Here is a 41467-nt window from a genome sequence, read left to right as displayed (position 1 = left end):
AGGCATGGTGCCACCGAATGGTTCGAAATCCACAAACCAAGACTTGAAAATCGCTTGGGCTTGTTGTTCTAAATTATTATTTATCGAATTATTTAATTCAATTTTGTCATCAATCGCACTCAAAACCTTTGCTATTTTTTGTTGGGTTTCAAGTGGAGGTAATGGAATGCTCATTTTTAAAAAATGTGATTTGGGTAATTGCGGTTGAGCTGTTCCCGATTGCATTAATAATATCTTTTTAGCAAAAAAATCACTTGATAAAACAAAATAAAGATATTTATTACTTAGCGTTTCATCACACCTTACAATTAACATTCCAGAATTTATCCGTACATCGGTATATTTAATATCATTAGAGTATAGTGCTACATTCCCAACAGTACCTCTCGTCGTAATAACAATATCGCCGTACGATAATTTTCCATTTCTCAATATACTATCTTTTTCTTTTGTTATCCATTGGGTTTCGCTAAAATTAAAGCCTTTTTTGGTTACATTCTGCGCAGATAAAAACAAACAATCGCCTGAATTTAATAACTCTTGTTTATTAGGATAATTTTTCCCTCTGTCCCCATCGATTACTTGAATATTCAAATCTTCAATTTTATATTCTTTCCAATTAGAGGTCATTTTCTACTACCTTCTGTCCATGTTTAACAAATCTTGTACTCTGCTTGAATTTCTTTTTATTTGACGATTTGTTAGATGATCTGATAAATCATCTGCTATTATATGTTTTACTTCTTTATTCATTGAGGTAAGCATTGTTGTAATAGTTACTCTGTAATGTTGTGCAGTTTCAGTAATACATTCTTGTTGCATAGTTTCTCCTTTTTTATATTCAAACAAAGTAAAAAACAAAATATTTTATTTTATCATTTCAGTAAGTCATATCATAGTTAAAATTATCCCAGAAGTGTTACAAAGCTGCCTTATTTTGGTGTTTGTGATATATTTATCATGGGAAAAGTAAATTGTGATGTGCAAAAAATAAGAGGATATCCAATGGTTGAAAAGAATAATGCAAATATCGGATTTGAAGAGCAATTATGGAAAGCAGCTTGTGTATTGTGGGGGCATATTCCAGCTGCTGAATATAGAAAAGTCATAGTGGGTTTAATTTTCTTGCGTTATATCTCAAGTGTGTTTGATAAAAAATACCAACAACTTTTAAAAGAAGGTGATGGCTTTGAAAACGACAAAGACGAATATTTAGCAGAAAACATTTTCTTTGTGCCGCAAGAAGCCCGCTGGTCAAAAATTTCACAAAACGCACATACTCCTGAAATCGGAAAAGTTATTGATGATGCCATGCTTGCAATCGAAAAAGAAAATAAATCTCTCAAAGGTGTTCTTCCTAAAAATTATGGTTCTCCTGATTTAGATAAAAGAGTATTAGGTGATGTTGTAGATTTATTCACTAATAATATCAAAATGGATGATACCGAAGAAAGCAAGGATTTATTAGGCAGAACTTATGAATATTGTATCGCCCAATTTGCTGCTTATGAAGGCACAAAAGGCGGGGAATTTTATACTCCATCAAGTATTGTTAAAACATTAGTTTCAATACTTAAACCGTTTGAAAATTGCAGAGTTTATGATCCTTGCTGTGGTTCAGGTGGAATGTTTGTGCAGTCTGTAAAATTCTTACAAGCGCATAGCGGAAATAGAGATAAAATATCCGTATATGGGCAAGAGTCAAACTCTGATACTTGGAAAATGGCTAAAATGAATATGGCAATTCGTGGTATTGATGCAGATTTTGGGCCATCACATGCTGATACTTTCTTTAATGATATTCATCCGACATTGAAAGCTGATTTTATTATGGCAAACCCTCCGTTTAATCTTTCAAACTGGGGGCAAGATAAACTACAAGAAGATGTACGCTGGAAATATGGTATTCCACCTGCTGGGAACGCTAACTTTGCTTGGATTGAGCACATGATACACCACCTAGCACCAAATGGGAAAATTGGACTTGTTCTTGCTAATGGGGCTTTGTCAAGTCAAACAAGCGGAGAGGGTGAAATCAGAAAGAAAATTATAGAAGATGATTTGATTGAAGGCATTGTCGCATTACCGACACAACTTTTTTATAGCGTAACAATTCCTGTGACTCTTTGGTTTATATCTAAAAATAAAAAACAAAAGGGCAAGACCTTGTTTATTGATGCCCGTAAAATGGGCTATATGGTGAGTAGAAAGCATAGAGATTTTACAGATGAAGATATACAAAAATTAGCAGATACTTTTGCTGCATTCCAAGAAGGAATATTAGAAGATGTCAAAGGTTTTTGTGCAGTAACATCAACAGCAGATATTGCCAAACAAGATTATATTTTAACTCCGGGTAGATATGTTGGAATAGAAGAACAAGAGGATGATGGCGAACCGTTTGAGGATAAAATGCAACGATTAACGGGTGAATTATCTGAAATGTTTGCGAAATCTAACGAACTTCAAGAAGAAATCAAGAAAAATCTAAGCGCGATAGGGTTTGAGGTGAAGTAGGAGAAAAAATATAGTGACAGATTTATCAGATCATCTAACAAATCGTCAAATAAAAAGAAATTCAAGCAGAGTACAAGATTTGTTAAACATGGACAGAAGGTAGTAGAAAATGGCCTCTAATTGGAAAGAAGCAAAATTAAAAGATGTAGCATTAATTAATCCTGCTGAGTCGTTGAAAAAGGGGCAACTATCAAAAAAAATTCCCATGGATGGTTTGCTACCATTTTGTAAAAAAATTCCCGGTTATTTAATAGAAAAATATAATGGTGGAACTAAATTCAGAAATGGTGATACTATTATGGCAAGAATTACACCTTGTCTTGAAAATGGAAAGACTGCAAAAGTAGATATTTTAGATAATGACGAAATTGGTTTCGGCTCAACAGAATATATAGTATTCAGAGCAATTGAAAACGAAACGGACTCAGACTATCTTTATTATTTAATTACAAGTTCTCAAATAAGAGAACCTGCAATAAAATCTATGGTAGGTTCTTCTGGCAGACAGAGAGTTCAAACGGATGTTGTAAAAGACTTGAATATAATGCTACCACCTCTTGAAACCCAACAAAAAATAGCAAAGGTTTTGGGTGCGCTTGATGACAAAATCGAATTAAATAATTCGATAAATAATAATTTAGAACAACAAGCCCAAGCGATTTTCAAGTCTTGGTTTGTGGATTTCGAACCATTCGGTGGCACCATGCCTGATGATTGGGAAATTAAAACTCTTGATGAATTTTGTAATATTTTTACTGGTCGTAAGAATGCAAATGAAAATGATGAAAATGGCAAAAATAAATTTTTTACATGTGGTCCTAAACCATTATTAATAAATAGTTATATCCATGATGGTCCTGCAATAATTATTGCAGGAAACGGAGCATATACAGGAAGAACAAGATTTTATGATGGAAAATTTGATTTATATCAAAGAACGTATGCTTGTATAAGTTTAGAAAATATAAATAAAGACTACATTTATTTACTGTATATCATTATAAAAAATGTTTTACAAAAAAACATTATGGGTGGAACTCATGGTTCAGCAGTTCCATATATAGTAATGAATGATATTGCAAAATTTGAAATAACTTTCAAAAAAGACATATTTGACAATCTTTCTTCAATAATAAAACCATTCATAAATAAAATTTTAGAAAACGAGATTGAAAACGAACATTTAATTCAACTTCGGGACACGTTATTACCGAAGTTAATGAGTGGTGAAATTGATGTTTCAGGGGTAAATATTGAGGAAAAAATCATTTCAACACAATTATAGCCCACTCTTTTATAAGGGTATCCAAACTGTATCTGGCATTTGCAGGGCTGGTTGAAGGCATTTTGTGGCAATTATATTTTTCTAATAAATTCGGAAAATATTTCTTAAACACAGAATAAGATTTGTTGCCGTTTAAGCAAATTGTTTTAATACTGGGATATTTGTTCAACAAACTTTTAATGTCATTTGGGGTTTCATCTTGAATGTCAGAATCCAAGCTTCCCTCACGATCACAGGATTTTATTGTGTCCCAAAGTGCAATATTATTTTTAAGTAAAGTTGTTAATTTTAATCCATAACTATATTCATGCAATTTAGGTTCATTACAAATATTACCCATAACTTTCCAAAATCTGTTTTGCGGATGAGCATAATATTGCTGTTCTGCCAATGATTTTACCCCCGGCATTGATCCTAAAATAAGAATTTTAGAATGATTATCTATTGATGGTTTAAAGCTTTTGCAGTCATTCATAAGAAAATATTAGCATTAAAACACATTCTGGCACATAACTTATTAAAAATGTATCAGTAACTTTGAGAATGCATTATCTGTAAGTTTAAGAATTTGTATCAGGGACACATATTTGGGTGTTTGCATTTTCACATAACCGCTTTTATTGTCTATATGTTCGCCCCCTAAACTTAATGCCCCTCTGTATAGTTGCCAACACCACCTTTTGGTCGTTTAGCACTTTGTATATCTAATGCAATTTTGCTGTCTTGCATAAGCTCACTCATTTTCACAAGCTCATATTTACAATTTTCAAAGGGATTTTGTGCCTTGCCCTCACCTTGTGAATTGCTAGGATTTAAACTTATCGCCTTATTAAACTCCACTTTGTATTCACTTGTTTGCTTAAACGCATTGAGATATTCTTTGAAAGCATCAAGCTTTAGAATCTCATCATTAAGATTTCCCTCCAAAAAGCTTAAAAAATGCTCTTTGTTAAACTCTCTAAAATCACAATATGCACTTAGATAATTTTGATAAAAATCATCATTGTCTTGTAGATTTTCTGATTCTAAGCGTTCTTTTATAAGGCTGTAGTCTTGGGAGACAACGCTTTCTTCTTGTCTAAAAGTTTCTTTTTTGCGTAAAAATAAAATAATAGTGTTTGTGCCTGTTGCACCAAAGGTTTGGCTTCCAAGCTCTGCAATAGCGATAAAATCAAAGTTTTGGAAAAGTATTTCTCGTGTGGATTTGTAGATAGAATCTTTGTTTAAAATGGAGCTTGGCAAAATGATAGCGGCTTTTGCATTGTCTTTTAGAATTTGTTTGGCTCTCTCGATAAAAAAGCATTCAATGGAATTGTTAGATTCTATATTGATGTCGGTATTAAAAAGTTCATAGGTTTTTCTGGATTTTGGGCTTAGCGTTTCTAGGAAGCCTTTGACAGAATAGGGTGGATTGGCGATGAGTAAATCAAAGCTGCGTGATTGAATCTGTGGTTTTGGCTTTTGACCTTCCAAAACTCTTGTGTTGGCTAACTCAAAGCTTGAGAGGGCATCGGCGTATAAGATATTGATTTCATTTTGCCCATACATAGCACTTGAGACTTTGGAAACTTTGCTTAAGCGGTATTCTTTTTCGATTCCATAGATGTTTTTGTAATGCTCTTTTAAATCTTGCGTAATGTAGCGTTTGAGTTCGTTGGCATAAGTGTTTAGAAAATGTCCTGCACCACACGCATAGTCAATGACTTTTAGAGGTTTTGTGCTTAGCATAGAATCTAAGGGGAGAGAATACACGATAAATTCGCAAATTTGCATAGGGGTGAAAAACTGCCCCTCATCTTGCTTCATACCTTTTTGTAAAAACAATTCAAAGAGATTGCCTAAAAATTGATTGGTAGAATTCTGCGTGAGTTTGTAGGGTGCAAAAAGCTCAACGATTTCTTTTAAAACAAGGGCATTTTTTAAAAATAATTCTTTGTAATATTAACATGATCTCTTGACAGCGTTATGACAAAGGATTGAAGTTTTTTAGAATATTTGCGGATTTTGAGCTCACAAAATAAGATTAGAAACTTATTTTGTGTGGGTTATGTTGCTATGCTTGATATTCTTTAAGCTTTTCATTTAAGGCTTTAATCTTGTTAGAATCTAAAAATTCTTGTAGTTTAGATTCTAACTCTGCTATTGATGTATCAAGCTCATACCACCAAAATTTTTGATTGTCGTCAAGCCACCAAATATATTCGACATTTAAATATTCTATGATTTTGCTAGATATATTATCATCCATATTAGAATCTGAATCTTGCTCAAAAATCCGCACACCATAGCAATTATATTTCTCTTTTTGAATGTAATGTTCTACACAAAAGGCAAAATAATATTTACCGCAATTTTTAGGTTTAATCATAAAAGGATAGCTTAAATCAATTCTATTCCACCTACCCATTTTTTCATCCTTGCTCGTCTTAACAATCTCAAAGTCTTTGCTTTCAATTTGTTCTCTACATTTTTCTACAATCGCTTCGCAATAAGATTCTATAATTTTGTCTTTATTTTCTAGAATCTCAAAGACTATTTTCATATTCCCTTCAATACTGCCTTTGTTCTCTGTCAAAAACTTCTCTATACTCATTGTGTTTTCCTTTGTATTTGTAATGATTTGCACGACATCTTTATAAAAGAGCAATGCGGCATTTAGGCTTGTGATGCACCCAACTTTTGCTTGTGAGTTTTCTATCCATTTTAGAATCTCTCCTTTATAAGTGATAGCCTTAAATCTCACTTTATTATCTCCATTTACAAGAGAATCCCCTTGTATTTCCCATTTGCCTAAACTATACCCTGAAGGATTTCGTTTATAAGGGGCTAGGTAAAGCACAGCGATATTGTCATAAGACGCACCTTGCTCTTGTGGTGTTTCACTTTCGCTAGATTCTAGCTCATTAGATTCCATATCATCATTAAAATCTCTGCTTTGCTCTTTTGCTATTATCTCAATATACCGCTCAATCTGCCTATCTTGATCTTTTCCCCAAATCTTATTCTCTACAATGATATGTCTCTTTCCATTAGCGATATACACATCAATGTTTTCATACTCTTTATGCACCCTAGCATTACTGCTATCGCCAAACCACGCTTTAAGCCCAACAGATTCTAAAAATGTTTCTAAAAATACATCGCCTTGATAGTGATTGCCTAGCGGGTTTAAAAATCCACTTATTAACGCACTATGAAGTTTTACTTCATTACTTTCACTCCACATTTCAAGATAGGGATTAAAGTCATTATTCCCACGCCTTTTGTGAATCTCTGCTTGTTCCAAAAAGCCCTTTACGCGTTCAAAAAATTCTCTATATTCCACACTTTTACCCTTTCTTTAAATTTAATGTAGTAAAGATTAATCGCTACAAATATAAATGTATATTACAATCAAAAATACAAGACTAATATCGCCTAGCCCACTAACTTTTCCAACGCCTTTATAATCTCCACCATAGCAAGTGTATCAAGTTTGCAATATGCTAAAAGGGCTTGGCGATATTCTTCTTGCTCTTTTTTGGGTTTGGATTCTAGCGTGGCAAAGCATTCCATTGCTTCCCCGCCATTATGCACGAGACTTAGCTCTTGATAAGCGGATTCCATTTGTGGCACAAGGGCTGGTAGCACAACTTTGATAGAGTGGCTGCCATTTTGCTTATAATGATAATAATGCCTAGCGGCAAAGGGATACATTAAGTCTTCAATCTGTGAAGCAATATGCAAAAGCTCTTTTTCATATTGTGGAAAACTTGCAGCAAGTCTTGTAATGACGCCTTTTTCAAAACTCGCATTATAAGCTAGGATAAAGGCATTTGGCGGGATAGAATCTAGTAGGGTTTGAATAAGTTCAACTCTAGGGTCAATGCCACTTTTGGCTAAAAACTCTTTATGCTCTAGCTTGCCATCTTTATGCTGGATATGGAGTGAGAATTGAAAAGGGATTTGCTCATACGCACAAGTGCCTACAAATCTAGGCACAGCAGGTTGAAATGTCTCAAAATCTAAGTGATAAATGGGGTAGGATAAACTCCCTAAAAACTCCTTGATTTTATCCTTTTGTATATGCACGGATTTATTCTTAAAGCATTCTATTTGTAGTTGTTGCTTGTAGTTTAAGCTATCTATATCTTTTATATCACTAAATCGTGCTATCCCTTGTCTATATAGCCCTAGCTTTTTATCGCCATTAAGCCAAGCAAGATTAAATACAGAATCTTCTTCTGTTATATTCCTTTGGGCTTCCCAGCAATATGACTTTGCCTCGCAAGAGTAAGGATTATCACAATGTAATCCTATATCAATATTTGGCTCATTCTTTGTCTCTAAAATCTCGCTAAAATCACTTAAAATTGTTGGAATCTTTGGTGTAAATTCTTGCACAGATTCTAAGCAAGGCACACTTACAAAAAGCCTAGTTAAATCAAGTGATTTACCCCTTTTATAGTCTGTGTTTAAATGGATAAGATTCGCTTCCTTTATACTATATCCACAATGCGTGATGACATAGTGCTGCACGCTTAAATCATAGATATATACTTCCTTTAGGCTTGTGGAGCTTTTCACTTCATTGATGATAAGCCCTTGTGGCGTGTTTTGTAAAATATCTACCATTACAACAATGCCTTCATATATAAAAGTCGCTTCATATATCACGTTAGTGCCAGAATCTAGCAATTCCTTTGTGCGTTTAGCGTTATAACTTATACCATCACAAAAGTGGATTCTAGCTCCCTTAGGGAATAACTCACACGCTAAAATCCCTACATCTTCACCTACGCTAAATCGCTCTGTTTGCTGCATATCTGGCTCACTTAGGGCTTCTTTTTTATGAGTTAAAAGCCATAGTAGCTTTTGACACTGCATACCTTTGATAAAGCGAGATTTTGAGAGATTCATAGCTGTCCTTTTGTAGAGATTTGTTTGCCAGAGAAACTAAGAGAAACTTTAATGTCATTTTGCATATAAACTTTGATATTGTTTTCAAAAATGCCTTGCTTTTCGTGGTGAAATTCATAGCTTTCTTTCCATACAGAAAAAAGTTCAAGATTGTTGGTTGCTTTTGTATAGGATTTTTCTAATTCTTTTTCGTTTAGGTATTCTTGGTTATCAAAGGCTTGTATGATGTAGTTTTGATATTTGAGAGTATCATCTATAAAGTCGCTTGTGTAGAGACATAGATATTTCACGCCTCTTTCTTGTTGAAAATAGGAGAAAAGTTGTCCGCCATTTTCTAGCATTTTTGCCCATTCTTTGGCAAACTCGCTATTTTTAGAATCTGTGGTTTTGCACTCGATGAGCAAATAAGGACTGCCTTGATGATCTCGCACCAAAATATCTGCTTTGCCACCTTTTGCATCACGCCCTAGATTCCACCTTGGCTCTAGCTCTAAGTGTTCTGGCTTATAACCCTTTTGTAATAGCCTATGCACACATTCAAAAACGACGAAATTTTCTGGGTGAGAAAAGTTTGAAGTCGTAGCATCATGAATCTTTATGCCTTGTGGGTAGGCTTTTGATTGTTAAAATCTACTTGCATTGTGTGGGAATCTATGGTTTTTGTGTAGGTAGGCTTAGAATCTAGGCTTTTAGATTCCAATTTTTCAAAGCCTAAAAGCTCTAGCACCTCTTTTAGATTTTGCTGTGTAATCATTGCGCTATCCTTAAATTGACATTTTATACCAGCACAACATCACCTATAGCGGTAAAAAAGGCTTTAAAGGCTTCTGTGATGCTCTGGTTTTATATCTTGTTCCCAAACACTCTTTGAAAAATCGCATCGACATTTTTTGTGTAGTAGCTAAACTCAAAGCACTCTCTAATTGCCTCTTCTCCAATAAGTCCTACAAGCTCAGAATCTGCTAAGAGATATTGCAAATAAAGCGATTCGCCTTTATCGTTTAGCGCACTTTTTCCTTCTTGCAAATCGCCCCAAACCTTCATCGCATTGCGTTGCACGATTTTATAGGCATCTTCGCGTGATATGCCTTGTTTTGGAAGCTCCAAAAGTATGCGCTGGGAAAACACAAGCCCGCCTGTTAAGTTGAGATTTTTTAGCATATTTTTTGGATACACCACGAGCTTTTCAAGCAGTCCTTTTAAGCGATGGAGCATAAAATCTGTCGTAATAAAGCTATCTGGCAGAATAAAGCGCTCCACACTTGAGTGGCTAATATCCCTCTCATGCCAGAGGGCGACATTCTCCATTGCCGGCAGAGCATAGGAGCGAATCATTCTGCAAAGCCCTGTGATGTTTTCACTCAAAACCGGATTGCGCTTATGTGGCATCGCGGAGCTTCCCTTTTGTCCGCTTTCAAAATACTCTTCAGCTTCATAGACTTCTGTGCGTTGCAAATGGCGCACTTCTATGGCAATTTTCTCGCAACTACTGGCCAAAAGTGCTAAATCACTCATAAGCCTTGCATATCTATCGCGTTGGATGACTTGGTTACTCACAGGAGCGGGCTTTAGCCCTAGTTCTTTACACACCAGCTCTTCTAATTCCATAGGTGTATGCGCGAGATTCCCCATTGCGCCACTTAGCTGCCCTACAGAAATCACTTCAAGCGTGGATTCTAGGGCGTTTAGATGCCTCCTTAACTCATCATACCAAATAGCCAAAACAAGCCCAAAGGTGATAGGCTCTCCGTGGATTCCATGAGAGCGTCCAACCATAAGCGTGTATTTATGTTCTATTGCGCGGTTTTTTATGACTTCGCGCAAGTCTTGTAAATCTTGAATGATAATTTTTAGAGAATCGCGCATTTGCAACGCCACAGCCGTATCAATGCAATCACTTGAAGTAATCCCATAATGCACCCAGCGGCTTTCTTCACCCAAAGACTCCGCGACGCTTGTGGTAAAGGCGATTAAATCATGCTTTGTAACCGCCTCGATTTCATCAATGCGCGCAATGTCAAACTTAGCGTTTTTGCAGATTTTCTCACAATCAGAATCAGGGATTAGCCCTAAGCGATTCCACCCGCGCACAAGGGCTTTCTCCACCTCTAGCCACGCGCTGTATTTGGCCTCCATACTCCAAAGATTTTTCATCTCACTTCTTGCATATCGCTCTACCATTTTTCCTTTCCTTGTGCTTTAGATTTATCTGATTTTACTTGCTTTTTAGTTTGGTAGACGTTAAGTAAAGAAATTGGAAAGAAAGTATCTTTAAATATGATGGGTTGAAAAACTGGAATTGCATAGAAAATAAACAATGTGGTGGGATGGTGGGTTAAGAGTTTTGTGATTTTTCCCAATCGTAAGCACTTTCTACTATCAACTCTAAATTGTCAAAGCGGGGAAGCCAAGAGGTGAGAGTCTTAATCTTGTGGCTATCTGCTATAAGAATCGCGGGGTCTCCTGCTCTAGGAGAGCATAGATCTACCTTAAAATCCACTCCGCTTACCTGCTTGACCATTTTTATCACTTCTTTGACGCTGTAGCCGCGTCCGTAACCTACATTAAAAATCTCGCTTGTATGTGTAGAATCTAAAAACTTCCAAGCACTAAGGTGTGCAGCTGCTAAGTCATCAATGTGAATATAATCGCGTACACAAGTTCCATCTGGCGTCTGGTAATTCTCACCAAAGATTCCCATTGACTCTCTTTTACCTACTGCACATTCGCAAGCTACTTTGATGAGATGTGTCGCGTCTTTACTCCTCTGACCTAATCCCTGTTTTTGGATTAGAAGCTCTTTTGTGTTATGGCTGCTAGCACCTGCGACATTGAAATAGCGCAAAATCGCGTAGTTAAAATCAGGGTTTGCAATATGTGTATCTTGACATATACGCTCACTCATCATCTTACTTGCGCCATATGGATTGATAGGATCTAGTGGAGCTATCTCTGTGATAGGAATGAGCTTTGAATCTGGCTGGCCATATACCGCGGCTGTAGAGCTAAAGATGAATTTGTTAATATTGTGCTTGAGGCAAGATTCTATTAAAAGGGTGGTATTGAGTGTGTTGTTTTTGTAGTAGTGCAGAGGGAGTGTGACGGATTCGCTTACGATAAGTGAGGCGGCAAAATGCACGATGCCCGTAAATCTATGCTTCTGCATGAGGGATTCTAGGATTTGTGTTTGGTTGAGATCACCTTTGACAAATTCTACTCTTTTGCCAAATACGGATTGTAAGTAGAGATAGTTTTCTTGGAAACCACTGCTTAGGTTGTCATAAATCACTATCTGAGAATCTTGCATCGAAGTAAGAAACCAAAATGCTGTATGCGAACCAATGTAGCCACTACCACCAGTAAAGAGAAATTTGCTCATTTGCTGCCTTTCAAAATAAATTGAGCGGGGATTGTATAAGAATCTAGCTCATAATCACTTGAAGCTGTTCTCGGGTTTTGTAGAAATCCCATTTTTCCAATAAGTCTTGTTTGAGAAATTCTTCCATGAGGGGTTTTTTTTCTAACGCCTCATCAAGCTCAGGATCGCTACCTTTTTGGTATGCGCCGATGCGTATGAGGACCTCATTTTCTTTCAGTAAGGAGTAGAGTCGTCTGAATTTACGCACTGCTTGAGTATGTGCTGGCGTGATAATATCGTGCATGACCCTTGAGGCGGAGTTGAGGACATTGATAGGTGGGTAGATTCCAAAATCTGTAAGCTCGCGAGAAAGCATGATGTGTCCATCCAGAATCGATCGGCTTTGGTCAGCTATAGGATCGTTGAGATCATCGCCTTCGACTAGGATAGTGAAAAATGCGGTGATTGAGCCTGCATCTTCCTCTTTTCCTGCGCGCTCCATGAGTTGGGGTAAGATAGTAAGTGTCGATGGTGGATAACCTTTGCTTGTGGGTGGTTCGCCTAGTGCTAGCCCTATTTCTCTTTGTGCCATAGCAAAGCGCGTGATGGAATCCATCATAAAAAGTACATCTTTGCCTTGTTGTTTAAAAAACTCTGCGATTGCCATTGCACTGAATGCACCATATTTGCGCATAAGAGGAGAATCATCGCTTGTAGCAACGACTATTATTGTGTTGGTGAGATCGTTATTGAGGTTTTTATACACAAACTCTGGGACTTCACGCCCGCGCTCTCCTATGAGCGCTATGACTTTGATCTGGGCTTTTACCCCATTGACTATCATACCCATAAGGCTGGACTTTCCTACTCCAGAGCCAGCAAAGATACCGATTTTTTGTCCTTTACCACAGGTAAGCAATCCATCAATACTTTTTATACCAAGCTCAAATACTTCATCAATCACTCCGCGCTTCATCGCAGCGATAGGGGATCGTAAAAGAGGGGCTTTTTGTGTGGTATTAAGCGCACCTTTGCCATCTATGGGAGTACCCAAGGGATTTATAATACGCCCTTTGAGCGCTTCTCCTACCGGAATCTGTAGTCCTGCCTTGACAATACGCACAAAATCACCACTTTTACGACCTTCTACAAAAGAAAAGGGATTGACAAGAAAGCAATCTTTTTCTACTGCACTTACCATGCCTAAATCAGCGGACTGCAACTCTCTTTTCACCCCGAGATTCTTACAATCTCTACTTGAGAACTCGACTATATCACCTACGCTTGGACTTATTCCATTGGCCATGATAATGTTTGGTGTAATCTTGATTATATTCCCAAAGCTTGGAGAGAGATTAAGGTTGGAATTAAGTTTTTGTCGTATGTGGGAGAGTGGCATATGTGCTTCCATAGAGATGAGTAGAATTTAAAACTTTAAGGATTTTTAGTTAGAATGCGCAAATTATACTTCAAGAAATATTGAAATCAAACCCCAGGGCTTAAGGAACAATTATGGATTCTCAACCTTCTAACATACAAGCGCATAAAATTAATACTGCAAATGCGAGTATCAATGGCACTATTTTCGCAAAAACCTTAGAACAGAAACAAGAAGGCGTGATTAAGAAAATTTCCAAAAGCTTAAAACTTGACGGCTTTAGAAAAGGTAAAGTGCCAAAACAACTCATTTTGTCACGTTATAAAGATCAGATAGAACAAGATTCCAGACAAGAAGCGGTACAAGATTTACTTCAAGCTGGAGTGAAAGATTTAGAGGTTATTCCAGGGGACATTTTGGGGAATCCGAGCATCATAAAGTTTGAGGAAAAAGATGGTGCCATTGATGTCGAACTAAGGCTTAGCCTTAGGCCAGATATAGATCTACAAAAGGTGGAATCTTGTGTCCCAGACATAAAGATTCCGGCTATAAGCCAAAAGAAAATTGATGATCGTCTGAAAGAAATTGCTAAAAACAGAGCTCCATTAGGCGAAATGGCAGAAACTCACACTATCCAAAAAGATGATGTTGCGACGATTGATTTTGAAGGATTTATAGAAGGAGTGGCGTTTGATGGGGGTAAGGCAGAGAACTATAATCTTACGATTGGTTCAAACCAGTTTATCCCGGGATTTGAAGATTCTTTGCTTGGTATGAAAAAGGGTGAGGAGAAGACTATCAAAGTGACTTTTCCTAAAGACTACCAAACGACAAACTTAGCGGGTAAAGATGCGGAATTTAAGGTCAAAATACATAAGGTTTCTCAAAAACAATTACCAAAAATTGATGATGCATTTGCAAAGTCTGTGTTGGGTGAAAATATTCTTGGAGACAATGCTAATTTAGAAACACTCAAAAATGATGTGAAAACCCAACTAGAGCTTGAAGCAAAGACAGAAGTTTATAACAAAGAGTTAAAAGACAAACTACTTATGGCGCTTATCAAAGAAATAGTGTTTGACCTGCCAGAACAGATTGTTGAACAAGAGATGGATATTTTATTTAGGAATGCATTAAATGCTATGACAAAAGAGGAATTTGAATCTATCAAAAATGATGAGCAGAAGGCACGCAAAAAAAGAGAAAGCTTCAAAGTAGAGGCGCAAAAAAGCGTGCAAGTAACTTTTATCATGGATGCTTTGGCTAAGAAGCACAACATTACAATTTCTGATAACGAAGCACTGCAGACTATTTATTATGAATCTATGCTAACGGGACAGGATCCAAAAAATATGATCGAGTATTACAAGAGTAATAATCTTTTACCGGTTGTAAAGATGGCAATGATTGAAGATAGGGTGTTGAATTTTCTGCTTGATTCTAAACTTGACAATGCAAAAAAAGAATCTCAACAATCACAAGCAGAATCCAAGCAAAATTCTAAATAGTAAAGAATAAAGGACTACTATGAATTATATTCCTTATGTGATTGAACGTACAGGTAGAGGCGAGCGTAGCTATGATATTTACTCAAGGCTTTTGAAGGATCGCATTATTCTTCTAAGCGGGGAAATAAATGATTCTGTAGCTTCATCTATCGTAGCCCAATTGCTTTTCTTGGAAGCAGAGGATCCAGAAAAAGATATAAATTTCTATATCAATTCGCCTGGGGGTGTTATCACAAGTGCCTTTAGTATTTATGACACGATGAATTATATTCGTCCTGATATTTGCACAATTTGCATTGGTCAAGCGGCAAGTGCTGGTGCATTTTTGCTAAGTAGTGGAAGTAAGGGAAAGCGCTATTCTCTTCCGAATTCTCGTATTATGATTCATCAGCCTTTAGGTGGTGCGCAAGGGCAAGCCACCGATATACATATACAAGCTCAAGAGATTTTGCGTTTGAAAAAAACTCTCAATGAGATTATGGGAGAGAATACAGGCCAGAGTGCCAAAAGAATCGCACAGGATACTGAACGTGATTTTTTTATGAGCGCGCTACAAGCCAAGGAGTATGGGTTAATCGATGAGATTTTGAATAAAAGTTTGAAATAAAGGTCTGAGCATGGCAGAGAATAACAATGATTTTTTTGGGAGTTTTGGTTTAGAGGCTGATAAGTTATCCACTGCCAACGATTTAGATGATATATCTATGCTCGCTAAAGAGCGTTTGAAAGATATTTCCACAAAAACAATACAAATGTTAGAGGATGAGAATATCCTTCCCTTTCCAGAGAATTTTGAAACGCTCTTTGATAGGAATCTCAAGCAAGAAGAAAACAATGAGATAAGAAGCAAGATTGTCTATGCTTTGGAATCTCGTAATTACACTCAGAGGGCTATTGCATTGGAAAAGAGTATAGAAAAGAGTTTCTTGGGTGTAAAGACCATGTTAGAAAATATTAGTGTTGTGTGTGGCAATTTTGAAAAAATACAAAAACAAGTAGAAACTAAGCTCAAAGAGATAAATCGTATAGAAAATCCTCTTGGTATCAAGACTGCCACAAAAATCTTTTTTAATGATATTAACACGGCTTATCAAGGTATTTTTCACCAAGCTAAAGAAATTATCAAGCTTTATGATACTGCCTACAAAAATTTGTTTGACATAAAAAAACATTCTATGTATGACACTACGCTTGGTATTCTGAATAAAGATTTTTTTCTCTATCAGCTTGCAAAGGAAAAAGAGATAGATTCAAGTTTTGCCAGCGAGAGTGTGCTTTGTATTCTGCAAATACATGAAGAGGTTTTGAAAAATATCAAAGACAAACAATCTCTTATAAGTACAATCAAACTGACAGCAAAGTCTTTGGTAGAAAATCTCGGTAAAAATGATAGTGTTTGCTATTTTGGTAAGTATGAATTTGGGGTATTTGTGCGTAATGTCACAGAACAGCAAATAGAGGTTTTTTTAAAAGAATTGCTCAATTCAGTAAAAAACAATAAAGTATTTTTGAATGATATGTGTATGAGTTTGTATGTGGTCATTGGTGCGAGTAGGTTTGATATTGCATTAAGCATTGAGGAGAATATCGAAAATGCCAAGATAGCACTACAAGAGGCAAAGAAAGAGAACAAATCTTTTAAGATCTTCCAATCAAACCATGATGAAATAAGTAACGATGACTTTGGAAATTTTAAAATACCCTGATAAGCGTCTGCGCCAAAAGTCAATGCCTGTGGAAGTCTTTGATAAGGAGCTTCATACTCTGCTTGATACCATGTATGAAACAATGATGGCGCATAATGGTGTAGGATTGGCAGCCATACAAGTGGGGCTGCCCAAGCGCATTCTTATCGTAAATGTCCCACGAGAAGAGGATAACGAACAATATAAAGAGGATTTGCTAGAAATTATAAATCCTGTGTTTTTGAAGCAAGAAGGTGAAATGGAGTGGAATGAAGGCTGTCTCTCTGTGCCAGATTTTTATGAATCCACAACTCGCTTTGCATCTATCACCCTTACCTATAAGGACCGTTTTGGGAATGATAAAATCTTGCAAGCAGAGGGTTTACTGAGTGTAGCGCTCCAGCATGAAATTGATCATCTTAATGGTATGTTGTTTGTTGATAAGCTTCCGATTTTAAAACGCAAGAAGTTTGAAAAAGAACTTAGACGCAAATAAGAGTTTGCAAGTGAAATGACAAATAAGATTTTTTGTGCGAGTTTGGTTGGCACACAAACAAGAGTTATAGAAATAGAATCTGCTTTTACGCGCGGTCTTCCTAGCTTTAGTATTACAGGCCTTGCTACAAGCTCTATCCAAGAATCAAAAGGGCGTGTACAATCCGCGCTTGCAAATTCTCGCTTCACACTCCCCCCGCTTAAAATCAATGTCAATCTTTTTCCATCAGATATACAAAAGAGTGGGAGCTATTTTGACTTACCTATTGCATTAGTGCTCTATGTGCATTCCCAGCAACTTAGTGATACCGATAGAATCTGGTTTGCTTTTGGTGAGCTGGGGCTGGATGGAAGTATTAAATACACTCCAAGTATATATCCTTTGCTTTTTGATTTAGCCTTAATCAAACCAAATTCCCATATCATCGTGCCAAAATGTGCCAGAGAGATTTTAAGTGTGATTCCAAATCTGCACCTACATTTTGCTTCCTCTTTACAAGAAGCCCTAGATATTATTACTACACCATCTTTAGGGCAAGAAGCTTTAGAGTCTGAATTGGTCGATAAGAAAGAGTTCTTCCAAAAGTTCGGTTTTTCTTTTCTGCAAATAGGAACGCACTATTATTACTATATGCCACATTTTGCGCTTGATTTCAAAGAAGTATATGGGCAAGAGTTAGCTAAGAGAGCCGCACTTATTGCGTCTGCAGGATTCCATAATATCATTTTTGAAGGAAGTCCTGGTTGTGGTAAAAGCATGATTGCGAAACGTATGCGCTACATACTGCCACCGATGGGGTTAGATGAAATGATGTATTCTCTTAAATTGAATTCGCTGGATTTACTACAAGCATTGGAGTACTCTGCCTTGCGTCCTTTTAGGAATCCTCACCAAAGTGCTTCTAAAGCAAGTATTTTAGGATCTGCGACGCAGTTTGAACCAAAACCAGGAGAGATAGCACTTGCGCATAATGGGATTCTCTTTTTTGATGAGCTTCCGTATTTTAAACGGGATATTTTAGAATCTCTGCGCGAGCCATTGGAAAACAATAAGATGACAATCTCGCGCGTGCATTCCAAACTAGAATATGATACTTCATTTCTTTTTGTCGGTGCGCAAAATCCCTGTCCTTGCGGAAATCTCTTGAGTACAAGCAAAGAGTGTCGCTGTCAAGATAAAGAGATTACAGCATACAAAAACCGATTGAGTGAGCCATTTTTGGATAGGATTGATATGTTTGTACAAATGAATGAGCATAGAGATGTTATACCTAGCGCACAAGAGTTGGATTCTCAAAGTATGTTTGAGCTTGTGTGTAAAGCTTTTGTATTCGCAAAAAATCGTGGGCAAAAAAATTTTAATGGTAAATTGACAGAAAGCCAAATAAAAGATTTTTGTGTGCTTGAGAGCGAGGCAGAGAATATTTTACTTAAAGCTATACAGAACTTTGGGCTTTCTTTACGCGCGCAAAACAAGCTTAAAAAAATCTCTCGCACGATTGCAGATCTAGAACAAAGCGATGTGATAAGAAAAAATCATGTTTTGGAAGCACTAAGTTTTAGAAAAATCTGATCAAATTAGTCAATGTACTTAGCGATCTCTATAAGATCTTGTGTGTCAATAATGATATTTGCAGCGGCTTTGAGTTTTGGCTTTGCACAAAATGCTATGCGTGTGCTAGCATAAGCAAACATACTTAGGTCATTTGCGCCATCGCCTACACACAGAGTATTTTCAATACTTATACCAAGCAGATTCTGTAATCGTAAAAGCATCTCGCCTTTTGAATGCTCAAACATCATTTCCCCACCGACTTCGCCTGTAAGCTCACCATTTCTAATATGCAAGATATTGCTAAAATCCGCATCCAATCCTAAGACTCTACTAAAATGCCTTGTAGCAAGACTGAATCCACCACTAAAGCACACCACCTTATATCCCTTATCTTTCAAGAAACCTATGATTTCTTTTGCACCGTTATTCAGAGGGAGATTCTCACAAATCTCTTTTGCTCTGTGCTCTTGCAAGCCTTTTAAGAATCTTACGCGTAAGATAAGGCTTTGATAAAAGTCAAGCTCACCTTCCATTGCTCTTTGTGTTATGGTAGCAACTTCTGTGGTTTTGCCGCATTCTTGGGCGAGAAAATCGATGGTTTCTCCATCCATCAATGTGGAATCAAAGTCAAATACAGCGAGTTTCATACTAAACCTTTGGTGGTATAACAATGCGTTTGATAAATGGCGAAAGACGTACAAGCACCTCATAGCTAATCGTACCAAAGACTTTTGCTATGGCTTTTGCATCACTCATCAAACACACTTTTGGCTTGTCGCTCATACAGGAAAAGCAGTCCATTGAAGTGCGTGGCAAGATTTTGTAGCCCTCGGCTGTTGTGAGCATATGATTTTCACTTACACGAAAGAATCCATCGCCATAGCCTATATCGTAAGTGCTTACGATACAATCTTTATCTACTATGCTTTTGCCACCATAACCTATGCTTTGGCCTTTTTTTATCGTTTGTGAGCAGATTCTATGAGCCCAAAGCGAAGCGACTTTTTTCAAATCTTTTGCAATATCTAATGGTGCTTCTAAGTACCCATAAGCGGCGATACCTACACGCACCAAATCTCCCTCGATACATTCTTGATTTTGTGCAAGCCGCAATGCACCAGATGAACTCAGACAATGGAATCGCGGTAGCTTTATGCCCAATTTATTGCATATCGTAGTTATATGCTGCTTGGCTTGTTTGAAATTTGCAAGCTGTCTTGTAAAGTCATCGCCACCTTCATCGCCAAAGCCAATATGAGCAAGCACACCAAAAAGCACCAGACCTCTTTTCGCTATTTCCTTGCAGAACTCCTGGCATTCGCTCAAGTCTATACCATTACGATTCATACCTACATTGATTTTAAGTTCTACTTTATCTCCATGTCTTAGAGAATCTAGTATGTCCTTGTTGTTGATTACTAATGCCATATTTGTACCAAGCGTATCAAGAGAATCTAACCCACCATAAAGAATGCTGATAGATTCAAAAAGGCATGCGACTTCCTTTGCTTCAGCATAGTTTTTTACAAATACATCTTTGATTCCATATTCTTGTGCCATATTGGCGATTTCGTGTAAGCCGTGTCCATAAGCATTGTCTTTTAATACGAGCGCGGGCTTTTGTTTGATTGTTTGGGTGATAAGCTTAAGATTGTGTCTGAATGCATTTGAATCTAGCAAGATCTCTGCCATGAGATTGGACCTGATTGTGACTTCAGAAAAAGCATCTAGAGGGTACTAAATGCTTAAAGATGTGAGAGAAGTTATTTTGGTAAGCCTGAAATATAAGTTGCAAGTTCTTCGATTTCCTCGTCAGTAAGTTTTGCTGCATTTGGATTCATAAGATTTGCCTTACCATGACGATTAAGTGTCTTAGCACGATAGCCCTTGAGATCCTCTATAAGCTGCGCTTTATCTACTCCAGCAATAGCCGAATTACCAAAAGTTGTTTTCTTGCCATCTGCGCCATGGCAACTTACGCATTTCTTAAAAGTAGCAGGCGCGTCTGCAAGAGCCATACTCACCATTCCTATAAAAGCCAACCCTAGCACTTTTTTCATCTTTTACTCCTTAAATTAGCTGTCTATCCAGCATTCTGTAAATTCGCTTCCTTAGAGAAACCGCAGCATTCTAGCACATTTTCTACTTAAGCAATAATTTTCGATGTTAGGAATATTCATAAGGATAATGACTTAAAAAACACTACAGTTTTTGTGGTTTCAGTATTTTATGCATTAAGAGTGGTTATTTGTAAAGGGAAACTCTGGTTATAAAAACTTTATTTCTTTCATTATAATTGCGCAAAAATCTTACACGAAGAAGGTTGGGTTTGATGGATGCAAAGTATGCTTTTAGAGCGGAACTTCTCAGCGAATCAGCTACAATCGCAATAACCTCGCTAGCACGCGAGCTTAAAGCACAAGGAAAGGATATTTTGAGTTTTTCGGCAGGTGAACCTGATTTTGACACACCTAAAGCAGTCAGAGATGAAGCGGTGCGTGCTCTCAATAGTGGATTTACACGTTACACAGCAGTAGGTGGGATACCAGAATTACTCCAAGCAATTAGCCTAAAATTAGAGCGTGATAATGCTCTGCATTATGATACAAATGAGATTCTCGTAAGCAATGGCGCAAAACACTCTCTTTTTAATGTATTCCAAAGCTTGCTTGATGATGGTGATGAGGTGATTATTCCTGCACCCTATTGGGTGAGTTATCCCGAGCTTGTGAAATATTGTGGCGGGTGTAATGTAGTTTTACAAACAGATGAAAGCACAAATTTTAAAATTACTGCTAAGCAACTCAAAGAAGCTATAACCCAAAAAACAAAGATTCTTGTCCTAAACTCTCCTGCAAACCCTACTGGAATGGTATATGCCAAGTCTGAGCTTCAAGAAATCGCCGATGTTTTAAAAGATAGCAATGTGTGGGTGGTCAGTGATGAAATTTACGAAAAGCTTATCTATGACACTGAGTTTCATTCGATTGCTTCGGTAAATTCCAATATGTTAGAGCGCACAATTGTAGTCAATGGTCTAAGTAAGGCAGCGGCTATGACTGGTTGGAGGGTTGGTTATATAGCATGCAAAGACAAAAAGCTCCTAAAATACATCAATAATCTACAAAGCCAATGCACTTCAAACATCAATTCCATCACACAAAAAGCTAGTATCGTAGCTTTGAATGGATATTGTGATGCAGATATTGAGGAGATGCGTCTTGCGTTTAAAGAGCGTATGGAATCTGCCTATAAGCAATTTAGCACCTTGCCAGGATTTTCTTTACTAAAGCCTCAAGGCACATTTTATTTATTCGTCAATATTAGTGGTTTAGGGCGTTTTGGCGGTGATTCTATGATGTTTTGTAAAGAATTGATAGAAAAAGAAGGAGTAGCTCTTGTACCTGGTAGTGCTTTTGGTAAAGATGGTTATGTTCGTTTTTCCTTTGCTTGTTCTTTGGAGCAGATAGCACAAGGAATCGAACGTATAGCAAGATTTACTAAGGTTTAGTTTAGAGTGTTTTTGCGATTTTTCTTCATTATTCTATGTGTTTGTTTTATTATTCTAGGTTCATTTTTACATCTCAAGAGAAGTGATTTTGAACAAAACAATGCGGCTTTTGTCTTCAAATCTAGCGGATTCACTCCTGACACTAAGAATCCACAAAACAAAGCTTCTGTCAATAAACAAATCCAAATTACTACCAAAAGCGATCTTTCACAATTTCAATTTTTTGAGTCAGGCAGCCACCTACTTGTCCCAAATTTTGAGAAAAGTGCCCATGCAAGTGCGTTGCTAGATTTAGATTCTAAGTTGATGGTCGTATTTTTTGCAGGCAGTAGAGAAGGTGCGCGTGATGTGAAGATTTATGGAAGCTTTTTGTCTAAGGGTAGTATGTATTGGAATGAGCCAAAACCATTAATTGATGCGCAAATGCTTTCACATTTGAGTGGAAAATTTATAAGAAAAGTTGGCAATCCTATTGTGTTTAAAGATTCTTTTAATCGTGTGCATTTGTTTGTGGTTGGCGTTTCTTTGGGTGGTTGGGCTACGAGTAAAATCTACCAATTCCGTTTTGATGAAGCGTTAGACAATATTGAGTATTTAGGTGAGTTACACTTAGGTGTATTTGCAAATTTTTCTCATCTTGTACGCACTCCTGCTTTAAGCTTAGAAAATGGTGGATTTATGCTTCCATTTTATTATGAGCTTGCAGATAAGTATCCTTTAGTGGGGTTTTTTGACAAAGATTCCAAACTGCTTTTTACCAAAAAGCTTCATAATTTTAAGTCGCAACTCCAGCCAAGTGTCATTCCGCTTAGCAGTAGCGATTGTTTGGCAGTATTTAGAATCCATCGTTCACATGATAATAAGATGTTTTTGCAGCAATGCAAGGATTTTGGTAATACCTGGGAAGCACCATATAAGAGTAATTTGCAGAATTTTGATAGCTCAAGTGTGTTGCTAAATATCAATGGAGAAGTGATACTCGTGCACAATGATGGATTAGATAACCCACTGCTCTTGCTCTATGATTTATTCCATGAAAAGGTGAGAATCCATCCTCGTGCAAGTCTTAGTCTCTTTTGGTTACGCGATAAGAGTAAAGGTGAGTTTGTGCGTCTAATGACACTTGATGCCCTTAAAGATGGTGAGGTAAGTTATCCTGCTGCTGTGAGCGATGATACAAATCTGTATATCAGCTACACCTATGACAGAAAACAGATTAAAAGCATCATAGTTTCACTTGATAGTATTTTTGAATTGATAAAGCAAGACAGAGAATCTCTTGAAGAGATTCATCTTGAGAGCTTAGTTCCAGACACTTCTCAGACAAACAGAGATTCTACGGACTTGGATTCTGAAACTATCACAGAAGAGCAAAAATGGGAATTGCATAAGTTTGATTATTTGCGTGATGTGGGGTAGGCATGTTTGGAATTTTTGTTTTGTTTTTGGGATTCTTATTTTGGCTTGCAAATTTATTTTTTAGCACTCATACAGCGCGTTTAGCCTTTGTATTTGGAGTTTTCACTTTTTGTGTCTTGCCGCTATTTAATGGATATTCTCTGTGTACTTTTGTCTATTCTTTTTTTGATTCTCCAAGCGTTTTTTGTATCTTGCTTGTGGGATTTTTTGTGGCTGGGCAATTCTATTTGGGTTTGGGTTTTAAGTCTTTAGGATCATTAGGTGTTTTCACACATAAAGCACAAGATAGGACTTTTTTTTTATTTTTTATTTTTGGCAGTTTGTTGTACATAAGCTCGCTCAATCTCTTGTGGTTTGATTTGTATCACACAAGCCCTATTGCACAAGCTGTATCTGTAGTAATTTTTGTTATTTTGATTGGAATTTTTGATAGATTTTCCCTTGTATTACTTAGCGTATCGCTTGCAATCTTTATACTCTGTGGATTAGATTTTTCATTTTTAGATAGATATTACAACTTAAGTATTTTTGAGTTTATTATTTGTCCTTATTTGTGGTTTTATAGCTTATTTTATAGCATGCTATTTTTAGTGCGAGGCATTCAAAAAACGTGGAGGAAACTGTAGGTTATGAAACAAAGTCTTCGCTTTGAAAAGGTCGTTTGGAAAAGCATAATTTTTATGCTTTTTTTGTATGTCTTGTGTTTATGTTTTAGAATATCTTTCATTCTTTATATTGGTGTAGGCAATGGCGTAATCGGTGATGTCATCAGCAAATGGGAATATATACATGCCCTTACTAATGGTATGCGTTATGATGGACAAACCATAGGCGCTTTAGCGGTGATATTCTTTTTCTTTTCATTAGTTCTTGGGCGAAGTCGTTTCGGGAATCTTATTGTAAATATCTTTGTAGGTTTAGTAATAGCTATATTCTGCTTTGTCAATATCGCTAATATAGGGTTTTATCAAATCTATGGCGATGTGTTTAATACCAATCTCTTAGGACTTGTCTTTGATGATAGAGAAGCAATCTTTAAGACAGCACTGAGTGGGCAATACCATCTGAGTTTGAAAATTTTCATTTGGATTGCATGCAATATAGTATTTTTATGGATTTTGCGTATTCTTTTTAGTTTCGTGGATTATTTTTATCGTGAGACCAATCGATTCCATAAAAACAAAAATCAGCAATCTTTCTTGAAACTGGTTTTTATCTTTTCTCTTTTTGGTTTTAGCGCTTTGTTTGCTATCAATGGGCATTTAGGACTAAAAGGTGTGAGTTTAGGCAAAGAAATAAAGCCTGTGGAAAACACTTTTTTACGCAAGATTACTGCTGGTGCATTCCGTGATCTGATTTATGTCTATAAAGCTTATGAAAAAATCTACCATTCATCTTTTGGAGACTATATAAATGAGATTCCACAAGTAGCTGTGAACAGGTATTTTGCCAAGAATTTTTCCCAAGATTCTCAAATCAATCTTTTGGATTTACTTAAGCACACTTCTCATAATACTTCTGAAGTCAAAATCGAGCATATTTTTTACATTATTGCTGAGAGTTTGAGTGAATGGCATTTTGACAAACGTTTTGATTCTTTAGGGTTAACTAGTGAACTCCAAAAAATAATCGATGAATCTCATGCATACAAGGCAGATGTATTTTTACAAAATGCAAGCAATACTATTGGAAGCTTAGATTCTCAAATTAGTGGGCTGTTTCATACAGGTATCCCGCTTAGTCTTATGGTTGGTCGTATGGGTACTTTTCAAACCGCGCCCGCTGTTATTTTTAAAGATTTAGGCTTCAAAACACATTTTTATTATGGTGGTTCATGTACTTGGCAAAAGCTTGATAGTTATATAGATTCTCAAGGCTTTGATGATATTTTGTGTAGTACCCATATTGTGCAAAATTCCAAGATAATGGATTATCCATCGCCCTATGAAAATTCTTGGGGTGCATACGACCATCATTTATTTTCTTTTATTCGAGATAAGATATTACTTTCGCGCGGACAAAGAACTTTTAATATGATAATGACGACATCAAACCACCCGCCATATGATGCGCCAGTAGAATCTTTTGGCGCACCAATCAAAGAGATTGAGGAATTTTTAAAAAATGACAAAGAATTTATCTATAAGGACACCAGCAGACAGATTCTGGCTCATATTTGGTACCAAGATAAAGTGATTGCAAAATTTATCAATGATATGAAAGAGAGATTCCCAAATAGTCTTTTTGTAGTTACAGGGGACCATTACGATAGAGAATATCCATATCCAAATATCACTGAACGCATAAGTAATAGTGTGCCTTTGATTGTCTATGCACCAAAGTTGCAACCCATGATAATCTCAAATGTTGGCTCGCATATTGATATAACACCCACTATTGTGGAGCTTGTTGCGCCTGATGGGTATGAATATATGAGCTTTGGCAAGCCCCTTTTGGGGAATAAGGCTATAGCATATGATGATAGGGATTATGCACTAGGGTTTTTTGGTGTTGCAAATGATAGATTTGTATTTGATGGCCATAAAATTGAATATTTCAATAATGGCTTAGAGCGGAGTAATGACAAAGAGTTATCGCATGATTTGTTTATGAATCTTAATAGAGCTAAGGCATTTAGCTGGTGGATTCTCTCAAATGGCTACAGCATACCAACACAGCATAAAAAGTAACCTAAGCTAATTCAAAGCTCCCAGCAGGATTTTTGGCTGTAATCTTTGAGCTCTTTTATTCCATTATCCCCACATACACGACAACTTGGATTTTTACTGATTGTAATCTTACGAAAGTTCATGCTTGAAGCATCAAAACTTAGGATTTGATCATATAGCGGAGCACCAGTACCTATGATGATTTTTAATACTTCTGTGGCTTGGATACTTCCTAAGATTCCAGCTACAGAGCCTAGTACCCCAGCATTTGCACAGCTTGGGACAGAATCTGGTGGTGGAGGCTCATCAAACACACATGCATAGCAAGCGCTCATATGCGGGTTGATACTCATGCATTGCCCGCTAAAGCGCAAGATACCACCAAATACTAGAGGTTTATTAAAAAGCACACACGCATCATTTATAAGGAATTTCGTGCCAAAATTATCGCTTCCCTCACATACAAGGTCATAATTTTTGAGAATCTCAGTGATATTCTCTGCACAGATTCTCACATTGTAAGTATTGATACGCACTTCTGGATTGAGTGCATTGAGCTGCATCTTTGCACTTATGACCTTTTGCTTGCCTAAAGATTGTGTGGTATGGATAATCTGTCTTTGTAAGTTGCTCAAATCTACTACATCATCATCAACTATGCCTATCTCTCCAACTCCTGCTGCGGCCAAATAAAGTGCTACAGGTGATCCAAGCCCGCCAGCACCTATAATTAGCACCTTTGCCTCAGCTAGCTTTTTTTGCCCTGTAACACCCACACCTTGCAAAACCAAATGCCGTGAATAGCGCTTCATTTGGGAATCATTAAACTCTAGCATACAATTCTCCTGATACAAAATATAGGGATTTAGCATATTTATACACCATCATTTCTGTGATCTTACCTTTATCCATGATTCAGGAATGATATTATCACTCCCTTGTATGCTGTGTATCCAAGGGCTTGGGGCGATGATAAGTTTATGTGGATTAGAATTGAGATAAGCAGCCCACCAGCTATAAGTGCTGTTGGCGATTATAGCATTCTTACAATGCATCATAAGTATCATATCTTCATAATGCAAAGAATAATCGCTTTGCACAATCTTAACAGGATAGCCTATGTCAAAGCTTCGTGCAAAATCTTTATCCACACAAAATACAAAAATACTTGGATTTTCCACTCGTTTTAATAATTCTTTGAGTGCTCGCCTATAATAAGTTATCCCAAGTTCCCAATTACCTTCTAAATAATCACCCCTACGGATATGTAAAAAAGTGCTTTCTTTGGAATTTAGAATTTCTGCGAGTATAACTTTATTTATTTTACTGGTAATGGGGGGGGGGTAAATGCATTCTTAAGGGCTAAAGAGAGGTGGGAAAAATAGAGAGGATTCTGAAAACATCCCCTATAGTAAGAGTATGATCTTTGTAATAGAAGTTTTGGATTGTAGTCAAAAACGCAAAATGGCGATAAAGTCGGCAGACCACAAATTTTTAAGATTTTACGCACAAGCCGAGATTTCTTTGCCTTAGAGATTTGTTCTTGCGTAGCATAGGGTAGGGTAATGGGAAATACATCAAGGCTTAAGCGCTCATGTTCTTTATGCCCAGGTGCATCATAAAAAGTTTTGTCAAGTAATACGGGCATATTAAAATGGTATTTTAAGCTCAGAGCAAAAGCATACTGAAACATTTGATTGCCTAAGCCGGAGTTTAACTGGACAATTTTCATTATTTCTCCCTAAATTAAAAATTAGTCGATTTTTAACACCGCAAGGAACGCTTCTTGTGGTAATTCTACTTTGCCTATAGCTTTCATACGCTTTTTGCCCTCTTTTTGTTTTTCTAGTAATTTGCGTTTGCGCGTGATGTCTCCACCATAGCATTTTGCCGTTACATTTTTTCCCATAGATTTCACGGTTTCGCGCGCAATGACTTTATTCCCCACGCTTGCTTGAATCGCCACTTCAAAAAGCTGGCGCGGGATAAGCTCTTTCATAGCCTCGACAAGTGCGCGTCCTTTTTCATAGGCTTTGGAAGATTCTACTATCGTGGAGAGCGCATCGACTATCTCACCTGCTACGCGAATATCTAGTTTGATTAAGTCTCCCTCTCTGTATTCTATTGGCTCGTAATCAAAACTCGCATAACCTTTGGTGCAAGATTTTAGTTTGTCATAAAAATCCATAACAATCTCATTGCTAGGGATTGCGTATTGCAAGCTTACGCGCTGTGGATTAAGATATTCCATTTTTTCTTGCATACCTCGTTTGTTGTTTAAAAGCGTGATGATATTGCCTAAAAACTCGCTAGGTGTGATAATGCTGGCACGCACATAGGGTTCTTTGATTTTTTCTATTTTTTGCACTTCTGGGAGCTGGCTTGGGTTTTGTACAAGCTGTAAGCTACCATCTGTAGTATATACTTCATAAATGACCGTTGGGGCAGTGGCTATGAGATTTAGTCCAAACTCTCGCTCTAAGCGCTCTTTTACCACTTCCATATGTAAGAGTCCTAAAAATCCTACGCGAAACCCAAAGCCAAGTGCTACGGAAGTTTCAGGCTCAAAACTCAGTGCAGAATCATTTAATTTTAGCTTTTTTAGTGCTTCGCGGAGTTCTTCAAATTTATCTGTCTCAATCGGATAAAGCCCTGCAAAGACAAAAGGTTTAGCCGGTTTAAAACCCTCAATTGCTTCAAGTGTTGGATTCTCGGCATTTGTAAGCGTATCGCCTACAGCTAGTTCATCAAGGTTTTTTAGCCCAAGGCACACGATGCCTATTTCGCCACATTCGATACTTTTTGTAGGGATTTTCTGCACAGGGTGAGGATAGTAAAGCCCTAGTATCTCATATTTTTTACCACTACTCATAATAAGCGCGTTTTTTCCGACTTTTAACACACCATCCTTTAAACGCACAAGCGCTAGCGCACCTAGATAGTTATCAAACCACGAATCATAGATGAGTGCTTTTGCTGGCGCATTTGGATTGCCATTTGGTGCGGGGATTTTTTCCACGATAGATTCCAAAAGTGCGTTAATGCCAATCCCACTTTTTGCGCTTACCTCTAGCGCGTTTGAGCAATCAAGCCCGATGCTAGATTCTATCTCATTTTTGACGCGCTCACTCTCTGCGGCTGGCAAGTCGATTTTGTTTATCACAGGGAGAATCTCAAGATTATTTTCAAGTGCGATATATACATTTGCAATCGTCTGTGCTTCTACACCTTGTGAGGCATCCACGACAAGTAGCGCACCCTCACATGAGCTAAGAGAGCGCGAGACTTCGTAGCTAAAATCCACGTGTCCGGGTGTATCGATAAGATTAAGAATATAGGTTTTGCCCTCATATGAATATTCTAAGCGCACAGATTGGGCTTTTATGGTGATACCACGCTCTTTTTCTATATCCATGGTATCCATTATTTGACTTGTCATCTCGCGCTGACTGACTGCGCCACACTCTTGGATAAGTCTATCTGCAAGGGTGGATTTTCCGTGGTCGATATGTGCGATTATAGAGAAGTTTCTGATAAGCTCTTGCATGGCTTGCCTTGTGTGTTCTATCAGGGAGTTTGGTTTTGAGTGATTTTTTGTTTAAAGGGGAGCATTTTAGCAAAGCATTCATAAAAAGCAGGCTGGGTAATTTTTTGGCTTAAAGAGTTTTTATGCATTCACTGGTTATAATTCATGCAACCGACGAGCAAGACGTTGGTTTTAACCTAAAATTTGTAGGAGTGTATGGTATGCAAAAAGAAGAGAAGCAAAAAGCAGTAGAACAGTTTTTTGAATTTTGTAAAACAAATCAAGTGGAGTTTATCGACTTTCGCTTTACTGACATTAAGGGTGTATGGCATCACTTAGCATTTTCTGCAAGTTCGATTAATGAAAGCAGCTTTGATGGGATTCCTTTTGATGGTAGCTCTATCCCTGCGTGGCAGCCTGTGAATAAATCTGATATGGTGTTAATCCCTGACCCTGTGCGCTATTTTATCGATCCATTTACGGCAGATACTACGGCTGTGGTATTTTGTGATGTGTGGGATATTTATAAAAATGAGCCTTATGAGAAGTGCCCTCGAAGTATCATAAAAAGAGCGATGAAGTATTTGCAAGAGAGTGGCATTGGCGATGTCGCGTATTTCGGTCCGGAGAATGAATTTTTCGTATTTGATTCCATTAAAGTCAAGGATTCTGTAAATTGCCAATATTATGAGATTGATACTGAAGAAGGCGAGTGGAATCGCGATAGAGAATTTGAAGGTGTGAATATCGGGCATCGTCCCGGCACAAAAGGTGGTTATTTCCCTGTTCCACCGGTGGATTCTATGATGGATTTGCGTGCTGAAATGGTAAAGGTACTAAACCAAGTGGGGCTGGAAACCTTTGTCGTGCATCACGAGGTGGCACAAGGGCAGGGTGAGATTGGTGTGAAGTTTGGGGATATGTTAGAAGCTGCTGATAATGTCCAGAAGCTAAAGTATGTCGTCAAAATGGTAGCCCACCTCAATGGCAAGAGTGCGACATTTATGCCAAAGCCTCTATATAGTGATAATGGCAGTGGAATGCATGTGCATACAAGTATTTGGAAAGATGGCAAGAATCTGTTTGCTGGAGATGCGTATGAGGGGTTGAGCCAAATGGCGTTGCATTATCTTGGCGGAGTTTTAAAGCACGCAAGAGCTCTAGCAGCTTTTACAAATCCTAGTACAAATTCTTACAAGCGACTAATCCCGGGCTTCGAAGCGCCTAGCATTCTTACATATTCCGCGCAAAACCGCTCTGCTAGCATTAGGATTCCATACAATAGTGGAGAGAAAGCTAAGAGAATGGAATTTAGATTCCCAGATAGCTCAAGCAACCCTTACCTAGCTTTTGCTTCAATGCTTATGGCAGGACTTGATGGGATCCGCAATAAAATAGACCCGGGCAAGCCAATGGAAGTCAATCTTTTCGAGCTTACATTAGATGAAATCCGCGAAAAAGGTATCAAGCAGCTTCCACATACACTTCGCCACGCCGTGGAGGAAATGCTTGTGGATAAGGCGTATTTAAAAGAAGGCGGGGTATTTAGCGAGGAATTTATCCAAACCTATAAGCAATACAAGTTCGAAACTGAAATCTGGCCTTGGGAGGGCAGACCACATCCATTTGAATTTATCACAACTTATAGCTGCTAGGATTTACAAAGCAGCATTTGTATTTATTCGTAATAAAAAGAGGAGTATGTTTGAGATAGACTTTGATACAAGCAAAACCAATATGCGCAGATTGTCTTTACATCAATTTTTGAGAATCTTTGCTTTGAGCAAGTTGGCGCAAACACATCCAAGCAAACCTTACCGACCAAAAGACTAAAACCTAAAACGATTAGTATCAATATAAACTCCTCGCATAGGGCAATCGATGCAGGTTAGCATGCTTTAAATCAAAAAGCTTCAAAATGTGCTTTTGCTGCAAATCATCCAAGTACTTTGTTTGTTGTAATCAACAGAAATAGAACCTAAATTAGAGAAAGGAAATCCATGCAAACACACAACCACATACAAAATATAGAATCTAACCCACTAGATTCTCAGCATATTGGGCTCTATGAGAGTAGGTTTGAGCATGATGCTTGTGGGATTGGCGCAGTGGTAAATATCAAGGGCGAACGTTCTTATAAGGTGATTGCAGATGCGCTTAGTATACTTATGCAGCTTGAGCATAGAGGTGGTACGGGGGCAGAGGATAATACAGGCGATGGTGCGGGGATACTTATCCAGATACCTCATGAATTTTTTAAGACCCAAGATTTAGGCTTTGATATAGGCAATGAGGGTGATTATGCGATAGCGCAAGTGTTTCTCTCTCCTAATACTCAAGCAAAAAACCAAGGCAAAGCCATTATCTTAGAAGTGTTGCAAGAGCAGAATCTAGAGTTTTTAGGATTCCGTGCAGTGCCAATAAATCCTAGTGATATAGGATCTACCGCTCGTAATGCGATGCCTTATTTTCTGCAAGCTTTTGTCAAGCGGCCTGCAAATATAGAGCGTGGCATAGATTTTGAACGCAAGCTTTATCTTGCACGTAGGATTATGGAAAAGCGCGCAATTGATGTTCCGAAGTTTTATATCTGCTCATTTTCTTCGCGCACGATAGTCTATAAAGGCATGCTTCTCTCCACGCAGTTAAGCGACTTCTATTTAGACTTCAAAGATGTGAATCTCAAAAGTGCCATTGCATTAGTGCATTCTCGCTTTTCTACAAATACCTTTCCTTCTTGGGAGCGCGCCCATCCAAATCGCTATATGGTGCATAATGGTGAGATAAACACGATTAAGGGCAATGTAGATGGTATAACTGCGCGTGAGGGATTATGCGAGAGTGAGTATTTTGAGGACTTAAGTCAGGTGTTTCCTATCATCGCTAAGCCAAGTAGCGATTCTGCAATGTTTGATAATACATTGGAGTTTTTGAGTTTGAATGGTCGTAGCCTTGAAGAGGCCTTTATGATGATGATCCCAGAACCCTGGAGTAAAAATCACAATATGGATTCCAAAAAGCGTGCATTCTATGAATACCACTCTATGCTTATGGAGCCTTGGGATGGGCCAGCGTCGATTATCTTTACAGATGGCGTGATAATGGGTGCAAGCCTTGATAGGAATGGTTTTAGACCTAGTCGTTATTATCTGACAAAAGACAATTTTCTTATCCTTGCAAGCGAAACAGGCGCGCTTAAAATTGATGAGCATAACATTGTGGCCAAAAAGCGTCTAGAGCCAGGCAAAATCTTGCTTGTAGATACTGCGCGTGGGCGATTGGTAAGTGATAGCGAATTAAAAGAGCAGTATGCTAATGCGAAGCCTTATAAAAAATGGCTTGAAAGTCTTATTAAAATAGAAAAGCTTGATTCGCACGGCTTTCAAGAGAAATTTATGGAATCTAGCGAAGTGCTATTGCTACAAAAGGCTTTTGGCTGGAGCTATGATGAGCTACGAGGCAGTATCTTGCCAATGGCGCAAAATGGCAAGGAATCTTTAGCTGCTATGGGAATAGACACACCTTTAGCTGTGCTGGATAACTCGCCGCAAAATCTCTTCAGCTACTTCAAGCAGCTCTTTGCGCAAGTGACTAATCCTCCGCTTGATGCTATACGCGAAGAGATTGTAACGAGCCAAAGAATCTACTTAGGGCGCGAGGGCAATCTCCTTAAGCCAAGCGAGCAGAATGCAAGACGAATGAAGCTTGTTTCGCCAATCATTAGCAATGAGGATCTCTACAAGATAGAAAATCTCTCAAATCTTCAAGTAGCCCGTTTAAGTCTTACTTTTAAGCACGATAAGCAAGATTTAGAATCAGCCTTAGAATCGCTTTTCCACATTGCATTAGAATCAATACAAAAAGGCGCATCTATATTGATTCTCAGCGATAGGGGTGTGAATAAGCATACAAGTGCGATACCATCGCTCCTTGCCGTCTCTGGCTTGCATAATTTTCTTGTGCGTAAAAATCGCCGCACACACGCAAGCCTTGTTATAGAATCCGCAGAGCCACGTGAGATTCATCATTTAGCTTGCTTGCTAGGCTATGGTGCTACAGCGATAAATCCTTATCTTGTGTATGAAAGCTTGCAAGTGCTCATTAGCAAAAACAATCTCCAACTCCCTTATGAAAAAGCCGTGACAAACTATATCCATGCCGCTACAAGCGGGATAGTCAAAATTGCTTCAAAAATGGGAATCTCGACTATGCAAAGCTACAACGGCGCGCAGATTTTTGAATGTGTCGGTATAAAATCAAGTGTGATTGATAAATACTTCACTTCCACACCAAGTAAAATCGAGGGTATTGGGCTTGATGAAATAGCAAGTGATTATTTGTGTGTACATAAGAGTGCTTTTGAATCTAAAAGTAATGCGCTAGATTCTAAAGGTTTGCATGCTTGGCGCGCTGGAGGCGAGGAGCATTTGCTCGATCCTATGGTGATTTTTAAACTCCAAGAGTCTTGCAAGAGAGGAGATTATGGGCTTTTTAAAGAATATAGCGCATTGGTGGATTCTAAGCTTGTGAGTTTGCGCGATTGTCTGGAGTTTGACTTCAGCGAGGCTATTAGCATTGATGAAGTCGAGAGTGTAGAGAGCATTGTGCAACGTTTTAAGACAGGTGCTATGAGCTATGGATCAATCTCACAAGAGGCTCACGAATGCTTAGCTATAGCTATGAATAAACTCAAAGCAAAGAGCAATAGCGGTGAGGGTGGAGAAAATGCTGAGCGCTATAAGATTCTCCCAAATGGTGATAATAAATCAAGTGCTATCAAGCAAGTAGCAAGTGGGCGCTTTGGTGTAGATATAGAATATTTGGTGAATGCAAAAGAGATACAAATCAAAGTAGCACAAGGGGCAAAGCCCGGCGAAGGTGGACAACTACCGGGTTTTAAAGTCTATCCTTGGGTTGCTAAGGCTCGTCATTCTACTCCCGGAGTTACACTTATCTCGCCTCCACCCCACCATGATATCTATTCTATCGAGGACTTAGCACAGCTTATTTATGATCTCAAAAATGCAAATACAAACGCAAATATCTCTGTGAAGCTCGTAGCAGAATCAGGCATAGGAACTGTGGCAGCAGGTGTAGCAAAGGCTGGTGCAAATATTATCCTTGTCTCTGGATATGATGGTGGCACTGGAGCAAGCCCTCGCACTAGTATTGCAAATGCCGGTTTGCCCTGGGAATTGGGTCTAAGCGAAACCCACCAAACGCTTATCTTAAACAATTTACGCGATAGAGTGCGTCTAGAGACTGATGGCAAGCTTTTAAACGGGCGCGATTTGGCCGTGGCTACATTGTTGGGCGCTGAGGAGTTTGGATTTTCTACTGCTCCACTTATCGTGATAGGCTGCACAATGATGCGTGTATGCCATCTGAATACTTGCCCATTTGGAATAGCTACTCAAGACAGACAGCTACGTGAACGATTCAAAGGCAAACCAGAATATGTAATGAATTTCATGCGCTTTGTTGCACAAGAGTTGCGAGAATATATGGCAAAGCTAGGATTTCGAACCATCGACGAGATGGTAGGGCGTGTTGATAAGCTCAAAAAGAAAGTACTTAGTGGCAAGCCTGGAACAATCAATCTTGATAGAATGATAAAAGACTTAAGCACCTATAACAAAACAGCTGTGCATTTTCAAGGATTTAAAGACAATAAACTAGAAAAAACTATTGATTACAGAATCTTGCTTCCTCTTTGTCAAAATGCAATCAAAAAAGGTAGGAAAATCAAGCTATCTTTGGAAGTAAGCAATCTCTCGCGGACATTTGCTACGATACTCTCAAGCGAAATTACAAAGATACATGGCGCACAAGGTCTCAAAGAGGATGCTATAACCATCACTGCCATTGGTAATGCCGGCAATAGCTTTGGTGCATTCTTAAATCACGGAATCACCTTAGAAATCATAGGCGATAGTAATGACTATCTAGGTAAGGGCTTGAGTGGGGGCAAAATCATCGCTAGGATTTCAAAAGATTCTACTTTTAGCGCGGAGGAAAACATCATCGTTGGTAATGCCTGCTTGTATGGAGCAAGTGCCGGGGAAGTCTATCTTGATGGAATCGCGGGTGAGAGATTTTGCGTGAGAAATTCCGGTGTGAATGCAGTGGTATTAGGAGTAGGCGTGCATGGGTGCGAATATATGACAGGTGGGCGCGTGCTAGTACTTGGCGATGTGGGTGAGAACTTCGCTGCTGGTATGAGTGGAGGCTATGCATATGTTTTAGGCGCACATAATATCCCACGTGTCAATAAAGAGCTTGTGGATACACGAGAGATCACCAAAGATGATGAGCATGAAATAAAGCAATGGCTACAAACTCACATAGCCTATACAGATTCTCAAAAGGGCAAGGAAGTGTTAGAGCGCTTCAATAAAAACGACTTTTTCAAGGTCATGCCACGCGACTATGAACGCGCTCTCAAAGCGCTGGAATCTTGTAAAAATGAATCTGATCCAGAACTCGCGGCATTTGAGGTGATAACAAAGGGGAGTAAGTAGAATCCAAGATCCTATGAAAAATAGGCAATTAAAATTTTATAGTATAGGGAGTCTAAAGTATGGAAGCAAGAGAAAATGGATTTAAGTTTGTTAGAGATGAAAAAAGACTCACTATCCCCTTTTTTCAAAGAGCATATGTTTGGAAAAAGGAACATTGGGAGCAGTTTTTCAATGATTTGAAAGAGAGTTTTGAAAGCAAAAAAGAGCATTTTTTAGGTTCTGTTATTATCAAGCGCCAGCAAGGGCAGGATAATTTTTCTATGGTGATAGATGGACAGCAGAGATTGACAACCTTTTCTATTTTAATAAAAGTTTTATACAATAGTCTAGAGCCAAGTAACCAAAACTATTTTAAAGATTATCTATTTGAGACATACACAGACAATGAACCAAAAATTTACCACTCTAAATTTGATAGAGAAAAATACATAAAAATCCTTCAAGATTCATCTGCTATTGATCCTAAAGAAGATGAAGGCATTTTTGGCTGCTTTAATTATTTTAAATCACGAGTTGAATCGTTTGACAATAATAAAACATTCAGTTTTATGCAATATATAATAGATAGTAAACTTTGGGTAGTAGTGTGCCTAAACGCCAATGAGGACGAACAAAAGATTTTCGATTCTATAAATTCTACTGGTGAAAAGCTAACTGCGACAGACATCATAAAAAATGCCTTGTTTGATAAGGCGATAAAAGAAACTGACCAAGAGCAAGCAACCAATTGGTATGAAAAGTATTGGGAATCTACTTTTGAAAGCAAAGAAAATCGAGAGTTTTGGAACGCAGAAATACCTACTGGCAGAATAAAACGCGTAAGAAGTGAAATATTTCTACATGCTTTTGCAATCATAAAAGGACTATTTGATCCAGACAAACATTCATTGGAAAAATTGAGTTCATTATATAAAGATTATATAAGAACAATAGACAAAAAAGAAACAAAAAAAGAATTAGAAAATTTACTATCATGTATTCAAAAATTAGCAAATATATATTTTAACTTTCCAAAAATAGACAAAGATACAATGTTTATATTTGACGAATACGAAAAAAGATTTTTTCATATTGTTGATACTTTCGAGATACATAGTGTTTTACCGCTCGTGATTTATTTAAAGGATACATTGCAAAAAGATGAGCAGACCTATAGGCAATGCTTATATATGCTTGAAATTTTGATTTTATGTAATTCTCACAAGAAAAACTACAATAAATTTTTTGCAAGAATAATTAAAGAATCTCAAAAAGAAAATGGTGGTTTGCAAGAATTCTTAAAAAATGAAATTAAAAAAAGCAAAGCATATTTATCTTGTTTGCAAATCGATTATGTAAAAGAATGGTTATACGATATAAACAATCACTCTGCAAGACTTATATTGTTTTGGATAGAGCTTTATAGACGGCACAAAGAGAAAGAGTATAAAGACATAATAGAACTTCAATATGTCTATACGCTAGAGCATCTCATGCCATCGGATTGGGACGAACATTGGAAAAATATAGGAGTAGATGATGAAAAAGCAGAAGGGTTAATTTATCAAATTGGCAATATGACTTTAGTAAAAGGCCAGCTTAATTCCGCTTTGCAGAATCTTGATTGGCAAAGCAAGCTCAATGGAATTAGCAAAAATGCTGATTTGCTAATCACAAAGGAATTATTGAATAAAAAAGAATGGGATGAAAATAAGATCAAAAAGCGAACAAAACAATTTATAAAAGATTTTATAGAAATATGGGATATAACTATTTTTAACCAACAACACTAAAGGAGGCAAGAATGGGTAACCCGCGAGGATTTTTAGACTATGAGAGAAAAGAAGGAAATGCGCTAGCACCAAAAGAAAGACTCAAGCACTATAAGGAGTTTTATTTTCTGCCAAGTAAACAAGAGCAAGAGATTCAAGGTGGGCGGTGTATGGATTGTGGTGTGGCATTTTGTCATACCGGCATTATCGCTAAAGCACAGCAGAGTATGGATTCTATGGATATGGGTGTGATAGCTTGTGCAGAGGATAATGCAAAGCCTATAAGTGGTGGAGATGTGGGCTGCCCTCTGCGTAATCTTATCCCAGAGTGGAATGACCTTATCTATCACGGGTTATGGAGTGAGGCCTATGATAGGTTAAGTCTTACAAATCCTTTTCCAGACTTTACAGGTAAGGTCTGTCCAGCACCATGCGAGGATTCTTGTGTCTGTGCTATCAATGGAGAATCTGTAACGATAAAAAACAACGAGCTTGCAATCATCGAAAATGCCTTCTCTGCTGGACTTGTGAAGCCATATATCCCCAAAAAGCGCAGTGGTAAAAAGGTAGCAATCATCGGTAGCGGACCTGCAGGGCTTGCGTGTGCGTGGGAACTTAATGCTAAGGGGCATAGTGTCATAGTGTATGAGCGAAGCGACAGAGCAGGTGGGCTATTAATGTATGGAATCCCAGATATGAAGCTTGATAAAAGCTTTGTCACTCGCCGCCTTGAGATTATGCGCCAAAGTGGGATTGAGTTCAAAACAAACCACAACATAAATTCCCAAAAAATCGCAAAAGATATTCTCAAAGAATTTGACGCAGTAGTATTGGCAACAGGCGCAAGTAAGCCTATCGACTTGTGTATTGAGGGTAGAGAGAGCAAGGGCGTCATGTTTGCTATGGATTTTCTTACGCTTAATACCAAGAGCTTGCTGGATTCCCAAAAAGGTGGAGATCTTGCAAAAAATAGAGATGTACTGATCATCGGGAGTGGGGATACAAGTGTGGATTGTGTCGCTGTGGCTTTAAGGCAAGGAGCCAAATCAATCACACGTTTTGAAAGAAGTCCTAAAAAGGCAGAAACCCGCTTAGATTCTAATCCTTGGCCTTTGAAAAAGGATACATTCAGCACAGACTATGGTCTCAAAGAAGCCATAGAGCATTTTGGCAAAGATATAAGAGAGTACCAGACGCTTACTAAGAGATTTGTTGCTAAAAATGGCCAAGTATGCGGAGTAGAAGCGGTACAACTAGAATGGAGCTTAGAAGACAAGAGAGTAAGCAGAGAAAAACCGGATTCTTTAAAGCATTATAAGGCTGACTTGGTTTTATTGGCTATGGGGTTTAGTGGGGCAGAGGATGGTTTGAGTAAAACCTTTGGGGTAGAACTGGATTCCAAAACCAATATAAAAACAAACAATTATCTCACAAGCCATAAAAAGATCTATGCGTGTGGTGATGCGAAAATGGGACAAAGCCTTGTAGTATGGGCGATAAAAGATGGCTGTGAATGTGCAAAAATTGTGGATAAGAACTTAACTGAGAAATTGTCATGTTGTGTCAAATAGTGGTAAGAAGCACGCAATACGCTAATGGCATTTAATGCGCAGGATACGCTCAAATGGAGTTTTTGTGGTCTTTTGGCTCTATCCTGAGATGTGATTTTTTGGTGAATCAGAAGAGCGCTTGCACAGATAAATACTATAGGCTTTTTAAATCTCTTTTGTGTAATAAGTAAAAGCAAATAGGGATTATAAAAAGCGTTAAGATAGTGCTAGTTATCATACCTCCAAGCATTGGTGCGGCGATTGCCTTTGTAATCTCACTGCCTACGTTTTCTGAAAACATTATTGGCAAAAGTGAAGCGATAATGCAAAATACACTCATAAGCTTTGGACGCACACGCAATGCAGCCCCTTGCAAGACGCACTCTTGCAAATCCTTCTCTACCGGGTTTGGAGTGTGTAATTGCATATCTTGGTAAGCGTGTTGCAGATACAAAAGCATTACAATACTTGTCTCAGTGGCTACACCAAGTAATGCTAAAACTCCCACCACTCCAGCAATACTGAGGTTAAACCCTAGCAAATCAATGGCCAAAAATGCACCCATTATCGCAAAAGGCAAGGCACAAAAGCACAACAAAGCATAAGAAAGATTTTTAAGCGCAAAAAATATCAGCACAAAAATCATAAAAAGACTAAACGGAATGATGTATTGCAAAGAATCTAAAGCCTTTTCTATATATTCACTCTCTCCGCTAAATTCATAAAAATATCCGTTTGGCAATTCCAAATCCTTTAGTGCTTCTTTAGCCGCTTCTTTGTAGCTCTTTGCACTGACACGTGGCGTGATGTAGATGTAATTCACATTTAAGCCATTTTCTACTTTAAGCATACTGGGCTCGCTAGCGTATGTAATGTCTGCTAACTCATCTAAAGGGCGGAATCCCAGAGCTGTTTTGATATAAATCTCTTTGAGTGATTGTATATCATTGCGTTGTGTATCTAATAACCGCATTGATATGGGGTAGTTTTGTCTGCCTTCAATCTTTCTTGTTAGCTCCATTCCGCCGATAGCAGTATTAAGCAGGGTAAAAATAGAATCTTTTTGCACGCCATAACGCGCTAATTTTTCATCATCAATTTTTATCTCTACATAATATCCGCTATTTACGCGTTCAGCAAAAACTGAGAGGCTTTGCTCTAGCTTCTTCAGGCGGGATTCTATCTGCAAGGAAATCTCTTGTAAGAGCTCTGTATCATTACCATAGAGCTTGATACCTAGAGGCGTGCGGATTCCGCTTAAAAGCATATCGGTGCGTCCGCGGATGGGGTAGGTCCAAGAATTTGTAAGACCTTGTATTTGCAGGGCACTTTCAAACTTTTCACGTAATTGTGCGTAAGTAAGCTTTTCTTGCCATTGTTCTTTGGGTTTGAGGTGGATATAAACTTCTAGCATTGCTAAAGGTGCAGGGTCGCTACTTGTATTAGCTCTACCGGCTTTGCCAAAGACATTTTCTACTTCAGGGAAGCTTGCAAGGATAGAATCTACCTCTTTGAGATAAGTAGCAGCCATATCAATGCTTGGCGAGATGTTTGTAACAGGCATATACATCATTATGCCTTCATTAATTTGGGGCATAAATTCCCAATTGAGCTTTTTATACATCCCAAGTGAGAACACAAACAAAGCCCCGCAAGAAGCCAAAAAAATCCACTTAAACTTCAATGTATAGACCAAAGCAAAGCGGTAGATTCTTATAAAAAACATATTGATTGGATTCTTTGTCTCAGCGATTATCTTGCCTTTGAGGAAAAACAGCATCAAAATAGGCACGATTGTTATAGAAAGAATCGCACCAGAGAGCATCGCAAAGGTTTTGGT

At 38.0% G+C, this 41467-nt stretch carries 32 protein-coding genes and 2 pseudogenes (1 of these 34 running past the window's edge); 16 read left to right on the top strand and 18 right to left on the bottom strand.

Features of this window, described 5'->3' with window-relative positions:
* Together CCY97_RS00750 and CCY97_RS00745 are read right to left on the bottom strand one after the other, a co-directional pair.
* On the bottom strand, positions 1-630 hold a 630-nt coding region (locus tag CCY97_RS00750), incomplete at its 3' end, for a restriction endonuclease subunit S (protein ID WP_181562769.1).
* A 6-nt stretch (positions 631-636) separates the two neighbouring features.
* Positions 637-822, bottom strand: a complete 186-nt coding sequence (locus CCY97_RS00745) for a hypothetical protein (protein ID WP_112063578.1) — start codon at positions 820-822, stop codon at positions 637-639.
* 183 nt (positions 823-1005) lie between these two features.
* Between CCY97_RS00745 and CCY97_RS00740 the strand changes: the two genes are divergently transcribed.
* Both CCY97_RS00740 and CCY97_RS00735 read left to right on the top strand, forming a co-directional pair.
* A complete protein-coding gene (locus CCY97_RS00740; protein ID WP_112063577.1) occupies positions 1006-2517 on the top strand; it encodes a class I SAM-dependent DNA methyltransferase in 1512 nt (503 codons plus the stop codon).
* Positions 2518-2626: 109 nt separating this feature from the next.
* Positions 2627-3802, top strand: a complete 1176-nt coding sequence (locus tag CCY97_RS00735) for a restriction endonuclease subunit S (protein WP_112063576.1) — start codon at positions 2627-2629, stop codon at positions 3800-3802.
* On the opposite strand, the gene CCY97_RS00730 is transcribed toward CCY97_RS00735, so the two are convergent.
* From CCY97_RS00730 to fliI, 8 genes and pseudogenes are all read right to left on the bottom strand, one after another.
* Positions 3783-4277 carry a DNA-deoxyinosine glycosylase gene (locus tag CCY97_RS00730; protein ID WP_112063575.1) on the bottom strand — a complete coding sequence of 165 codons (495 nt, stop codon included), beginning with the start codon at positions 4275-4277 and terminating at the stop codon, positions 3783-3785. The genes CCY97_RS00735 and CCY97_RS00730 overlap by 20 nt on opposite strands.
* Positions 4278-4642: 365 nt before the next feature.
* A pseudogene (locus CCY97_RS00725) lies at positions 4643-5737 on the bottom strand (N-6 DNA methylase); the annotation flags it as partial.
* Between the two features lie 118 nt (positions 5738-5855).
* A complete protein-coding gene (locus CCY97_RS00720; RefSeq protein ID WP_112063574.1) occupies positions 5856-7127 on the bottom strand; it encodes a PD-(D/E)XK nuclease family protein in 1272 nt (423 codons plus the stop codon).
* 92 nt (positions 7128-7219) lie between these two features.
* A complete protein-coding gene (locus CCY97_RS00715; protein WP_181562768.1) occupies positions 7220-8701 on the bottom strand; it encodes a DUF2779 domain-containing protein in 1482 nt (493 codons plus the stop codon).
* Positions 8702-8703: 2 nt separating this feature from the next.
* Positions 8704-9455, bottom strand: a pseudogene (locus CCY97_RS00710) (type I restriction enzyme HsdR N-terminal domain-containing protein); the annotation flags it as partial.
* Positions 9456-9544: 89 nt separating this feature from the next.
* On the bottom strand, positions 9545-10882 hold the full coding sequence (gene purB / locus CCY97_RS00705; protein ID WP_112063573.1) for an adenylosuccinate lyase: 1338 nt from the start codon (positions 10880-10882) through the stop codon (positions 9545-9547).
* A gap of 154 nt (positions 10883-11036) precedes the next feature.
* Positions 11037-12080 (bottom strand): UDP-glucose 4-epimerase GalE, encoded by a 1044-nt coding sequence (galE, locus tag CCY97_RS00695; RefSeq protein WP_112063571.1) that lies wholly within the window; start codon positions 12078-12080, stop codon positions 11037-11039.
* Between the two features lie 43 nt (positions 12081-12123).
* Positions 12124-13458, bottom strand: a complete 1335-nt coding sequence (gene fliI / locus CCY97_RS00690) for a flagellar protein export ATPase FliI (protein ID WP_112063570.1) — start codon at positions 13456-13458, stop codon at positions 12124-12126.
* 113 nt (positions 13459-13571) lie between these two features.
* Here fliI and tig point away from each other — a divergent pair, with 113 nt between their 5' ends.
* Genes tig through CCY97_RS00665 form a run of 5 tightly spaced genes read left to right on the top strand, consistent with a single transcriptional unit; the run spans position 13572 to position 18698 of the window.
* The gene (gene tig / locus CCY97_RS00685; protein WP_112063569.1) at positions 13572-14945 is read left to right on the top strand and encodes a trigger factor; all 1374 of its coding nucleotides are present in this window, start codon (positions 13572-13574) and stop codon (positions 14943-14945) included.
* A gap of 19 nt (positions 14946-14964) precedes the next feature.
* Positions 14965-15552 (top strand): ATP-dependent Clp endopeptidase proteolytic subunit ClpP, encoded by a 588-nt coding sequence (gene clpP, locus CCY97_RS00680; protein WP_112063568.1) that lies wholly within the window; start codon positions 14965-14967, stop codon positions 15550-15552.
* A gap of 10 nt (positions 15553-15562) precedes the next feature.
* A complete protein-coding gene (locus tag CCY97_RS00675) occupies positions 15563-16651 on the top strand; it encodes a diguanylate cyclase (protein ID WP_112063567.1) in 1089 nt (362 codons plus the stop codon).
* Positions 16623-17126 (top strand): peptide deformylase, encoded by a 504-nt coding sequence (def, locus tag CCY97_RS00670; RefSeq protein ID WP_112063566.1) that lies wholly within the window; start codon positions 16623-16625, stop codon positions 17124-17126. The genes CCY97_RS00675 and def overlap by 29 nt, the downstream gene beginning before the upstream one ends.
* Positions 17127-17141: 15 nt before the next feature.
* Complete coding sequence (locus CCY97_RS00665; protein WP_112063565.1) at positions 17142-18698, top strand: YifB family Mg chelatase-like AAA ATPase; 1557 nt, start codon at positions 17142-17144, stop codon at positions 18696-18698.
* Between the two features lie 5 nt (positions 18699-18703).
* Here the strand turns inward: CCY97_RS00665 and serB are convergent, their stop codons facing one another.
* The 3 genes from serB to CCY97_RS00650 all read right to left on the bottom strand — a co-directional run bounded on the left by serB (position 18704) and on the right by CCY97_RS00650 (position 20740).
* Positions 18704-19327 carry a phosphoserine phosphatase SerB gene (serB, locus tag CCY97_RS00660; protein WP_112063564.1) on the bottom strand — a complete coding sequence of 208 codons (624 nt, stop codon included), beginning with the start codon at positions 19325-19327 and terminating at the stop codon, positions 18704-18706.
* A 1-nt stretch (position 19328) separates the two neighbouring features.
* Positions 19329-20372 carry an alanine racemase gene (locus CCY97_RS00655; RefSeq protein WP_112063563.1) on the bottom strand — a complete coding sequence of 348 codons (1044 nt, stop codon included), beginning with the start codon at positions 20370-20372 and terminating at the stop codon, positions 19329-19331.
* 71 nt (positions 20373-20443) lie between these two features.
* Positions 20444-20740 carry a c-type cytochrome gene (locus CCY97_RS00650; RefSeq protein WP_112063562.1) on the bottom strand — a complete coding sequence of 99 codons (297 nt, stop codon included), beginning with the start codon at positions 20738-20740 and terminating at the stop codon, positions 20444-20446.
* 272 nt (positions 20741-21012) lie between these two features.
* Between CCY97_RS00650 and CCY97_RS00645 the strand changes: the two genes are divergently transcribed.
* Genes CCY97_RS00645 through CCY97_RS00630 form a run of 4 tightly spaced genes read left to right on the top strand, consistent with a single transcriptional unit; the run spans position 21013 to position 26300 of the window.
* On the top strand, positions 21013-22191 hold the full coding sequence (locus CCY97_RS00645; protein WP_112063561.1) for a pyridoxal phosphate-dependent aminotransferase: 1179 nt from the start codon (positions 21013-21015) through the stop codon (positions 22189-22191).
* 6 nt (positions 22192-22197) lie between these two features.
* Positions 22198-23610 (top strand): sialidase family protein, encoded by a 1413-nt coding sequence (locus CCY97_RS00640; RefSeq protein WP_112063560.1) that lies wholly within the window; start codon positions 22198-22200, stop codon positions 23608-23610.
* A 2-nt stretch (positions 23611-23612) separates the two neighbouring features.
* Positions 23613-24236 (top strand): hypothetical protein, encoded by a 624-nt coding sequence (locus CCY97_RS00635; RefSeq protein ID WP_112063559.1) that lies wholly within the window; start codon positions 23613-23615, stop codon positions 24234-24236.
* A 3-nt stretch (positions 24237-24239) separates the two neighbouring features.
* The gene (locus CCY97_RS00630) at positions 24240-26300 is read left to right on the top strand and encodes an alkaline phosphatase family protein (protein WP_112063558.1); all 2061 of its coding nucleotides are present in this window, start codon (positions 24240-24242) and stop codon (positions 26298-26300) included.
* A gap of 11 nt (positions 26301-26311) precedes the next feature.
* Here CCY97_RS00630 and CCY97_RS00625 read toward each other — a convergent pair whose 3' ends face one another.
* Genes CCY97_RS00625 through lepA form a run of 4 tightly spaced genes read right to left on the bottom strand, consistent with a single transcriptional unit; the run spans position 26312 to position 29826 of the window.
* Positions 26312-27115, bottom strand: coding sequence for a HesA/MoeB/ThiF family protein (locus CCY97_RS00625; protein WP_112063557.1), 804 nt, complete (start codon positions 27113-27115; stop codon positions 26312-26314).
* A gap of 48 nt (positions 27116-27163) precedes the next feature.
* The gene (locus tag CCY97_RS00620) at positions 27164-27544 is read right to left on the bottom strand and encodes an alpha-1,2-fucosyltransferase (RefSeq protein ID WP_258456774.1); all 381 of its coding nucleotides are present in this window, start codon (positions 27542-27544) and stop codon (positions 27164-27166) included.
* Between the two features lie 53 nt (positions 27545-27597).
* Positions 27598-28011 (bottom strand): alpha-1,2-fucosyltransferase, encoded by a 414-nt coding sequence (locus tag CCY97_RS00615; protein ID WP_112063555.1) that lies wholly within the window; start codon positions 28009-28011, stop codon positions 27598-27600.
* A 21-nt stretch (positions 28012-28032) separates the two neighbouring features.
* Positions 28033-29826, bottom strand: coding sequence for a translation elongation factor 4 (lepA, locus tag CCY97_RS00610; protein ID WP_112063554.1), 1794 nt, complete (start codon positions 29824-29826; stop codon positions 28033-28035).
* A gap of 200 nt (positions 29827-30026) precedes the next feature.
* Here lepA and glnA point away from each other — a divergent pair, with 200 nt between their 5' ends.
* The 5 genes from glnA (at position 30027) to CCY97_RS00590 (ending at position 39648) form a co-directional block, all read left to right on the top strand.
* Positions 30027-31460: a type I glutamate--ammonia ligase gene (gene glnA, locus CCY97_RS00605; protein WP_112063553.1), complete on the top strand. Its 1434-nt coding sequence runs from the start codon at positions 30027-30029 to the stop codon at positions 31458-31460.
* Positions 31461-31506: 46 nt separating this feature from the next.
* Entirely contained in the window at positions 31507-31638 is a 132-nt protein-coding gene (locus CCY97_RS08420) for a hypothetical protein (protein ID WP_258456766.1), read from the top strand.
* 167 nt (positions 31639-31805) lie between these two features.
* A complete protein-coding gene (gene gltB, locus CCY97_RS00600) occupies positions 31806-36326 on the top strand; it encodes a glutamate synthase large subunit (RefSeq protein WP_112063552.1) in 4521 nt (1506 codons plus the stop codon).
* A gap of 59 nt (positions 36327-36385) precedes the next feature.
* The gene (locus tag CCY97_RS00595; protein WP_112063551.1) at positions 36386-38098 is read left to right on the top strand and encodes a DUF262 domain-containing protein; all 1713 of its coding nucleotides are present in this window, start codon (positions 36386-36388) and stop codon (positions 38096-38098) included.
* Positions 38099-38109: 11 nt separating this feature from the next.
* Positions 38110-39648 (top strand): glutamate synthase subunit beta, encoded by a 1539-nt coding sequence (locus CCY97_RS00590; RefSeq protein ID WP_112063550.1) that lies wholly within the window; start codon positions 38110-38112, stop codon positions 39646-39648.
* Between the two features lie 133 nt (positions 39649-39781).
* Here the strand turns inward: CCY97_RS00590 and CCY97_RS00585 are convergent, their stop codons facing one another.
* Positions 39782-41467, bottom strand: the 3' portion of a protein-coding gene (locus tag CCY97_RS00585) for a CusA/CzcA family heavy metal efflux RND transporter (RefSeq protein ID WP_112063549.1). It continues 1443 nt past the right edge of the window; only the last 1686 of its 3129 coding nucleotides appear in the window; the start codon falls outside the window, past its right edge; its stop codon occupies positions 39782-39784.

It is taken from the genome of Helicobacter sp. 10-6591 (genome assembly GCF_003288805.1).
Classification (GTDB): Bacteria; Campylobacterota; Campylobacteria; order Campylobacterales; family Helicobacteraceae; genus Helicobacter_F.
Note: the sequence above shows the minus strand (reverse complement) of the source record. Positions and strands in the feature narration are given on the sequence as shown.

Excerpts from the sequence above, each read along its gene's own strand:
- CCY97_RS00675 (WP_112063567.1), top strand. The coding sequence starts at position 15,563 with ATGGCAGAGAATAACAATGATTTTTTTGGGAGTTTTGGTTTAGAGGCT.
- CCY97_RS00595 (WP_112063551.1), top strand. The coding sequence starts at position 36,386 with ATGGAAGCAAGAGAAAATGGATTTAAGTTTGTTAGAGATGAAAAAAGA.
- glnA (WP_112063553.1), top strand. The coding sequence starts at position 30,027 with ATGCAAAAAGAAGAGAAGCAAAAAGCAGTAGAACAGTTTTTTGAATTT.
- serB (WP_112063564.1), bottom strand. The coding sequence starts at position 19,327 with ATGAAACTCGCTGTATTTGACTTTGATTCCACATTGATGGATGGAGAA.
- def (WP_112063566.1), top strand. The coding sequence starts at position 16,623 with ATGACTTTGGAAATTTTAAAATACCCTGATAAGCGTCTGCGCCAAAAG.
- lepA (WP_112063554.1), bottom strand. The coding sequence starts at position 29,826 with ATGCAAGAGCTTATCAGAAACTTCTCTATAATCGCACATATCGACCAC.
- CCY97_RS00740 (WP_112063577.1), top strand. The coding sequence starts at position 1,006 with ATGGTTGAAAAGAATAATGCAAATATCGGATTTGAAGAGCAATTATGG.
- CCY97_RS00655 (WP_112063563.1), bottom strand. The coding sequence starts at position 20,372 with ATGGCAGAGATCTTGCTAGATTCAAATGCATTCAGACACAATCTTAAG.
- CCY97_RS00630 (WP_112063558.1), top strand. The coding sequence starts at position 24,240 with ATGAAACAAAGTCTTCGCTTTGAAAAGGTCGTTTGGAAAAGCATAATT.
- CCY97_RS00635 (WP_112063559.1), top strand. The coding sequence starts at position 23,613 with ATGTTTGGAATTTTTGTTTTGTTTTTGGGATTCTTATTTTGGCTTGCA.
- CCY97_RS00625 (WP_112063557.1), bottom strand. The coding sequence starts at position 27,115 with ATGCTAGAGTTTAATGATTCCCAAATGAAGCGCTATTCACGGCATTTG.
- CCY97_RS00650 (WP_112063562.1), bottom strand. The coding sequence starts at position 20,740 with ATGAAAAAAGTGCTAGGGTTGGCTTTTATAGGAATGGTGAGTATGGCT.
- CCY97_RS00730 (WP_112063575.1), bottom strand. The coding sequence starts at position 4,277 with ATGAATGACTGCAAAAGCTTTAAACCATCAATAGATAATCATTCTAAA.
- CCY97_RS00745 (WP_112063578.1), bottom strand. The coding sequence starts at position 822 with ATGCAACAAGAATGTATTACTGAAACTGCACAACATTACAGAGTAACT.
- CCY97_RS00715 (WP_181562768.1), bottom strand. The coding sequence starts at position 8,701 with ATGAATCTCTCAAAATCTCGCTTTATCAAAGGTATGCAGTGTCAAAAG.
- CCY97_RS00735 (WP_112063576.1), top strand. The coding sequence starts at position 2,627 with ATGGCCTCTAATTGGAAAGAAGCAAAATTAAAAGATGTAGCATTAATT.
- fliI (WP_112063570.1), bottom strand. The coding sequence starts at position 13,458 with ATGCCACTCTCCCACATACGACAAAAACTTAATTCCAACCTTAATCTC.
- CCY97_RS08420 (WP_258456766.1), top strand. The coding sequence starts at position 31,507 with ATGTTTGAGATAGACTTTGATACAAGCAAAACCAATATGCGCAGATTG.
- galE (WP_112063571.1), bottom strand. The coding sequence starts at position 12,080 with ATGAGCAAATTTCTCTTTACTGGTGGTAGTGGCTACATTGGTTCGCAT.
- purB (WP_112063573.1), bottom strand. The coding sequence starts at position 10,882 with ATGGTAGAGCGATATGCAAGAAGTGAGATGAAAAATCTTTGGAGTATG.
- gltB (WP_112063552.1), top strand. The coding sequence starts at position 31,806 with ATGCAAACACACAACCACATACAAAATATAGAATCTAACCCACTAGAT.
- tig (WP_112063569.1), top strand. The coding sequence starts at position 13,572 with ATGGATTCTCAACCTTCTAACATACAAGCGCATAAAATTAATACTGCA.
- CCY97_RS00665 (WP_112063565.1), top strand. The coding sequence starts at position 17,142 with ATGACAAATAAGATTTTTTGTGCGAGTTTGGTTGGCACACAAACAAGA.
- CCY97_RS00615 (WP_112063555.1), bottom strand. The coding sequence starts at position 28,011 with ATGAAAATTGTCCAGTTAAACTCCGGCTTAGGCAATCAAATGTTTCAG.
- clpP (WP_112063568.1), top strand. The coding sequence starts at position 14,965 with ATGAATTATATTCCTTATGTGATTGAACGTACAGGTAGAGGCGAGCGT.
- CCY97_RS00645 (WP_112063561.1), top strand. The coding sequence starts at position 21,013 with ATGGATGCAAAGTATGCTTTTAGAGCGGAACTTCTCAGCGAATCAGCT.
- CCY97_RS00590 (WP_112063550.1), top strand. The coding sequence starts at position 38,110 with ATGGGTAACCCGCGAGGATTTTTAGACTATGAGAGAAAAGAAGGAAAT.